A 43,221-nucleotide genomic window follows, 5' to 3' on the forward strand; every position below is an offset into this window, starting at 1 on the left:
AACAGCAGGCCAAGTCCCTGTCCGGCCTGATGGCCGGCCAGGGCTACTCGTCGCGGACCAGACGCCAGAGTGGCACGCCGATTGCCCGCACGATGGCGCCGAGTTGGTCGAGCGTCGCAGGTGCGAGGCCGTTCTCGATCCACCCGATCGTGCGCTGGCCAAGTCCGGCGCGCTGCCCAAGCCGCTCCTGCGTGAGGTCCGCCTGTCGCCTGAGCGAGAGGATCCGGGCCCATGAACTCCTTCACACGCCGCCTGCCCAATCGAACTGAATCTACTGACGGTCCCTGATACGAATCGCCGCAGGTCAGGAAGTGTCGGCCCCGCGCTCGCGGGGATTGCTCTTATTCGGGCCGGCGGCCAGTGGCTGCCGGCGGGTCGGCCCCGCGCTCGCGGGGATTGCTCCCAGGGTGGTGCCGCGGCCGCCGGTGCTGAACTGTCGGCCCCGCGCTCGCGGGGATTGCTCCGGTGCCCCGTCGCCGTGCGGTCCGGTTCGACTGTCGGCCCCGCGCTCGCGGGGATTGCTCCCAGAACTGGGCGTGGCGAGGGTGGCCGCTGAGGTCGGCCCCGCGCTCGCGGGGATTGCTCCGCGGGACACATTGCCATCGCCGAACTCACGCTGTTGGCCCAACACTTGCGGGGACTGTCCCGTGGCAGATCCCCAGCCCGCCCGACGGACTTACCCCACAGCGCACCCAGCCAGCCCCTGACTTTGGGCAGGTACCACTGCCAGCGGTCCTCGATCATCGTCTCAATCTCCACGTGCGGGTACGCTTCGGGGAGTCAGGCCACGACACTGACAACCAGCCCTGGGGCAAGGAGAGGTGGCAACAACGCATCGACTGTTCGACGGGACTTCTACCGATCGAACTGAATCAATCAAGCCCCTCAGCCGCTAATCACCGCAGGTCAGGAAGTATCGGCCCCGCGCTCGCGGGGATCGCTCGCGGCGTTGGGCGGCCGTGCGCGTCCAGTGCTTATCGGCCCCGCGCTCGCGGGGATCGCTCTCGGGGGCGTAGACCCCGAGTTGGTGAAGCAGGATCGGCCCCGCGCTCGCGGGGATCGCTCCTGTCGATGGGCAACCCGCGCCGAGCAGCAGCGATCGGCCCCGCGCTCGCGGGGATCGCTCCCGCAGCGTGGTGAACGCGGTGACCAGGACCAGATCGGCCCCGCGCTCGCGGGGATCGCTCCTGCTCGGTGGTCACGAGGTAGGCGCGGGCGGGATCGGCCCCGCGCTCGCGGGGATCGCTCAGGTGCCGGCGATCCTGCGATCCCAGCCCTTGCATCGGCCCCGCGCTCGCGGGGATCGCTCCTGCACCGAGCCGGTGCTGATCGGCAACCAGGTATCGGCCCCGCGCTCGCGGGGATCGCTCCCCTCCCATGCCCGTCGCCGAAACCGCCAATTCACCGGCCCCGCACTCGCGGGGATCGCTCCCGCAGCGTGGTGAACGCGGTGACCAGGACCAGATCGGCCCCGCGCTCGCGGGGATGGTTCAGGAGACCAGCCCGTCGCACCGGTGGACCACTGGGAGCTGGTCTCGTCAAGGGTGCGAGCAAGGCGGACACGAGCCCGCCAGGGCTGGTCGAAGACGTGTCCAACCGCCTTCGACCGGCACGCGAACCCGCGCCACTGGCAACACACCACGGTGCTGCCCGACGCCCGCCGCGACACCGTCGAGTTCGCCGGCACCGTCTGCCAACGCCCCGCAATCGACACCTGCACCACCCACCGGAACGGCCTCCAGGGCAGCGGACAACACCCCTGAACCCGGCACCGGGACGACGAGCGGCAAGCTGGCGAGCAGGAGGCTGCTGGCGGTCCTGCCGCTCGGCACCGTGCCTCGGGCCCGAGCGAGAGCATCCAGACGCCCCGACGTCACCAGCGGCAGGAAGCGATCCCAAACAACCTCAGCCACCACCACGGCACACAGCATTTGCGACAGCAACACGTCACCCCCGCCCATCCAGCCACCCCCTGACCTCGGGCTGATACCAACGCCAACCGTCCCCAAGCACCGCCCCGAACCTTTCCGCACGAGTACGCTTCGGGAGCGCAAGACACAGCTGACAGCTCCCCCACCCACGGGAAGAAGCATGAACTCCTTCACAGACCGCCTGCCTAATCGAACTGAATCAACTGACGGCCCCTGACACGAATCACCGCAGGTCAGGAAGTATCGGCCCCGCACGCGCGGGGATTGCTCCGCGACCCCGAGCAGCAGCAGGACGAGGGAAGCATCGGCCCCGCACGCGCGGGGATTGCTCGGTGCGGGTGATGATGAAAGTGTCAACCTGGAAATCGGCCCCGCACGCGCGGGGATTGCTCCCTGGGCGGCGGCGACGAAGGGGCCTGCGCTTAATCGGCCCCGCACGCGCGGGGATTGCTCCTTCCAGGGGGACATCGCATTCGCCGTGGAGTTGTCGGCCCCGCACGCGCGGGGATTGCTCCCACTGCACCCACCACCCGGTGATCCCGGTCGTGTCGGCCCCGCACGCGCGGGGATTGCTCCGGTGGTGACGACATGCAGGCGCGGGGCATCATGTCGGCCCCGCACGCGCGGGGATTGCTCCCGGGCGGCGGAGCGACGCAGCTGCGAGCGGCGGTCGGCCCCGCACGCGCGGGGATTGCTCTACCCTGTGGGCGCATACCTTCGCGGCTGCCGCGTCGGCCCCTCGCTCGCGGGGATTGCTCTGCCGTGATGGCTGGTCAGCTCTCGGCCGCGCAGTTGACCCCGCGCTCGCGGGGATTGCTCCTCGAGGAAACCGGCCAGGACCTCCGTGCCGTCGTCGGCCCCGCGATCCCGAGGGGCTTTAAGAAGCCACTGTCGTACCGATCCGAGTAGGGGTTCGGCGTGACGACGCCGGACGCCGCTGCGCCCCACCCCGGGAGACTCGGGGTGGGGCGTAGTGGCGTGTTCAGCGCATCAGTTCATCTGCGGTGGCGGGCAGTCGTATGGACTGACCGTTCGTCACCATTTGTTGGAGGAGGGCGAATCCCTCCTGCTTCGAGACGATGAACCCGACGCAGGCGACCGCCATCACGTCCTTGGTGCGCATCGTCGGGATGCCTCTGTGTCGCGCGAGGTCCAGCGACGCCTTGTCATCGCTGATCCACGTGGCCTCTTTGAACTCCACCCGGGTGCTGATGACGTGCAGGGTCTCGGACTCCCCGAGATGCCTGAGCGGATCCGACGGGCTGCCGAAGAACACACCCTGTCGAATCCGCTCCACGGCCTCGGGGTCGTCGACTTCGATCGGATCCCCCAGCCAGCGGGAAACGTCGGGTGGGTCCAGGGCCGGCAGATATCGAGATGATCGCTTGGCTTCGTACGCCACTGCTTCCGTCCATCGACCCCGGCCGCTCAGTACGTTTTCCAGGATGTCGAGCCTGGAGACGGACGCGAAGTTGCACAGGACCGTGTTGTCGGGAAAGCAGATGATCATGGGCTGAACGCGAGCTCCGTTCCGGGATCGGACGGTGCCGCCTGCTGTTGCTCGGGCTCGGGCTGGGCGGGCTCTAGGAGGTCTAGGAGCACGTCCGGGTCGAGGTCCAGGAGGGCTGCCAGCGGCCGGACTGTCGTATCACCCGAAGCATAAGCCTTGATTGCCAGCTCTGTTAGTCGTCGAGGATGCCAACCCCGTTGGCTGCGCTCGGTGTTGACCATGTGCTGCTCCAGGGCCCCCGCAGCGCCGGCGATCCTGGCGCCGTCGGCTGTCAACATCGCGCCCCACTGCCTGCGCTGATCGGCAGTCAGGACTCCCAACACCTTCAGCCGGGTCGCCATCGCGCTCGGCGACACGCGGTACTTCCAAGCCAGCTCCGCCACCAGGTCAACGCCGACCGTTCGGTCCCGGGCGTCGGCCAGAACAGTGGTGCGCGGCATCAGGAACTCCGCGGCGAACGCGTTCGCCTGCACTTCCATCGCGGTGGTCGACCGGCCCGGTTGCACCTTCTCGACGACCGCCTCGTCATGCGCGTCGCCGGCGAGAATGTGGCCGAGTTCGTGGGCAAGGGTGAACCGCTGGCGCGTCCACACATTGGTTTTGGCGACGAGGATGAGGTCGAAGCTGTCGGTCGACCAGGACAGGCCGTCCAGCTTGTCGGGAAGGTCGACGCCCGCGATCTCCACGCCGAAGGCCTGCTCGAAGCTTGAAGCGAGGTTCTGGGTCGAGAGGGTCCAGGGGTCGACTCCCACTGCCGCCAGGGCGGCCTGGGCGAGCTGTGGGCCGCCGATTCCCCCCGGGCGGTTGTGGGCGCGCCTCGGCAGGTCGCTCCCGATCCGCGCCAAGGCGTCGATCACCTGCTCGTACCGGCCCAGGAGTCTGCGCACTTCGTCCGTGGTGTGCTCACAGGCGCCCGTCTTCCGCGCGGCGGCACCGAGTGCTGTGCGCGGCTCGACGCCGCGCAGCAGCCAGTCAACGGTTCTGCCGCCGAAATCGGCGATCAGCGCTAGTTCGAGGGAGGTGAAGCGGCGTTTCCCGCCAAGCGACTTCGACAGCTTGTCTGGGGAGATTCCCATGCGCTCCGCCATGACGGCCTGGGTCTCACCCGTTGAGCCGATGACCTGACGCACGCGTTCAATCAGTCCGGCATCCATGCTGTGATCGTACAGTCACGTTGCGATTCTCGCAATCGACATGACCAGGTTGTGACCTGGGGTTCACCCGCCCGAGTGAGTGCGCGGCGCGCACTGACGGCAAAGCCACGACAGGTGCCCTGACCTGCGGAAATGCAATCGCGGCCACACGGTGATTGGGCGCCGCCGGGCGCAGTGGCGAGCCAGGCCCGCAATGGCCGCTGCGATCATTGGTACAGACCAGGCCGCCGCACGTCATTGCTTCGGGGACGTGCCGGCTTGTCGAGCGGATGGCCGCGTCCGCGTCCGCCCAAGGCCTCCCCGCGTAGGCCGGGACGCGGCTGTGCCCCACTGGGCAGGGCCAGTGGGGCACAGCCACGCAAGCGGTCAGGAGAGGCTGGTGGTCTTCAGAACTGTGACGCGGCGCGTCTCCTCGTTCGGCGGCATTCGCCCCGGCGCTCGCGGGGATTGCTCTCCGCTAGCATCAGTGCCGATTCAGTGGCACGGGTCGGCCCCACGCTCGCGGGGATTGCTCCACCTTCGGCACCATCAAGGCGAAGGCCGCGGTGTCGGCCCCGCACACGCGGGGATTGCTCCCCGAACAAGGCCAAGGGGACGGCTTGGGAGAGCTCGGCCCCGCGCTCGCGGGGATTGCTCGTGCGCGGCGTCCAGGAGCTCGGTCCTCGCGTCGTCGGCCCCGCGCTCGCGGGGATTGCTCCCCTCAGGCGATCGTCCTTGCCTACCGCACCAAGTCGGCCCCGCGCTCGCGGGGATTGCTCCTTGCCCATGGTGGTGACCCCTTCGGTCCGTCGGTCGGCCCCGCGCTCGCGGGGATTGCTCCGCTGAGCACGTCGCCATCGCCGAACTCGCGCTGTTGGCACTGCGCTTGTGGGGATTGCTCCGGGTGGCCGCCGGGCAGGGCGGCCTAGGAGAAGAATCAGACCTTTTCAGTCTCGCGTCTCCAGGCGGGGGTTGTCGGCATCAAGGGGATCTTGGTCGGCTCGCTGCCTGGACGGCGGCTCCCGGCCCTCCTGGTAGTTGAGGGGGACGCCATCGTCGGTGGGGGCCAGGACTTTGTGGGGCTGCCCCTTCGTCCCATGTGCCACGTTCGTGTGGCCCCTGGTTGCCGGGAACGCCCGGTTGGCCTTGGGGCATGCCGTCGTATCCCGCCAGTTCTGGTGCTCGGTCAGTCATGGGCCCGAATCCGGGCCCATGGCGTGATCTCTGGGGAGACATCCGGGTCTTCGGAAACCGTCCTGGTGCCCACACGGGCTCAATCGAACGCGTGCTTCTTTCTCCTTCGGAAAGGTGTCGACCTCCAGGGCGGGGCACGAAACCCCCGTCGCCGGCGTGGGCAACTGGCTTATAGGCGAGACCATTTGTGGCCGACAAGAGGTGGTCCCGTTGTGCGGCGTGCCGCGCAACGGGACCATCGGCCGGCTGCAGCCGGGCTGCCGGCGGGAATCCCACCTCCGGACCCCGTGGCTCCGGAGGTGGGATTCGAGGGGCCCTGTCGGGCCGGCCGTGGGGGAGATCACGGCCGGGCCGAGGGGGCGGGGGGATCAGTGCGGGAGGTTCCACTTCTGGTTGTCGGCGCCGTTGCAGTCCCAGATGCCGAGCTGGTTGCCGTTGTTGGTGGCGAAGCCCAGGTCGTCCAGGCAGCGGCCGGACTGCGGGTTGAGCAGCGAGCCGTCGGACTGGGCCTTCCACTGCTGGGCGCCGCTGCCGTTGCAGTCGTAGAGCTGGACCATGGTGTGGTTGGCGGTGTTGCCGCCCTGCACGTCCATGCACTTGCCGAGGGCGCGCAGCGTCCCGTCCACGCCGACGGTCCACTTCTGGGCGTTCGTGCCGTTGCAGTCGTAGATCTGGACCGGGGTGCCGTTCTTGTTCTCGGCGCCCTGGACGTCGATGCACTTGCTCGCGTAGCCGCTGATCTGGCCCTGCGGCCCGGCCACGGGCGGCGGCACCGTCCCGAGGAAGACGACCTGCGGGAACATGATGGTGTCGCCGAAGTTGCACATGGCGGTGCTCATCCCGCTCCCGACGACGGCTCCGCCGATCGCCATGCGCATGTACGGGCCGGTGTTGTTGACGTAGTACTGGCACTGCGCCTGCACGCGCCAGATCTGCAGGGGGCTGATGCCCGAACAGGTTCCGATGACCTGGCCGCCGCCGGCGGCGATGGCGTTACACCCGCCGGCCAGCGCCGAACTCGAACTCGCCTGCTCTGCCTGAGCGGTGGCGGGCGCGGCCTGGCGCGCGGCGGTGGATGCGGCCTGGGCGGCGGCGGGGACGGTGAGTGCCGCGGCGGAGGCCAGCAGCGTGGTCATCATGACAACAGCGGTACGGCGCATGAGGGTTGGGCCCTTTCCGTGATGACAGGGTGATGGCACTGCTCAGATGTTGCGCAGGTTTGGTCATGAGCATTGCAGTGCCGCCTGGGGCCGTCAACGGATGTGGGCCGACGAGATGTCGCCATTCACCTCAGCTCATCCGCGACCTGCTCGTTCCCGCCGGACGGGAGTCTGAAAGGAGTCGGACGGGAGCCGAACAGGGTCTGGATTCAGCCGAATTGACGCAATCTCAGCCCAGCGCGCGGTCGAGGTTGAAGGCCGCGCTGATCAGCGAGAGGTGGGTGAAGGCCTGCGGGAAGTTGCCGAGTTGCTCGCCGGTCGGGCCGATCTCCTCGGCGAACAGCCCGAGGTGGTTGGCGTAGGTGAGCATCTTCTCGAAGGCGAGCCGGGCCTCCTCCAGGCGGCCGGCGCGGGCCAGTGCCTCGACGTACCAGAAGGAGCAGATCGAGAAGGTGCCCTCGGAGCCGCTCAGGCCGTCCGGGCTGGTGGCCGGGTTGTAGCGGTAGACCAGGGAGTCGGAGACCAGGCCCTTGGTGAGCGCGTCCAGGGTGGAGAGCCACTTGGGGTCGGTGGGCGAGATGAACTTGGCCATCGGCATCATCAGCAGCGAGGCGTCCAGTTCGCCGTCGTCCAGGGACTGGACGAACGCGCCCAGCTCGCTCGACCAGCCGCGCCGCATGATCTGGTGGTAGATCGCGTCCCGGGTCTGCCGCCAGCGGGGCAGGTCGGCCGGCAGGCCGCGGCGGTTCGCCATCCGGATCGCCCGTTCCAGCGCCACCCAGCACATCAGCCGCGAGTACACGTAGTTCCTGCGGCCCCCGCGGGTCTCCCAGATGCCCTCGTCGGGCTGGTCCCAGTTCTCGCAGAGCCAGTCCGCCACCATGCCGACGTCCTCCCAGCCGGCGCTGCTGATCGGCTGCCCCCACTTGTCGTACAGGTAGATGGAGTCGATCATGGCTCCGTAGATGTCCAGCTGGAGCTGGCCGGTGGCGGCGTTGCCGACCCGGACGGGTGCGGAGCCCAGGTGGCCCTCCAGGTGCGGCAGCGCGTACTCGGGCAGCTCGGTGCGACCGTCGATGCCGTACATGATCTGCAACGGGCCGTTCGCGGCGGTGTCGCGCATGCGCTCGAAGAGGAAGCCCATGAACGCCTCGGCCTCCGAGGTGAACCCGAGGCGCAGCATGGCGTAGACGCAGAAGGCGGCGTCGCGGACCCACATGTACCGGTAGTCCCAGTTGCGCTCGCCGCCGACCTGCTCGGGCAGGCTGGTGGTGGGTGCGGCGACGATCGCGCCGGTCGGCGCGTAGGTGAGCAGCTTGAGCAGCAGGGCGGAGCGGTGCACCATCTCCCGCCACCGCCCCTGGTAGCGCGACCCGGCCAGCCAGTGGCGCCAGAACCGGACGGTCGCCTCGAACTGTTCCTCCGCCTCGGCGCGCGGACACGACCGGGCCGGGACGTCGTCGCCGATCTGGTCGAGGGCGAACACGACGGAGTCGCCCTCCAGGAGCTTGAAGTGCGACCACACGTCCAGGCCGTCGGTCTCCAGCGGCGCGGTGGCGGTCAGCGCGAGCGTGAGCGACGGGGAGCGGAACACCGCGACGTGGCCTTCGAGGGACACGGTGTGCGCCTCGGCGCCGTAGCCGAAACGCGGGGCGATCCGCGCCCGGAACGGGAGGATTCCCCGGACGCAGATGAGCCGCCGGATCAGCCGGTGCCGGGCGACCTCGGGCGACCCCTCGGCCACGGGCATGAAGTCCTGGATCTCCGCCACGCCGTCCGCGGCGAAGAAGCGCGTGATCAGCACGTTCGTGTCGGGGAAGTAGAACTGCCGGGTGCGGGTCGGGACGTCCGCGGCCAGCTCGAACGATCCGCCCCGGTCCGCGTCGAGGATGGCCCCGAACACGCTGGGCGCGTCGAAGCGCGGACAGCAATACCAGTCGATGGTGCCGTTCGTGCCGACCAGGGCGGTCGTCCGGAGGTCGCCGATCAGGCCGTGCTCGGAGATCGGCAGGTACCGGCCGTTGTCCGCCTGCTCGAACCCCGTCGTGTCGAACGCCATGCCGACCTCCCCGCCGCTGTGGCGCGGGCTTGGAGACGAAGCCTTCCCAGCCATGGTAGATCGCCGTCGACGTAGGGGCCGGGCCGAGCACCGGCCGGGCCTCGCGGGCCCCAACCGGAGCGGGCCCCGGCCGGTGCGGCTTCCGCCGTGGTTTTCCCCCCTCCCTCCCCAGCCGGACGCGAGGGCCCACGCCCCGTGGTCAGCGGGTGACGCTCCAGACCAGGCTGCGGGTGAGCGCCGGGGTCAGGGCCGGGTCGATGACGGACGAGGTGGGGTCGTTCGCGACGGCCTTGAGCTCGTGGGCGGCGGGCTTGGGGCCGGTGGGGCCGAGGTCGGAGACGGCGATCGTCTTGCGGTCGCGCAGGGCCGTCACCTCCTTGCCGTCGAGGTACCACCGCAGCTTGGTGCCGGAGACCGGGAGGTCGACGGTGAGGCGGTCGGTCGCGGTCAGCCGGGTGGTGACGGGCGTGGCGCTGGAGAGGGTGGAGGCGTGCCGGTAGAAGCCGGCGATCATCGCCTCGCGGCCGGGCAGGTTGAACTCGCGGCCGAGGGAGCGCATCACCGAGTTGTCGGTCGGCCGGTTCAGGCCGGACGGGTAGTTGCTGCCGCCCTGGTAGGCGCCGACGGTGCCGCCGTCGGGCGAGGTCTTGCCCAGCCAGCGGTACCACTTGGTCTTGTCCTGGCGCATCCGGTCGGCGCTCAGGGTGGTGATGTTGGGCTGCGTGGGCTCCGCGCCCTTGTAGGGCCCCGCCCCATCGGCCCAGTACTCGTCCGCGAGCTTGCCCAGCGAGTGGCCGGTCTCGTGCACCGCTATCTGGCCGGACGCGGCGTTGCCGCCCGCCACGGTGGCGATGCCCTCGTAGCCGAGCGGCGACTGGGTGCTGCCGTAGCCGGCGCCGCCGTACTTGGCGGTGTTGGCGACGACGATCACGAGGTCGGCCTGCGGGGCCTTGGCGGCGTAGGCGTCGACGGCCTTGATGTCCACGCACAGCAGCCGCTCGATGGAGTTGCACCAGAAGTGCGAGCCGAGCGCGGTCTTGCGGACGGTGTTCTGCTTCGGGTCCCCGGAGACGCCCGACTGTTCGGAGACGGCGCCCACGGCCCACACGTTGAACAGCTTGCGGTAGGTGGCGTAGGGCTCGACGGCGCTGATGTCCTTCCACTTCGCCGCGGCGTCCTTGCGGAACTTGTCCTGCTCCGAGGCCGTGTAGCCGTCGCCGATCATGACCACGTCCAGCTTGCTGTCCGTGCTCCCGTTGTTGACGACCTTCGTGACGGCGCCGTCCCCGGCGGCAGCCCCGGCAGCGGCCGCGCTCATGGACTGCTCGGCGACGAATGGGGACGCCGAAGGGACCTTGGTCCGGCTGATGGCGCCGTCCTCGGCGAAGACCTCGACGTCCTGGCCGCCCGGGAAGGCGTCCGGGGAGGCGTCCGGGGAGTCGGCGATGGCGACCGGCTCGGACGGGGCGGCGACCGCCGGGCCGACGCCGACGGCGAGGGCCGCCAGCGTCGTGACGCCGGCCAGGAGGACCGAGGTGAACCTGCTGTTGCGCAAAGGAGTTTCTCCGAAATCGACGGGCACGAGGGCCGGTGGCGAGCTTTCCGGGACATGACGCGCGGTGCCGCACGGTCCCGCGCCGTGACACCGCCGCCCCTCGCCAACACGGCCGCACCAGGACCGAGCTGACTGGGCGACATCGCCCGGTCGCCACCTCACCGGTGGATACGGCCGGTCCCCCACGAACGGTTCACACCGGCTGCCGCCACGATGGTGACGGCGTCCTCGAAGTGGTCGACGACGGCCAGGCGGCCGGTGAGGTCCGCTCGTACGATGCCGCCTGCTCGCAGCCGGACGAAGGAGGGAAGCTCGGGCCCGGTCATGAGTAATCCCCGCGCGCGGCACGGGACTTGAGCACACTCCCGGCCCGGGCTGCCGCGAGCACGACCGGCGACAGCCGGGTGGCCAGGTTCCGGGCCAGGATGCCGCCGCGGCCGGCCGGGACGAGCAGCGCGAAGGCCGCTCGTACGGACTGCCGGGCCTGGTCCACCAACCCCCGGTGCGCGGCCTCGTAACGGGCCAGGGCCGCGCGGTGGTCGGCGGGATCGGCGGCCAGGGCTTCGGCCAGGGCGTAGGCGCCCGCCAGGGCCAGGCTGGAGCCGCCGCCGAAGAGCGACACGCAGGACGCGGCGTCGCCGAGCAGCGTGACCCGGCCCCGCGACCACTGCGGCAGCCGGACCTGGCTCACCGCGTCGAAGTACAGCTCCTCGCTCTCGCGCACCTGCGCCAGCACCTCGGGCGCGCGCCAGCCCATCTGGGCGAACGCGGCGGTCAGCAGTCGCCGGTGCTGATCGGTGTCGCGGTGGTCGAAGTCCGGCACGGCGGCGGACCGGACCATGAACGCGGCCAGCGGCCTGCCGCATCCGGGATGCACGCAGAGGGCGCGGCCCGGCGTGTTGTGGATCGCCACTTCCCGCAGGTCGCCCGCCATCCCGGCCAACGGCATGGTGGCCACGTACATCCCCAGGTGGCGGACGAACCCGGACTCCGGGCCGAAGGCCAGCCGGCGGACGGCGGAGTGCAGGCCGTCGGCGCCGACCACCAAGGCGAAGCGGCGGGGGCGGCCGGACTCGAAGGTGACGTCGACACCCGCCTCGTCCTGGCTCAGGCTCGCGATCGAGTCGCCGAACACGAACTCGGCGTCGTCCCGGCCGGCTTCGTGGACGATCGCGGCGAGATCGCCGCGCGGCAGCTCGACCGTGTCGGCCCGGTCCGCGCCCGACAGGCCGCGCAGGTCGATCCTGCCCACCCGGCGGCCCGCGGCGTTGTAGAAGCCCACACCGGTGACCTGGGTGGCGGCCGCCCGGAGGCGGTCCCTGATCCCCATCCGCTCGGCGACCTCCATCGCGCGACCGGCGACATCGACCGGGCTGCCGCTGGAGCGCGCGGCCGCAGCCCGCTCGACCACGGTCGGCTGGAAGCCGTGGCGGGCCAGCCAGTAGGCGAGCGTCGGTCCGGCGATGCCGGCCCCGGAGATCAGCACGGTGCGATCGGCTGTCCTGGTCGAGGCGTTCATGGACGCTCCTTCTGTCATCGCCCGATCGTCGTCGCCTGATCGCGGCCAGGCCGACTCGCGGCAGCCGTCGCCGGTCAGCGGTCGCGTCGGCGCTCCCGGACTGACCATCGGTCAGTACTTCGACGCTACGCCCTGACCGTCGGTCAGGCAAGGGGCGGCGACGGACAGGGCCTAAGCTCCCCACATGACTGCTGCCGAGAACCCCGACACCCGGGCACGGATCCTTGCGGTGGCCCTGGAGGAGTTCGCCGCGCACGGCTACCACGCCACCTCGGTACGCGGGATCGCCGAGCGGGTGGACGTGACCAAGGCCGCGGTGCTGTACCACTTCCCCAGCAAGGCGGACATCCTCGGCGCGCTGATCGAACCGATGCTGGACGACCTCGACGCCGCGCTGGCGCCCACCGACCCGCCGGATCCGGCCGCAGCCCGCCGGGCGGCGATCGAGGGGCTGCTCGACGTCTGGCTGCGCCACCGCGACCTGCTGCGGATGAGCCTGTACGACGCGGCGCCGGGCCTCACGGGCCCGGGCTTCACGCGGTTCCGCGACGGGATGCTGCGCGCGAACGTCCTGGTGGCAGGGCCCCACCCGGACTTCGTCGCCCGGGTGCGCGCCGCCCAGACGATCGCCATGCTCTCCGACCCGGTGATCCTGCTCGCCGACGCCCCGCCCGAGGACCTGCGCGCCTGCATCCTGGCCGGAGTTCACCGGCTGCTGGACGGCCCCGAACCCCCCGCCGCGGCCGGCCCCGGGCGCGGCGGCGCTGAACGGCGCGGCCGGCCGAGCGCGATGAGCCCGGCGATGGTCGACACCGCCCGGCGCCTGCACGCGGCCGGCCGCACCGCCGAGCAGATCGCGGCAGAGCTCGGAGTCTCCCGGGCGACGGTCTACCGCCACCTGCCGACGTAGCCGGAGACACGAGGGCGGCCGCCGGGCAGCGGCTAATAATGAGACTTCATTGAGACAGTGGCGGCCATCTCGGCGGTGGTGCCGGTGGGACAGGCGCAGGAAGTCTCCACCCCGCCAGTGCTCACGTTCCCCTGGCCTCCTCGATGTCCGATCTCGCGGGGGTGTCCTGCTGTTGACGGGGCAGAGCCGCGACGCCGACCGGGGCAGCAGCGCCAGGAGCACGGATGAAGCGCCGGACGAGCGGGTTGACGGGCAGGGTCGCGGCAAAGGCGGTGACGAGGAGAACAGTGAACAGCCGGTCGCCGATGATGCCCAGGTCACGGCCCAGGGTCAGGATGAGGACCTCGCTGAGGCCCTTGGTGTTGAGCAGGACCGCCACCGTCGTGGCCTCGCCGCGCGGCACGCCGATCAGCCGGGCACCCAGCCTGGCGCCGGCGAACTTGCCACCCCAGGTGACGGCCAGGAACACCACCACCGCGACCAGGCTCCCGAAACCCAGCCCGCCGATGTCCACGGACAGCCCGGTGAGCGCGAAGAAGACCGGCACCAGCAGCGCCCCCGCGTGGCGCAGCGGCACCTCGACGGCGTGCCGCAGTTCCTCGGCGGCGTCGCGCGGCATGGCCAGCCCGAAGGCGAAGGCGCCGATCACCGCGTGCATGCCGAGCCACGAGGTGGTCCACGCGGACAGCAGGATCCCGCTGCCGAGGGTCAGCAGAACGAGCAGGGGATGCCCGTCGACGCGGGCCGGCCGGCGCAGCAGGCGCCGCAGCAGCGGGCGGACCACGAAGGCCATCGCCGCCGCGTAGCAGGCGAGTTCGGCGAACGCGAGGAGGACGTGATCCGAGCCGCCGCTCCGGGCCGCGGAGGCGACGCAGGCGACGCCGCACCACGCGGCGATCTCGGTGAGCGCCCCGCAGGCCGTGGCCATGGCCCCGGTGCGGGTCGTCTGCAGCTGGTTCTCCCCCACGATGCGCGCGAGCACCGACAGCGCGCTGGCGGACAGCGCGATGCCCAGGAACACGGCCAGCAGCACGGGGGACGTCTCCGTACCGATGAGGTGGGGCCACCTGGCCGCGAGGACCGCCGCCAGGGCGACCGCGAGGGCGAAGGGCACGGCGACGGAGGCCGCGGTGACCGCCACCACGGTGCGGACCCGCCCGTTCAGCTGCTTCAGGTCGAGTTCCCAGCCGGCGGCGAACATGAAGAGCGCGATGCCCAGTTGGGCGATCACCGACAGATGCTCGCGGACCTGGGGCGGAAAGAGGACGTGCGGGAGGTCGCCCGGCAGCAGCCCGAGGACGCTCGGCCCCAGGATCACCCCGACCGCGATCTCGCCGACCATCACCGGTTGGCGCAGGCAGGTGCGCAGCGGCGACAGGACGAGTCCGATCAGCAGGATGGTCGCGATGTCGGCCAGCGCGGTCGAGGAGGAGCCTTCCATGGTCGTGCGCCTTCCTGGGAACGGGGGCGTGCGCGGCCCGGTGACGCGGCCCCTGCATTATCGGGAAGGGCCCGTTCGTCGACGCAGCGCTCCCCGCGTGTCGCAGGCGCGCGGCTCCCACACCACGCCCCGACCCGGACCCTCACGCCCTGACCAGGCGGACCGGCGGACAGGGGCGCACGAAGGGCGCGCGGCGTAACGCTGTGCAAGCAAAAGATCGCGTTCCGATACTGATGGTCGGAACGCGGAGGTACGGTGACGCCCAGATACGCGTGTTGAGCACGTGGTGCACAGCAGGGGGCAGTGATGGCACGACGGAAGATCAAGCGGGGACCGACCGCGAGCTCCGCGATCCTGTTCGGCGAAGAGATCCGCTACGCACGCGAGTTGGCGGGCTACACCCAAGAGGAACTGGGCAAGCTGCTGCACCTCGACCGGACGGTGATCTCCCGCATGGAGAGCGGACAGCGCAAGCCGTCGATCGACGAGGTCGAGGAGCTCGACCAACTACTGGACACCGGTGGCCTGTTGAGGCGTCTGTACGACCGGGTGGACTGGACCGCGCAGATCGAGCATCCGGACTGGTTCCAGAGCCATGCCGATCTGGAGGCCGAGGCGGTTGGACTCCACGCGTTCCAGACCGACTACATGCATGGGCTACTGCAATGCAGGGACTACGCACGAGCGATGTTCGAGGCGGGCGGGACTGATGAACGCCCTGAAGTGATCGAGGAGCGGGTCACCGCGAGGCTCGCGAGGCAGGAGCGGTTCCTCACCGAGGGCGGGCCGCAGTTGGTTGTCCTCCTGGACGAAAGTGCCATTCGATCGGTGGTCGGCGGGGCGAAGGTGATGGTACGGCAGCTGGAGCACCTGCTACGCGTTGCTCGGCGCGAAAACATTGTCATCCAGATCGTGCCATTCACGGCTCGCGTGACGATCATCAAGACCTCAATGGTCCTCCTGGAGATGCCGGACGGGCAGCACTTGGCGTACTCGGAGAGCCTTGACCGGGGCAACCCCAGCGACGATACGGCCATCGTTTCCGGGCACCGCCGGCGCTATGATCGGCTGCGTGGCGACGCGCTCACGGTCGGCGACTCGCTCACGCTGATCGCCGAGGCGCTGGAAGGGTTCAGAGATGATGCAGAACGAGCTCGCCGCGGCCAGCTGGCGCAAGAGCAGCTACAGCGGTCCGGACGGCGGCGATTGCATCGAGGTGGCCCACGGGTACCCCGGCCGCGTCCCCGTACGTGACTCCAAGGACCCCGACGGCCCGACCCTCGCCTTCCCCACCGCCGCATGGCAAGCCTTTGTCGCGGCCGTTCACGAGGGCGAGTTCCCCGTATGAAGCTGCTCTGGCGCAAGAGCAGCTACAGCGGGGGCAACGGCGGCAACTGCATCGAGGTCGCCCACGGGTACCCCGGCCGCGTCCCCGTGCGTGACTCCAAGGACCCCGGCGGCCCGGTCCTCGCCTTCCCGGCACCCGCATGGCGCGCCTTCGTCGCGGCTGTCCAGAACGGGGAGTTCCCGGTTTAGCGCGCCCGGCCGGGCCTGTTACTCGTGGGGGCGGGCCAGTAGGGCTGCCGAGTTCGGGTCGCCGACGAAGGTCGCGGCCACTCCCTTGACCACGGCCAGTGCGGCCGGCAGTGCCGCCACGGCTGCCGCCTTGAACGCGCCGATCGACGTCAGGTCGAATCCGTCGGCCAGCAGCAGGCCGAGGAATGCCACGGCGTAGGTGGCGACGGTGCGTTCGGCCAGATCGATGATGAACTTCCGCATGGTCGGGACTCCTTCGCGGTGAAGGTGCAGAGGTACACGGGGGGCGCTCGGAATTGCCGTCCCTGGTGTACACGTTCACGCTGTCGAGTTCCGACGACGGGCTCGGCGACCAGTCCGGTGCCCCGCACACGCGTGGTGTGCGGGGCGCCGGGTTCCAGAGACCGCCTGGCTGTCACCCGTCGTGCAGGGCCCACTTGCTGCTGTCGACCTGCACCGTGCCGGGCAGCGCGATGAGTTCGGGTTTGAACAGCGGTGGCGCGCCCATCGCGGGCTCCCAGGTGGCCAGCTTCTCGTCCTGGGGGACTTCGATCCGCCGGTCCGCGGTGAGGTCGGCGACCACCTTGAGGAGCAGTCGCACGCCGAGCGGTGCCAGGTGGTCGCGCCACAGGCTCTGCGCGGTCGAGCCCGGGGGCACGAACAGGTGCTCCTGGGCGGCGAGCGGGCCCGCGTCGGTGCGTTCGGTGAGGTGATAGACACTTCCGCCGGTCACCTTGTCGCCGTCGCGGATCGTCCACCGGATGGCGTCCCGGCCGCGGTGCAGCGGCAGCAGGCTGGGGTGGTAGCCGATGGTGGCGACGGCGGCCCGGGCGCGGGTCTGGCGGCCGAGGAAGGCGTGCGAGTGGGCGGCGACGATGATGTCGACCCCGTCCGGGATGTGCCGCGCGCGCAGTTCGGCCGAGTCCGTCCACGGGACGTCCTTGTGGTACGCCCAGGAGCGCAGGCGGTCCCAGCACATCGCGTCGCCCTCGTCGGACTTCCCCTTGCGCAGCCGGGGGGCGGCCGCGCCGACGATCTTGTGCCCGTCGTCCAGCAGGGCTTCCGCGACCGCGACCGCGAATCCCCCTTGTCCTGACATGTAGATGTTCATCCGGATCAGTCGACCTCTTTCAGTCCGCGGTGGTCGGGCTGGAACCGCACCGGCATCGTGGAGAACCCGGTCAGGAAGTTGGACCGGATCCGTAGCGCCTCCTCGGTCTGCTCGAATCCGGTGGTGAAGTCCCGCAGGGCCGTGAGCAGTTCGGCGATCTCGACCTTGGCCAGGTACGAGCCGACGCAGAAGTGCGGGCCGTAGCCGAAGGCCAGGTGCTTGTTGGGGGTGCGGCCGAGGTCGAACACCCCGGGCCGGGCGAAGACCCGTTCGTCGCGGTTGCCGGAGGCGTGCCAGAGTGTGACGATGTCGCCCGGCCGCAGTCGTACGCCGTGCAGTTCGGTCTCCCGTACGGCGCTGCGCCCGAAGTGCATCGTGGGCGAGGCCCAGCGCAGCACCTCGTCCACGGCGGTCTCGACGGCGACCTCGCCGTGTTTGAACCGCCGCCACTGCTCGGGTTGGGCGGCGAGGGTGTGGACGCAGTCGATCATCGTCAGCCGGCTGGTCTCGTCGCCGCCGATGATCAGGCTGTAGCAGTTGAGCACGACGTCCTCGTCGGTCAGCGGCACGCCGTCGATGGAGCTGGCGATCAGCATGCTGATCACGTCGTCGCCCGGGGACTCGCGCCGTTCCTCGACGACGTCCATGAAGTACATCAGGATCTCGTTGCGGGCCATCTCGGAGTCGACTTCGTCGACGTCCTCGTCCTCGGCCGACAGCGCGGTCTTGGTCAGGCTGAGCAGGTAGTCCCGGTCCTGTTCGGGCACGCCGAGCAGGTTCGAGATCGTGGTCATCGGGATCCGGCTGGCGATCTCCTCGGCGAACTCGCAGCCGCCGGACTCGACGGCCTCGCGGATCCACTGCCGGGTGTTGACCCGGACGGTCTGCGCGACCTCGTCGAGCACCCTCGGCGAGAGCACCCGCTGGAGGATCTTGCGCAGTTCGTGGTGCCGGGGCCCGTCGGTGACGGCCAGCATCCGGCCGGCCCCGGCGTCGCCGCCCTCCAGGAGCGTGACGAGCACGTTGCCGCGCTCGGAGGTGAAGTTCACGTTGTCCCGGTAGGTGGCCATGATGTCGTCGTGGCGGGAGAGCACCCAGAACCCCCGACGGCCGTCGACGGGCGGGTTCCAGTGCATCGGGGCGGTGTCCCGCAGGGTGCGCCAGAACCCGTCGAGGTCGTGGTCCGCGAAGGTGGCCGGGTCGCCCAGGTCCACGGTGTCCGGTGCCGGCGTGCTCATGGTCACCAGTCCGTGCGCCAGAACCGGCGCGGCTGGAACGGGTAGGTGGGCAGCGGCACCCGGTGGCTGGCCTGCCCCCGGTGCAGGGCGTCGAAGTCCACCTGCTGGCCGGTCACCCAGGCGGCGGCCAGTTCGGACAGCGCCCGCTCGTCCTGGCCGGAGGGCACGATCCCGTTGTCGTTGCGGGAGAAGCGGGAGAAGGAGCCCGGGTCGGTCTGCGGGGCGGCGGCGGTCGTGGTGGCGGGGCCGCGGGCGGCGTCGTCGGACAGCGCCGCGATCAGCTCCGCGCGGCTGCGGACCACGGCCGCCCACCGGCGGGCCATCACCTTGCGGCCGAGGTTGAGGCTGAAGCAGACGTCGTCCAGGCGCAGGTCGGGGTCGGCCTCCAGCCGCTCCTTGAGCCGCGTACGCTGCCGGGCCAGCGTGTCGTCGTCCAGGGCGGACAGGGTGGCCAGCCGCGGCCGGCCCTCGTCCTCGGGGGCGCGCCCGGCGGCCGTCGGCGCCTCCTCCAGCAGCAGGTGCGCGTTGTAGCCGCCGCCACCGATCGAGGTGATGCCCGCGCGGCGGATGCCGGCCTGCGGCTCCCAGGGCGCCCCTTCGATCTGCGGCACGAAGGGGGTGCTGGGGAAGTCGAGGTCCTGGTTGACCTCGGTGAGGTTGATCGTCGCCGGGAGCGTCTTGTGGTGCAGGGCCAGCGCGGCCTTGATCGCGCCGAAGCCGCCCGAGACCACGCCGCCGTGGCCGACGTTGCCCTTGACCCCGCCGATCGAGGTGGTCGCGGTCTGCTTCCCGAACGCCATGGTCGCCGCGTGCACTTCGAGCTCGTCGGTCATCGGCAGGCCGAGACCGTTGGCCTCGTACATGGACACGGTGTCCGGGGTGACGCCGCCGACCTCCATGGCGTTGGCGATGCAGGCGCTCAGCCGCTCGGGCTGGGCCAGGCCGTACGCCATCGCGCTGACGCCGTTGTTGTTGACGGCCGAGCCCTTGACGACGGCGTAGATGTGGTCGCGGTCGGCGACGGCGTGGCCCAGCGGCTTGAGCAGCACGGTGACGACGCCGCTGGACAGCGCGGTGCCGGTGCCGTTGGCGTCGAACGGGCGGCAGTGGCCGTCCTTCGACAGGATGCGGTTCTCCTCCCACAGGTGGCCGCGCGGGTGCGGCAGGCGGACCATCGCGCCGCCGGCGATCGCCAGGTCGGTCTGGCCGAGCAGCAGCGACTGACAGGCCAGGTGGACCGCGTAGTGGAAGCCGGCGCAGACGGCGGCGACGGTGACGGCCTCGCCGATGAGCCCCATGTAGTACAGCGCGTTGGAGGTCATGGTGTCCGGCGACCACGCCAGGCTGGCCTCGATCGCCTCGGGGCCGACCGACACCCGGTCCGGCGGGGAGCTGTAGAGCGCGGCGGTCTGCGGGTTGTTGGCGCCGTACATGCCGATCTCGGCCTTGAGCCGGTCCGGGTCGTAGCCGCCGTCCTCCAGCGTCTCCCAGGCGCTCTCCAGGAACAGCCGGTTCTCCGGGGTCATCGCGGCCGCCATCCGGTCGCTGATGCCGAACACCGACGGGTCGAACTTGTCGTACGTGTCGAGCACGCCGCAGGCCCGTACGTAGAACGGGCTGTGGATCAGGGTCTCGTCGACGTGGATGTCGTCCTTGGCCAGGAACGACACGGACTCCCGGCCGTGGACGAGGTTGTCCCAGAACTGTTCCTTGGTGCGGGCTCCGGGCGCCCGCAGGGACATGCCGATGACGGCCACGTCGCCCGGGTCGTAGTCCTGCTCGGGGTTGTCGGTCATGGGGAGGCTCCTGCTTCGTTTCGAGTGAGGGTGGCTCAGCAGACTCAGCGGCTCGTGGTTCAGCGGCCGGTGGCGCCGCCGCGGCCGCGCAGCGCGGCCCGGCGGGTGTTGGCGCGCGCGCGGGCGGACTGGACCGCCTCGGGGGTGGCGCCGCTCTCGTCGTCGAGCCAGCGGGCGAGGGAGGAGATGTCGCGGAAGCTGAAGAGGTCGGGCACCCGGACGCGGCGGTCGAAGCGCCGGGTCATCAGCCGGGCGAGGCGGATGAGCAGCAGGGAGTCCCCGCCGAGGTCGTAGAAGGCGGACTGCACGTCGATGCTCGACGGTTCGAGGTCGAGCAGCTGGCCCCAGATCTCCGACAGGGCGACCTCGGTCGGCGTGCCGGCGGCCGTCAGGGGCCCGCCGGTGTCGGCGGCCGGCGGCTCGGGCAGCGCGTTGCGGTCGAGCTTCCCGCCCGGCCCCAGCGGCAGGGCGGCGAGGAACACGAGCGTCGCGGGCACCATGTAGTCGGGCAGTTCGACGGCGAGCCTGCCGGTGACGGCGCTCTGGAGCGCGGCGTCCAGCCGGGGGCCGCCCTGCGGCGCGTCGTCGCCGGCGGGCACGACGTAGCCGACGAGCCGGTTGCCCCGGACGACGGCGGCGGCCTCCCGGACTTCGGGGCAGCCGGTGAGCCGGGCCTCGACCTCCTCCAGCTCGATGCGGTAGCCGCGCAGCTTGACCTGGTGGTCGGTGCGGCCGAGGAAGCGGAGTTCGCCGCCGTCGGTGAACTTGACGACGTCCCCGGTGCGGTACATGCGTTCGCCGTTGCGGAACGGGTCCGGCACGAAGCGTTCGGCCGTGGTGCGCGGCCGGTTGACGTAGCCGTGCGCGAGGCCGGCGCCGCCGAGGTAGAGCTCGCCGGGCTCGCCGGCCGGGAGCGGCTTCAGCTGCTCGTCGAGCACGTAGACCCGGTCGCTGGTCGTCGGCGGGCCGATCGTCGGTTCGTCGGTCCCGTCCTCGGGCACCGGCCCGAACGAGCAGAAGACCGTCCCTTCGGTGGGGCCGTAGGCGTTGAACACCCGGTCGGCGCCGGTCTCCCGGTAGGTGCGGTCCACCAGCTTGCGGCGCAGGGCCTCGCCGCCGAACACGACGGTGCGCACGTTCGGGGGCAGGGCTCCGGCGTCGAGCAGGCTGTTCATGACCGAGGGGACGACGTTCAGGTGGGTGATCCTGTCGGCGTACCGGCTCTCCGGCAGGTGCACGGCGCTCTCGACGAGCACGACGGCGCCGCCGCGGCACAGCGCGTTGAAGATCTCCATCACGGACAGGTCGAAGCAGACCGAGCTCGCCGCCGAGACTCCGCTCAGGTCGCAGCCGTCGAGTACCCGGTCCATCTCGGCGAGCATCGCCACGCAGCCGCTGTGCCGGACGGCCACGCCCTTGGGCCTGCCGGTGGAGCCCGAGGTGTAGATGACGTACGCGGTGTCGCCGGGCACGACCGCCACGGGCTTCGCGCCGGGCTCGGTCGTCACGCTCTCCCCCAGCACCACCACGGTCGGTCCGGGCGGACAACTGGACCGGGACGCGGGGGTGGTGAGCAGCAGCCGGGTGCCGCTGTCCTGGACCATGAAGGTCAGCCGGTCGGCGGGGTAGTTCGGGTCCAGCGGCAGATAACAGGATCCGGCGCGCAGGGCCGCCAGGATGCCGACGAGCAGGTCGGGGGTGCGCTCGACGCAGATGCCGACCGGGATGCCGGGGCCCGCGCCGTCGGCGACCAGCCGTTCGGCCAACTCCCGGGAGCGTTCGTTCAGTTCGCCGTAGGTCAGGACGCCGGCGTCGGAGTAGACGGCGGTCGCGTCGGGGTTCTTGAGCGCCTGCTCGACGAACGCGGAGTGCAGGGTCTCGGTCACTGGTCCGTCTCCTCGGGGAGGCCGGTCGGCGCCAAGTCGCCGAGGGCCCGGTCGGGTTGGGCGATCGCGTCGAAGAGCACGGTGCGGTACAGCGCGAGCAGTGCCGTCACGGTCTGCCTTTCCAGGTAGCTCGGTTTGAACTGGACGTGGCCGGCCACCTCGCCGTCGATGTCGGCCATCGAGATTTCGAGGTCGAACTTGGCGAGGTGCCTGCGCACCTGAAGCGGTTCGAGCGGCAGCGCGCCGTCGGGCGTGATGGTGTCGCCGATGCCGTGGAAGAGCTTGACGGACCGGGGGAACGCGTCCGAGGACAGCCAGTTCACGACCACGTCGAACCACGGGGAGCGGCCCTCGGCCCTCGGCGGCCGCAGCTGGGAGGCCAGCAGGTCGAGGGGGTAGTTCATGTGCTCCAGGAGGCCGAGCGAGAAGGCGTGGACCTCGCGCAGCAGTTCGCGGAAGCTGCGGTCACCGGCGGGGTTCGCCCGCACCAGCACGGTGTTGAGGTAGTAGCCGATGGCGGATTCCCAGCCGGGCTCGGCGCGTTGGGCGATGGCGGTGGCCAGCACCGCGTCCTCGGTGCCGACCGCGCGGTTGAGCGTGGCGAAGAACCCGGCCAGCACGACGGTGCTGATCGACACGCCTTCGCGCACCGCGAACTCCCGCAGCAGGCGGGTCTGTTCGGCGCTCCAGCGGAAGGCGAGGTCGCGGCCCTCGTAGGTGACGCCCGGCGGCCGCTCCTTGGTGGACAGGTCGAGGTGGGCGGGCGGGTCGGCCAGCTTCTGCGACCACCAGTCCAGGGCCGCGCCGGCCGCCGGGCCGGCCAGCCACTGCCGCTCCCACGCGACGAACTCCGTGTACGGGGCGACCGGCGCGCTGTCGGCGGGGTCGGCGCCCTCGTAGTACTCCTGGAGTTCGCGGATCATGACGTCGGCCGACGCCGCGTCCGACGCGATGTGGTGGACGAGCACCAGCAGGTAGTGGTCCGCCGGTCCGCGCGTCATGAGGACGATCCGCACCAGCGGCCCGTTGTCCAGGTCGAGCGGCTCGTGCCCGTAGCGGGCCAGTTCCTCGCGGGCCTGTTCGTCGTCCAGGTCGGTGCCGTCCGCCACGACGAACTCGTACACCGGCTCGTCCAGGATGACCTGGTAGGGGCTGCCGCCCGCCTCCACGAAGAGGGTGCGCAGGGCGGGGTGGCGCTCCATCACGGCCCGGACGGCACGTTCCAGGGCCTTCTCGTCGACGGCGGTCCGGATCCGGGCGGTCACCATGAAGTTGTAGGGCACGGCGTCCGGCGCGACCATCTGCATGAACCACAGCGAGGCCTGGCCGTGCGAGGCCGGTGCCAGGGCGAGGCCGAGGCCGTCGGCGCGCAGCTGGTCCAGCGCCGGGGCGTCGGTGGCCTCCAGCAGTCCGCGCGCGTCCAGTTCGTCCACCAGCTCCTCGGCGTCCAGTTCGGACAGCTCGTCGAGGTACGTCCGGTCCGGCTCGGCCTTGGGGACCGGAACCGGGGCCGGAGCCGGTACGGGCTGGGCCGTCGCGGGCGCGGCCGGTCCGGCGGTGAGCCCGACGAAGTGGCCGACGACCTCGGAGATGGGCCGGCCGTCCAGGAACACCACCGGCGACACCCGGTGCCCGAACAGCGACTGCAGCCTGTTGACGAGGCGGATCGCCAGCATCGAGTCGAGGCCGAAGTCGAGCATGCTGGCGTTCACGTCGAACCTGCTCACCGGCACGCCCAGCGCGTCGGCGAGCTCGGCGAGGACGACCTCCGCCACCGGCCGGATCTCCGCCGGCTGCTCCTCCTCCACCACACGGGCCACGGGCGCGGCCACGGTTTCGGCAGCCGGGGCCGTCGCGCGTACGGGGCGGGGCTCGGTGTCGATCCAGTAGCGGTCCTTCTGCCACTGGACGAGCGGCGTCTCCACGACCTCGACGTCGTCGCCGAACAGCGGGTCGAAGGTCAGCGGCAGGCCCCTGACGTACAGCGACGCGGCGGCGCCCAACAGGCAGCGGACGTCGCTCTCGTCGCGCCGCAGGGAGTTGATCGCGTGCACCCGGGCGCCACGGGTCAGCGCGATCTCCTCGACCGCGCCGCGCAGCGTCTCGTGCGGGCCGATCTCGATGAAGGTGCCGACGCCCTGGTCGACCAGCGCGCCGATCGTCTCGGCGAACCGGACCTGGTTGCGCAGGTTGTGCACCCAGTAGTCGACGTCGGCGACCGGGTTCACCGTGTCGGCCAGTGCCGTGGAGTGGAAGTCGATGCCGGGCGTCAGCGGGGTGATGCCGTCGATGCCCGCGCGCAGCGGCTGGAGCAGCGGGTCCATGCCGGGGCTGTGCACCGGCCGTTCGACCCGGATCCGCCGGGTCGAGATGCCGTCCCGCTTGAGGTCGGCCTCCAGGGCGTCGACGGCTTCGGGCGAGCCGGAGACCGCCGCGCTGGTGGGGCTGTTGACCACGGCGACGGCCGCGTGCGCGGCGTAGGGGGCGAGCCTGGGCAGCAGCTCCGCCTCCGGCAGGTCGACGGAGATCATGGCGCCCGCGGCGGCCTTGCGCTCCAGCAGGTGCGACCGGGCGACCACCACGCGGGCGGCGTCCTCCAGCGACAGCGCGCCGGCCACGCAGGCGGCCGCGACCTCGCCCAGGCTGTGCCCGACGACGGCGGTCGGCTGGATGCCCAGTCCGAGCCAGACCTTCGCCAGCGAGACCTGGAGGGCGAACAGCACGGGCTGCTGGAAGTCCATCTCCTCGTACCTGGCCTCGTCGGCCGGGGCGGCGAGCTGGTCGAGCACCGAGCAGCCGCCGGCCGCGCGCACGGCGGCGTCGCAGGCGGTCATCCAGGTGCGGAAGCCGGCGTGCGAGCGCAGGAGTTCGCGGCCCATGCCGACCCACTGGGTGCCGCCGCCGGAGAACACCAGCGCGACCCGCCGGTCGACGTTGCCGGAGACCGTGCCCGTGACGACGTCGGGGTGCGGCTGGCCGGCGGCGACCCGGGCGAGGCCGTCCAGGACGTCCTGCCGGTTGCGGGCGAACAGGGCGATCCGATGGTTGTGGTGGGTGCGCCTGGCGGCGAGCGTGTAGGCGAGGTCGGAGACCCGCAGGCCCGCGTCGCGTTCGACGTGGTTGGACAGCTCGCGGCAGGTGTCGGTCAGCGCGCCCGCCGTCCGGGCGGTGACGGGGACGAGGTGCACCTGCTCGTCGGCGGCGGCGTCGCTGCGGCCCGGCGTGACGTGCCGCCCGCGGTCGCCCGCGAGGAACGGGTGGGCCGCGACGGGGAGGCCGGCGGTGTACAGGGCGCCGAGCGAGCCGAGCAGGGTCGAGGCCTCGTCGGCGCCGCGGCGCAGCGAGGGCAGGGTGGTCGCCGTCAGGATCTCCGACACCGACTTGAGCAGGACGGGGTGCGGGCTGATCTCGATCACCGCGTCGACGTCGTGGTCGCGCAGGTTCGTCAGGGCGTCGACCACCCGGATCTCCCGGCGCAGGTTGTCCGCCCAGTAGTCCGGCCCGAGCTCGGCGCCGTCGACGCGTTCGCCGGTGACGGTCGAGATCATCGGGATGCGGGTGGTCCGGGGCCTGATGCCGTCGAGTTCGACCTTCAGCGGGGCGAGGACGTGGTCGACCAGCGGGGAGTGCGGGGCGTGGCCCATCCGGACCCGGTGGTTGGTGACGCCCTCCGCAGTCAGCCGCTGGACGAGGTCGTCGATCTCCTGCGGTGTGCCGGTGACCAGGGTGGAGTTCAGGCCGTTGTGGCCGGAGACGGTGAGCCGGCCGGTCAGGTACGGCCTGACCTCGTCGGCGGCGGTCATCACCACGATGCCCTCGCCGCGCCCCACGGCGAGCTGCTGGAGGAGCCGGCCGTGGTGGGCGGCCAGGCGGGAGGCGTCGTCGAAGTCGAGTGCGCCGGCGATGTGGGAGGCGGCGAACTCGCCGACGCTCTGCCCCACGACGACGTCCGGCTCCACCCCCAGCGAGCGCCAGGCCTCGGCCAGCGCGACCTGGAGGGAGAACAGCAGCGGCTGGAAGACGTCCATGTCGTCGATGCGGCCGTCCGGGGACATCAGCTGCTCGACGAGCGAGAAGCCCAGCAGTTCCCGCATCCGCCGGTCGGACTTCATCATGGACCGGCGGAACACGGGCATCCCGGCGAGTAGTTGCCGGCCCATGCCCACCCACTGCGAGCCGTTGCCCGAGAACAGGAAGGCCACCCGCGGCCTGCGTCCGGTCCGCTCCCCGACGCTCAGCCCGGCGGCCTTCGCCCCGCTGCCGAAGGCGTCCAGCTGGGAGCGGAGTTCGGGCATGTCGCGGGCGGTGGCCGCGAGCCGGAACGGGCCGTCACCGGGCGTCCGGCGGCAGAGCGCGCGCAGGTCGCTCTCGTCGCGCAGCGCCCGGGCCCGCTCGGCCAGCGCCTCCCGGGAGTCCGCGGCCAGCAGGAGCAGCGAGCTCTCGGGGCGCGGCAGTTCCTCGACGGCGACGTGGCAGATCGCGCCGCCGAACCCGAACGAGCTGACGCCGCCCCGGCGGGCGTCGGAGCGTCGCGGCCACGGTGTCAGCCGGTCCTGGACGGTGAGGTTGTACTCGTCGAACATGATCTGCGGGTTCGGCGCGCTGTAGTGCAGGCTCGGCGGCAGCACGCCGTTGCGCATCGACATCGCGAGCTTGACCAGGCCGACGATGCCGGCGGCCGCCTCCAGGTGCCCGACGTTGGACTTGACGGACCCGAGCCGCAGCGGCTCCGTACGGCCGCCGCCCAGCACCGCGCCGATGGCGTTGGCCTCGATCGGGTCGCCGAGGGGCGTCGCGGAGCCGTGGCACTCGATGTAGTCCACGAGGTGCGGTGCGATGCCCGCCCGCTGGTACGCGGTGCGGAGCATCTTCTCCTGCGCCTGGGGGTTCGGCGCCGTCATGCCGTTGCTCAGACCGTCGTTGTTGGAGGAGCTGCCCTTGATCAGGCAGTACACCGGCAGGTCGCGCTCCAGCGCCACGCTCAGCGGGGCGAGCACGACGACGCCGGCGCCCTCGCCGCGGACGTAGCCGTTGGCGCGGGCGTCGAAGGACTTGCAGCGGCCGTCCGGGGCGAGCGCGCCCATCGCGTCCATGGCGGTGTAGTAGTCGGAGACGAAGCTCAGGTTCACGCCGCCGGCCAGCACCAGGTCGCTCTCGCCCAGCCAGATCGACTGGCACCCCACGTGCACCGAGACCAGCGATCCGGCGCAGGCGGCGTCGATCGCCATGCTCGGGCCCTGGAGGCCGAGGACGTAGGAGACCCGGTTGGCGATGATGCCGTCGTGCATGCCGGTTGCGGTGTGCGGGGTGATCTGGCTGTCGGGGCCGCGGTAGTGCGCCAGGGCGGCGTAGTCGCCCCAACAGGAGGCCATGAACACGCCGGTGTCGCTGTCGACCAGGCTGTGGGGCGCGATGCCCGCGTCCTCCAGCGCCTCCCAGGACAGCTCCAGGATCAGGCGCTGCTGCGGGTCCATCTGGACGGCTTCGCGGGGCGAGATGCCGAAGAACAGCGGATCGAACTGGTCGATGCCGTCGATGAACCCGCCCCAGCGCGCCCTGTCGTTCAGCAGCTCGCGTCGCGCGGCCGGTACCGGCCCGACGGCGTCGCCGCCCTCGACGAGCAGTTGCCAGAACGACGACGGGTCCGGCCCGCCGGGGAACCGGCAGCCGATGCCCACGATCGCGACGGGCTCGTGCGAGGGCAGGCGGCGGCGCTCGGTACTCGGGGCGGGCTCCGCGGCGCGCGGACCGTCGACGAGCGCACGCGCCAGCCCGTCGACGGTCGGGTGCTGCCACATCCAGGTGGCCGGGACCTGCCAGCCGAGGAACTCGGACAGCGAGGCCGCGAGGGTCACCGATCTCAGCGAGTCGAGTCCGTACCGGTGCAGCGGCGCCGAGCGGTCCACCGCGCTCGCGGACACGTCCAGCAGCTCGACAACACGGGAAAGCAGGAAATCCGTTACGGCGGAAATGTCTCGCGCTGCGCGCTCTCGGGGCACGGCGACTCCCTCAACAGGGCGGATGGAATGGACGGGTGGAGCTTCACGGCCGACCGGTCGGGGGGGTTGGTCCGCACCCGGGCGGCCGGACACGGGGGGCGGCTCATGACGCGGAGGGTCCCCTTCGCCGCATCAAGTTCCAAGGTGGGGCAGACGGTTGGCGTGCGGATGAGATCGGCGTTTCCGATCTCCGCGTTCACAGTGGGCGAGAACTCCCGTTCGTGTACCGCCGTTTCAGCCGGCGGCGCAGCTCGTTCTCACCGCGGGAGAAATCACGGGCGTCTCTGGATCACATCGGTCCGCGAGTGCATCGACGACAGGATCGCGTACGCGGAATCTTCACCTGCACGGCTACTGTCGATGGGCTCCAAGGTCCATTTGGTCAAGCGCGACGAGTATGCCGATTGAGGCAAAATGGATCGTCAGTGCTAATCCGACCGGCGGACAGCAGAGTGCCAGTTTGTTAATGGTGAGACAAGCGCCATTCGAGGGCCGGTTGAGGCAGTGGCGAGATTTGACCTCCAAGTGTCCGGTTCGAGTGGGAGCCGTCGGCGATCCGAAATGGCGCCTCGACCCGGCGGCGCGCCCCGTCACCGAGCCCCGGCCGGGATAGGCGCTCGGCCCCGCGAAAGGCGCGCTCCACCGGCACGCGACGGGGGTAGACAGCGACTGAGTGACCCATGCAAGCTGACCCCCATGGCAGTTGAGAACCTTGATGCGGCGTCAGCCCGTGCCGACCGTTCCTTAGCCGGGCTCACCGGCCGCGACGTCGACGGCAGGCCCGCATGACGGACGCCACCGACACCACCGGCACCACCGACACCGCGGCCAAGCCGGCGCTCCGACCGGGACTGGCACTCGGCGTACTGGCCGGGGCGCTCGCCCTGGACGTGAGCGGTCTCGGAGTCCTCAACGCCGCCCTGCCGTCGGTCGGAGCGCGCTTCGACCTGGACGAGACCACGCTCCAGTGGGTCATGACCGCCTACGCCGTCACGTTCGCCGGCTTCCTGCTGGTGGGCGGCCGACTGGCCGACGTCCTCGGCCGGCGGCGGGTGTTCGAGGTCGGGGTCGCCCTGTTCACCGTGTCCGCGCTGGTCGGGGCGCTGGCTCCGGACACCGCGGTGCTGCTGGGTGCGCGTGCCGTCCAGGGCATCGGCGCCGCCCTGTCGGGCCCGGCCGCGCTGGCCCTGCTCACCGAGACGTTTCCGGCCGGTCCGGCCCGCAACCGGGCCTTCAGCGTGTACGCGGCGGTCGGCGCCGCGAGCTTCAGCGGCGGGGTGATGCTGGGCGGCGTACTGACCCAGTTCCTCGGCTGGCGTTCGGTGCTGTGGTTCTCGGTGCTGCTGGGGCTCGCCGTGCTGGCCGCGACCCGCGCCGGACTGCCCGGTGGCGCCGGGCACAGCGGCCGGCTGGACCTGCCCGGCGCGATCACGGGCACGCTCGGCCTCACCCTGCTCATCGTCGGCGTGAGCAGTGACGGCGCGACGGCGTGGATCGTCCTCGGCGCCGCGGTCGCCTCCCTGGTGCTGTTCGTCGTGCGTGAGCACCGCACCGCCGACCCGGTGCTTCCGCTCGGCCTCTTCCGGATCAGGTCCGTCCGGGCCGCGAGCCTGGCGGCGTTCCTCCAGTACATGGGATCGGTCGGGCTGCTGTTCTTCGCGCCGCTGTACCTCCAGGGAATGCTGGACTACTCCCCGTTCGAGTCCGGTCTCGCGCTGGTGCCGATGTCCCTGGCCGTGTTCCTCACCGCCAACTTCGCCACCGGACGCCTGCTGGCCCGGTTCACCCCGCGCACGCTGATGGCGGTCGGCCTCGTCCTGATCGGCGGGGGTGCCGCACTGTGGCTGGGCACACCGCACGACGGCGGGTACGTGCAGTACGTGCTGCCCGGCCTGGTGCTCAGCGGCATCGGCCAGGGGCTGAACTTCCCCTCGATGACGTCCGCCGGGCTCACCGGAGTCCCGGCGCGGCAGCACGCCGTCGCCGGGGCGGTGAACGTCGTGGCGCAGCAGATCGGCGCGAGCGCGGGCGTCGCGGTGATGGTCCTGGTCGCCGCGACCAGCACGGACCAGCTCACCGGCTACCACCTCGCCTACCTCACCGCCGCCGGCGCGTGCGTCCTGGGCGCGGCGGTCATCGCCGTACGACGGCAGGCCTGAGGGCCCCGGCCGACCGGCGACCGGCCCGCGCCCGGCCGGGCGCTGCCGTGTCGGCCCAGTGCGCGGTCGAGGTTGAAGGCGGCGCGCCGTCCGCGGCGAAGAACCGCGTGATCAGCACGTTCGTACCGACCAGCGCGGCCGTACGAAGCTCGCCGATCAGGCCGCGCTCGGAGATCGGCGCATAACAGCTGCCGCCTGCCTGCTCGAACCCCATCGTGGCCGGAGGCGATGAGGGCGCGGAGCGCGCCGGACATCCCGCGCTGGGCCGCCCCCGGCGGCGACGGCAGCCGGCTGTGCGGACCGGGCAAGGCGATCGAGGCGTCGGCGACCCTCCCGGCCTCCTGGACTGGAGGGGACGGCAGGCCCGGCCCTCGCCCCCTGCACGCCCACACCCACACCCGTATCCCTGAGCCGCGTCCGAGCCGGGCACCGGCGCCGCCACCGAGGAGTGGGAAGCCTTCCTGCTGATCTGCTGATCTGCATCACTCCCTCGACTGTCGTCACGTCACCCGACGGCATCAGGCCGCCCGCGACCATCACCGGTGCGCGACCAGAGCAGCAGGGCCGATCGCACCGGGGCCGCCGAACCGAGAGCGGCCGAGGAGGCGGACGGCAGGCCCGAGAAGCACGGGGCGGCCTGCCGGAGCGGGCGGTTGCCCACGCCAACAACCCGGCTCACCTCGCTAGTTCAGTCGACGATGAGCCGGGGAGCGGCGGTCCCGCGCGGACGGGCCGCCAGGTTGCCGCGAGCCGCAACGGAGATTGTGATCATTCACAGTCCCTTCCCCCTCTTCACACCCACCAATCACACGAGATGCGCACGGCCGGGCCGGCATCGCGCTTCGTTCACGGAGAGCGAGATCATCCCGTGATCTCACCGTTTCCGACGCGGCGAAAAAGCGCCCTTGGGCTGCCTGCGAGGGTCGGTTAGGTTCTCCTTACATCAGGTCACGGCAACAGTCCCGGTGCCGCCGCAGCTTCGGACTCCAGCACCCCGTTGCCTGTGCGGCAAGCGGGGTTGTGACCTGGACCATAAAGCCCGCGAAAACCAGCCGCTGATCGACGATCGGAAGAAGATGAATGGTTGGCGTTCCCAGTTGATGGCTGACCCCGGACCTGCACTGCGGCCGCTGCCGTGACGGTCGGCGCCGCCGCCCACGAGGGCGGCGGTCGCCCGAAGGTGCAGGTGACGCCGGTGCGCGCAAGCCTCCGTCGGCATCGAGGCCGGACCTCACACCGACGGTCGAGGCCTCGCGGACCACCGGGCCGGGACGGCCGAATGGCACCAGCGGGCTCGGCACCGCGCAGCCCCCGATATCACTCCCCCCACACGCCCGTTGCCGTCGAATCCCGTCGGGCGCGCCGCTCTCCGCGGCGGGCCGAAAACGGCTGCCACGGCCGGGAATTCGCGCCTTCTACCAACGAGGTCTATCGTGACAATGATAAAGAATCGCACGTCGGTCCTCGTCCTCGAAGGAAATTCGCTGCTGCGCCAAGGACTGCACGCCTTCCTCTCCGCCGAGCCCGACCTGGTCGTACGCGCGACGGTGGGCACCGTGGACGAGGCGCTGGAGGTGCTGTCCGAACACCACGTCGACGTGGTGCTGTTCGGGGTGGGCGACTCGCACGCGGCCACCGAACAGGCCCTGGGCCGGCTGCTCCCCCGCGGCGCCCGCTGCCGGGTGGTCGTGCTGAGCAAGCGCGAGCGGCCGGGCGAGGTGGAGATGTACCTCGGCTTCGGAGTGAGTGCCTACCTGCGCGAGGACGTCACCAGCGACTGCCTGGTGTCCGTGGTCCGGGGGCTGGCCGTCAACCGGGAGCGGGTGTACATCATGGCCTCCCGCTCCGGCATCGACTGGATGACCGGGCCACGCGGATCCCAACTCTCCTCACGGGAACGGGAGATCATGGGACTTGTGGCGAACGGCCTGAGCAACTCCGCCATCGCCGGCCACCTCAGCATCGCCCCCGGCACCGTCAAACGCCACCTCAGGAACGTCTTCGTGAAACTCAACGCGGTCTCCCGGATCGATGCCGTCAACAAGGCCAGGGCTGCCTCCCTGCTGGTGCCACTAGGCTGAGCCGGCCGGCTGCTGGCCGAGTTCCATCACCTGCCCGGCACTCGGCCGACGCGGCTCCCGCAGCCGCGAGATTCCACTGAGCAGATCGTCGTGCAGCTCCCGCAACGGCTGCGACGGGTAGATGCCCAGGTCCTCGTCGAGCTTGCGGTAGAGCGACCGGTAGACGTGCAGGGCCTCACTGCGTCTGCCGGCACAGTCGAGCGCGAGCATGAGCTGCTCGTGAAACCACTCGTTGAGCGGGTGGTGGAGCGTCAACGCCCGTAGCTCCGGTATGAGTTCCCGGTGCCGGCCGATCTGCTGATCGGCCAGGATGCGGTTCTCCAGCGCGCGCAGGCGCATCTCCTCCAGGACGGCCACGTGGCCGGCGAGCGCCCTGCCGACGGGGATGTCCGCCAGCGCGCCGCCACGCCACAGGCTCAGCGCCTGGCCCAACCGGTCCGACGCCGCCTCGGGGTGGCCGTCGGCCAGCAGGCGGGCGCCCTCGTTGTAGAGCCGCTCGAAGTCCTGGGAGTCGAGCTCCTCCTCGCCCAGGAGCAACAGGTAGCCCGGCGCCTTGGTGAGGATGAAGTCGCGGCCCTCCACCCGACCGAGTTTGCGGAGTTGGTAGATGTAGGTCTGCGCGGTGGTCACCACCGTGCGCGGAGGATTGTCGCCCCATATTTCCTCGATCATGACGCCGAGGTCGACGATCCGATTGGCGTGCATCACCAGGATGGCCAGCGTCCACCGGACCTTCAGCGCGCTGGGTGTGCACGGGGTTCCCGCATCGAGGACTTCCATCGGGCCGAGAACATTGAACCTCATGACGCCTCCGATTTCGCCGAGATAATCACTCGACTCCTGTATATCCACGCTTCGATCAACGACTCAAGGGGACTGCGCGCAAGGTGGCACTACTGCTATTCCCAGGCGCTCGGCACGGTTGTTCCAAAAGGAATACTCCCCCGCCGATCGACGGGGGTCGATCGGCGGTCGGATCGTCAAGTGCTGTTAGACTGCGACAGGTTGGACTACTGTCACGACACGAGGAGAATGACGTGCCCCGAAAGATCCGTGTTGCTCCGGTTGTGCAAGCGAAGACCGAAGAACTAGGGGAAGCACGTCATGTCAAGCGTGAACATCGGAATCCTGGCCCATGTCGACGCCGGTAAGACCAGCCTGACCGAGCGGCTGCTCTACACCGCCGGCGTCATCGACCGGATCGGCAGCGTCGATCGCGGCGACACTCAGACCGACTCCCACGACATGGAGCGGCAGCGCGGCATCACCATCCGGTCGGCGGTGGTGTCCTTCACCGTCGGCGATGTGAAGGTCAACCTCATCGACACCCCCGGCCACCCGGACTTCATCTCCGAGGTGGAGCGGGCCCTCGGCGTGCTCGACGGCGTGGTGCTCGTCATCTCCGCGGTGGAGGGCGTCCAGGCCCAGACCCGCCTGCTGATGCGCACGCTGGTCAAGATGCGCATGCCGGTGATCCTCTTCGTCAACAAGATCGACCGCATGGGCGCCCGCCACGACGACCTGCTGGAGTCGATCCGCTCCGAACTCACGCCCGCCATCGTCCCGATGAGCAGGGTGGAGAGGATCGGTACGCCGCAGGCGAGCGCCGCGGCCCGCCGGATCGCGGCGGGGGGCACGGAGGAGGAGGCGGGGGACGACTTCGCCACCGAACTGGCCGACGTCCTGGCCGAGCACGGCGACGCGTTCCTGGCGCGCTACCTCGACGACGAGGCGGCGCTGACCGAGCAGGATTACACGACCGAGCTGGCCCGGCAGACCGGCTCGGCGCAGTTGTACCCGGTGTTCTTCGGCTCGGCCGTGGCCGGCGTCGGCATCACCGACCTGATGGACGGGATCACCAGCCTGTTTCCGGTCAATCACGGTGGCTCCGGCGATGCGCTGCGCGGAACGGTGTTCAAGATCGAACGCGGCTGGGCCGGCGAGAAGGTCGCCTATGTCCGGCTGCACACGGGAGCGCTCAAGGGCCGCACCAAGGTCTCCATCCACCGGCAGGACCAGCACGGCGCCGTCGTCGAGCTGCCCGGCCGGACGACCGTGGTCGAGGTGTTCGACCGGGGCTCCGCGGTGGTCGAGGCGCCGGCGTCGGCCGGTGACATCGCCAAGGTCTGGGGGCTCAAGGGCATCCGGATCGGGGACCAGCTCGGCACCGCCGAGGGGCTGCGCGGGCAGCACCTGTTCGCGCCGCCGAGCCTGGAGACCGTGGTCAGGGCGACGAGGTCCGGCGCGATGCCCGAACTCTACGAGGCCCTGCTGCAGTTGGCCGACCAGGACCCGTTCATCAACGTCCGCAAGAACGACGAGGAGCAGGAGGTCTCGGTCTCCCTCTACGGGGAGGTGCAGAAGGAGGTCATCAAGGCGACGCTCGCCGAGGACTACAAGCTGGACGTGGTGTTCGAGGGCACCCGGATCATCTGCGTCGAGCGGCCGATCGGGGTCGGTGAGTCGGCGGAGGAGATCGACTACCGGAGCAAGACCTACTTCTGGGCCACGGTCGGGCTGCGGGTGGAGCCCGGAGAGCCCGGCTCGGGGGTCGTCTTCCGGCGGTCGGTCGAGTTGGGTTCGCTGCCGTACGCCTTCCACAAGGCGGTGGAGGAGGCGGCGCGTTCGACGCTCCAGCAGGGACTGTGCGGGTGGGAGGTGCTCGACATCCTGGTGACGCTGACCCACACCGGGTTCGCCAGCCCGGTCAGCGCGGCGGGCGACTTCCGCAAGCTCACCCCGCTGGTGCTGATGAACGCGCTCAAGCAGGCCGGGACGCAGGTGTTCGAGCCGGTGAACAGGTTCGAACTGGAGGTGCCGGCCGAGAACGTCAGCACCGTCCTGTTGAACCTGGTGGAGTGCGGTGGCACGCCGGAGACGACGAAGGCGCAGGGCAGCACCTGCCTGGTGGAGGGCACCATCCCGGCCCGCACGGCGCAGGAGTTCGAGCAGCGGCTGCCGGGGCTGAGCCAGGGTGAGGGAGTGTTGGTCACCCGGTTCGACAGCTTCCAGCCGGCCGTCGGCGCGGCCCCGAGCCGCCGTCGGACCGACACCAACCCGCTGGACCGCAAGGAGTACATGCTGCGGATGTTCGGCCGGATCTGACCACAGGGCCGCACGCCCGACAGGTCCCGATCACCCCACGGTGGTCGGGACCTGTCGCATACCGGCCGCGCTGAATTCGGCGGCCGCGGCCGTCAATCGAGCAGTGCCACCGCCCGAGTCCAACCCGCGCCCGCGCCGACGATTTTGACCGGAAGCGCGTGTACGGTGAATCCGGTCGGCGCGGGCAGCGCACCCAGATTGCACAGCCGCTCGATCTGACAGTATTCCCGCTGCCGCCCCGCGAAATGCGCGGGCCAGAGCACGGAATGGTCGCCGGAACGCCGGAACTCCGAGAGCATATGCGTGAAAGGGGCGTCCAGGCCGAAGGCGTCCGTCCCGATGAGCCGCACCCCGAGGTCGAGCAGTAAGTTGGTCGCCTCACCGTCCAGGCCGGCGAACTCGGTGAAGTACTCCGGTGTTCCGGCGAGCTGGTCGGCGCCGGTGTGCAGGAGCACGATGTCCCCGGCGCGCGGGCAATGGCCGATGTCGTCGAATGCCCGCCGCAGTCGGTCCGCGCCGATCGTACCGACCCCGGTGTCGGTCAGGTCGAGGACGACTCCCGGGCCGATGAACCAGTCCAACGGCAACTGGTCGATGTCGCGCGGAATTCCGTACGCCGTCTTGGTGCCGTAGTGCGACGGCGCGTCGACGTGGGTGCCGGTGTGGGTGGTCAGGGTCAGGGTGTCGAGGGAGAGCAGTTCTCCGTCGGGCAGGTCGGCGATGTCGAACTCGATGCCGTGGTTGCGGAGCATCCCCTCGGCCATGTGCCGCGCGCCGTCGGCCGGCGTCAGTACCTCGTGACGGATCCCGTCCACCTCCCAGGCGCCGCCGTCGATCGCCGAGGACAGGTCAATGATGCGCACTGGTGGTCCCTTCCGGTAGCAGGGCGCAGGCCTGGAGGACCTGGCGGAACCGGCCCGGGCCGCGGTCCCGGGCGGCGACGTAGCCGTCCGGCCTGATCAGCAGGAACTCCCCGGGCGCCAGACCCAGGGCACGACGCAGCGCGCCGTCGGTGTCCGCGTCGGAGTGACCGTCGGCGTCGGAGTGACCGTCCGCGTCGGAGTGACCGTCCGCGTCGGAGCTACCGTCGGCGTTCGCGTCGGACAGCACCCGTACCGAGACGGCCGCGCCGAACAGCCGGTCCACCTGCTCCACCGCCTCCCGGTGGGCGGCGCGCCCGGTTGCCGGCTCGGCGGCCAGCAACGTCCATCGGGGATCGGCGAGTTCGGCACGGAGAGCGGCCCCGCCGGGGTGCCCGCCTGCCGTGCCGGCGGCGCAGCCCACCCGGTCGCCGGGCCTGATCCCACCGGTGGCGTCGGTCGCCAGGGTGAGCGGGCTGTCCGGGTAGGCCAGGCCCAGCCCGCAGAAGCCGCGGATCATCTTGCCCTCGACCCGGCGCTTCAGCGGCGGCACCGCGCGCAGCACGGCGGTGCCGACGGTGAGCAGGGCCGGCCCCAGCACGGTGCGCAGCGAGACCAGCGCGGTGGCCGTCCTGGTGGAGCGCAACAGGACGGCCCCGGTCGGCACCCGCTCGGCGTCGTAGCTGTCGAGCAGGTGGGGCCCGGCGTGACCGCGCGTCACGTCCGCCAGCTTCCAGGCGAGGTTGTAGGCGTCCTGGATGCCGCTGTTCATGCCCTGCCCGGAGGCGGGGCTGTGCACGTGCGCGGCGTCGCCGGCGAGGAAGCAGCGTCCCGAGCGCATCCGGGTGATCTGGCGCTGCTGCACGGTGAACACCGAGAGCCAACTGGGCGCGCCGACCGTGACCGGCCGGCCCAGCGCCCGGCCGATTTTGGCGGTCAGCCTGCGCCGGACGACCTCGGGGTCGTCGGCTCCGCCGGTGTCCCTGGTGTCCACCACGCGCCACTTGCCCGGCTCGGGGAAGGGCACCAGCAGCAGCGTTCCCGGGTCGGTGTGCAGCAGGTGGTTGCTGTCCGGCGGCAGGTCGGCGTCGATCGTGACGTCGGCGTTGAGCCACTCCTGGGTGGTGTCCCCGATCAGCCGCATGCCGAGCTGGCGCCGGACGGTGCTGCGCCCGCCGTCGGCACCGATCAGCCAGGGCACCGGCGTCTCCTCGACCCGCCCGTCGGGGTGGCGCAGGGTGACCAGCGCGGCGTCCGTCTCGGAGCGGACGCCGACCAGTTCGACGCCCCATTCGACGGTGACGCCGTACCGCGCGGCGCACTCGCGCAGCACGCGTTCCGTCACCACCTGGTCCACCATCAGGCTGAATGGGTAACCGGTGGGCATCGTCTCGTAGTTGGTGTCGAATCGAACCAGGGTGCGGCCCCGGCGGTGCATGGTGAAGTGGGTGACACGTCGGCCCAGCGGGAGCAGCCGGTCGAGCGCTCCCATCTGGTCGAGCACCTCCATGGTCCGGGCGTGCACCGCGAGCGCCCGGCTGCTGGTGGCCGGGCCGTCGGCGGCGTCGATCAGCCGTACCCGTACGCCGCGTCGGGCGAGCTCGTGGGCCGCGGTGAGCCCGACCGGGCCGGCGCCGGCGATCAGGACGGACGGTGCGGGGTCAGCCATGGCGTTCCTCGGCGAACCGCTTGGCCAGCGCCAGGGTGGCGCGGCTGTTGCCGCCCGCGGCGGAGCGGATGAACGTCCGGGCGGAAGCAGTGGTCGCCTCGGGGCCCAGGACGGCGGGAATCGCCTCGGGGTTGAGCACGACGGCGTGCCAGGACGTCACCCGGACGCCGTGCCCGGTCTGCTCGAAGGTCCACCGGCCGGTGTGGGCGGACATCATCGACGGTGTGCGCAGCTGCTTGTAGGCGATGGCGGTGCCGGGGAAGCAGATCCGGATCGACTCGGTGGTGTGCTCGGAGCCGTCCGCGGTGCGGGTGTCCATCGCCATGTGCTGGATGCCGGGGACGTCCTCGCGCAGGTCGAGGCGGGCCACGTGGGGCAGCCGGTCCGGCCACTCGGCGGCTTCGTGGAGGAAGCCGTAGACGGTCTCCAGCGGCGCGTCGACCAGCACCGAGTCCTCGAACTCGAATTCCAGGTCGGCGAGCGCCGACCAGCTCTCGGCGAGGGCCTTGATGTTGCCGAGTTCGGTTCGACTGTTGCGGTCGGTGGCCCGGGTGATCCACTCGACGCCCTGTGGGTCGTCGTCGACCGCGGTGAACTCGTGGGTGAGCGTCAGGGTGGCGCCGCCGGGCCGCTCGTGGACCTGCCACTCCCCCGCCATCGAGGCCACCGGCGGCGAGGAGACCTCCTGCCGGAACCGGATCCGCCGGCGGCCGCCGTCCAGCTCGCGGCGTGAAGTCCAGTGCTTCACCTCGCCGTTGGCGCCGGCCCAGATCCGCAGCCGCTCGGTGTCGGCCGTCAGGGCCTCGTGCTCCACGTGCAGGGTGGGTCCGAACCGCCGTGGCCACGCCAGGGCGTCGGCGATGACGGCGTAGACGACGTCGGCGGGGGCGGCCACGTCGATGTCGTGGGTGGTGTGCTGTGTGCGGGTCATCCGTCGACCAGCCTTCCGTCGGTGGGTTCAGTAGATGCCGAGGCCGCCGCAGACGTTGATCGCCTGCGCGGTGATGGAGGCGGCGGCGGGGGTGGTCAGGTAGTCGACCATGCCCGCCACCTCCTCCGCGGAGGAGTAGCGGCCGAGCGGGATCTTCTGCTCGAACCGGGCGAGCACGTCCTCCTCGCTGGTCTCCCAGGTGGCGGCGTACGCCTGGCGGACCCGCACCGCCATCGGGGTCTCGACATAACCGGGGCAGACCGCGTTCACGGTGGTGCCGGTGGCGGCGAGCTCCTTGGCGAGCGCCTTGGTGAAGCCGATGACGCCGGCCTTGGACGCCGAGTACGGAGCCCCGAGCGGGACGCCCTGCTTGCCTCCGGTGGAGGCGACGGTGATGATCCGCCCGTGGCCGGCCCGCTCCATGCCGCCGGTGGTCAGCACCTCCCGGGTGACCCGGAAGACGCTGGTGAGGTTGGTCTCGATCACGTCGTTCCACAGCTCGTCGCTGATGGCCGAGGTGACGCCACCGCCGTTGCGCCCGGCGTTGTTGATCAGCACGCCGATCGGACCGAACCGGTCCACCGCGGTCCGGACCGCCGTGGCGACGTCCTCCTGGGAGCGGACGTCGGCGGGTACGCCGTCGACCTCGTACCCCTCGCCGCGCAGCCGCGCGACCGTCTCCGAGACGTCCTTCGCGGTGCGGGCGCAGATGAAGACGCGCAGGCCTCGCTGGGCCAGGCGGACGGTGCTGGCCAGTCCGATCCCGCTGGTCGCCCCGGTCACCAGGGCGACCCCGGTGGTTGTCTCGGTGCTCATCGCATCAGTCTCCGATTCAGAGTTCCCGGGCTCGTTCAGGCCCCTCGGCCCGACCCTGCACCGCCGGCTTCGACTCCCGTTAGAGCGCGCCCGCGCGGCCCGCGCTCGAACCGGATTCGAAACGAGGGTGCGAACGTCGTCGCCGTACCGATCCCCAACCGCCCGAGGAGGGCCCGAGCATGACCGAATCGCTCTACGAGGAGGTCCAGCACTTCTACGGGCGGCAGATGCGCCACCTGGACGAGGGCGAGGTCACCCAGTGGGCCGCGACCTTCACCGAGGACGGCGTGTTCGCCGCCAACGCCCGCCCGCACCCGCAGGAGGGCCGGGGGAGCATCGAGCGCGGCGCCCACGAGGCGGCGGCGCGCCTGGCCGCCGCCGGGGTCCAGCACCGGCACTGGCTCGGCATGCTGGAGGTCGCCGAGCAGCCGGACGGCACCGTGCTCGCCAGGACCTACGCGCTCATCATCGCCACGCCCAAGGGCGGTGCGGCCGCCGTGCACCTGAGCACCAGCTGCGAGGACCGGCTGGTGCGGGTGGCCGGGGAGCTGAAGGTCCGCCACCGCCAGGTGTGCCGGGACGACCTGCCGGCCGCCTGAGAGGAGACCCCGACATGGCTACCTCTGCGGACAGTACGACCTTCGGCGCGCCGCTGGACACCGTGTCGGAGCTGATCGGCGGCCCCCGGATCGACGACCTGCTCCGACGCTCGGCCCGGCGCTCGCCCCGGCACCCGGCGCTGGTCGCCGACGGCGAGGTCCTCGACCACGCCGGGCTCGACGGACGGGTGACCCGCTGCGCCGAGGCGCTGCGCGGCGCGTTCGGCGGCCCGGAGACGGTGATCGCGATCGCCGCCGAGCTCACCGTGGACTTCGCCGTCACCTTCCTGGCGATCTCCCGCTCCGGCAACACCAGCGCCATGTTCAACCCGTTGATCTCGGACGACGCCCTGGTGCACGTCCTGAACGCGTGCGGTGCGCGGGCGGCGGTGCTGTCGCCCCGGATGCACCGCCGGATCGAGGCGGTGCGGCACCGGGTCCCGGCGCTGCGGCAGATCGTGGTGACCTCGGACGCGGGCGACGGCACACCGGTGCTGGACGAACTGCCCCGGGCGGCCGTCCCGGACGGCGAGGCCGCGCGGACCGCCTGCCTCCAGTTCACCAGCGGTACCACCGGCGCTCCCAAGACGGTGCGGCTGAGCCACGACAACCTCCTGGTGAACGCCGCGCAGTCGGCGCACGCCCACCAGCTGGGCGCGGACTCGGTCTCGCTCGACAACCTGCCCTCGTTCCACCTCATGCACCTGAACACCGCGCTGGCGGTCGGCGCGACCCTTCTGCTCTGCCCGGCGGAGGACCAGGAGGCGATGGTGGAGCTGGCCCGCGCCTGGCGGGCCAGCCACCTGTACAGCCTCCCGGTGCGGCTGTCCCGGCTGGCCGGGGACCTGCGCCTGCCGGCCTTCCGGATCCCCTCGCTGCGGGCGGTGCTGTCCGGCGGCTCCACGCTGCCGCCGCGCACGACGACGGCCCTGTCGGAGCACTTCGCCGTCCCGGTGGTCCAGGGCTACGGTCTCGCCGAGACCTCGCCCTCCACCCACTTCGACCTGCTGGACCGGCCGACCACCGGATCCTGCGGCCCGCCGGTGGCGGGAACGGGCTGCCGGATCGTCGACGTGCGGACCGGCGCGGTACTGCCGACGGGCGAGAAGGGCGAGATCCAGGTCAAGGGGCCCCAGCTGATGCTGGGCTACCTCGGCGCCGGGCACGGCGAGGCCGTGCGCCCGGACGGCTGGTTCAGCACCGGTGACGTCGGACGGGTCGACGAGGAAGGCCGGCTGTCCGTCGTCGACCGGATCAAGGACGTCTTCAAGTGCGACAACTGGCTCGTGTCGCCGACCGAGATCGAGCGGGTGCTGATGCGGCATCCGTCGGTCGCCGACTGCGTGGTCTTCGACTACCCCGACGAGCTGAGCGGCGCCGTCGCCGTCGGACTCGTCGTCCCGATGGGCGATGACGTCGACCCGGCCGCCCTGGCCGGCTTCGTCAACGCCCGACTGCCCTACTACGAGCACCTGCGGCACCTGTGGCTGGCGGAGAGCATCCCGCGCTCCGCCACCGGCAAGGTGCAGCGGCGCGATCTGCGCGACCGGCTGCTCGGCAAGCCCTGACCCGCGACCGACCCAGGAGGACCAGCATGTTCACCTTCATCAACCGCTTCACCGTCACCGGTGACAAGACCGAGTTCGAGGCCGTCGTCGGGGAGATCACCGCGTACATGAGCGCCCAACCCGGCTTCCGCTCCCACCGGCTGTACCGCTCGGCCGCCGACGCGCAGGTCTACGTGGAGACCGCCGAGTGGGACGACGCCGTCTCGCACAAGCAGGCGACCGGCTCCCCGGAGTTCCGCTCGCGGGTCGGCCGGGTGATGGCGCTCGCCCAGGCCGAACCGGCCCCGTTCGACCTGATCACGCAGCACGGCGCCTGAGGAGGACGGCAGATGACGACGACCGGCGAAACCATTCCGCAGGCGGTGATCCGGCTGCGCGAGCTCGCGCTCAGCGCGGCCTGCGCCGCCTCCGTCCGCGCGGCGGCCCGGCTGGGCCTGGCCGACGCGCTCGGCGAGGAGCCCGCCACCGTGGCCGAGCTGGCCCGGGCCGTGGGCGCCCAACCGGACGCGCTGCAACGGCTGCTGCGCTCGCTGACGACCTACGACGTGTTCAGCGAGCGACCCGACGGCCGGTACGCGCACACCGACGCCTCGCGGCTGCTACGGGAGGACACCCCGCGCACCCTCAAGCACATGGTGCTCTGGGGCACCGAGCCGTGGACCTGGGAGCTGTGGGGGCACCTCGACGAGGCGGTCCGCACCGGCAAGGCCGTCTTCCCCGAGCTGCACGGCATGGACTTCTTCGACCACCTGCACGCCCACGCGCCCGAGTCGGCCGCGGTCTTCGACCAGGCGATGACCCAGTCGAGCCGGCTCTCCGCGCTCGCGCTGGCCGACCGGCTGGACCTGAGCGGGGTCGGCACGGTGGTGGACATCGCCGGCGGCCAGGGGCACGTCCTCGCCACGCTGCTGGAGCGCAATCCGGGGCTGCGTGGGACCCTGCTGGACCTGCCCGAGGTGGTGGCGGGGGCCGACCCGCGGCTGCGGCCGGGCGGCGCGCTCGCCGACCGGGCGACGCTGCTGGCCGGCGACTGCCGCCGGGAGGTCCCGGTCAAGGCCGACGTGTACCTGCTGAAGAACATCCTGGAGTGGGACGACGAGAGCACCGTCCTGACCCTGCGCAACGTGGCGGCGGCGGCGGAGCCGGGCAGCCGCGTCATCGTGGTCGAGAACCTGGTGGACGGAAGTCCCGAGATCAGGTTCACCACCGCGATGGACCTGCTGCTGCTGCTCAACGTCGGCGGCCGCAAGCACACCCAGGCCGGGCTGGTCGCCCTCGTCCGGGAGGCGGGTCTGGAGCCGACCGGGGTCCGCCCGGTCAACTCCTACCTGCACCTGGTCGAGAGCACGGTCCCGGACCGGGCCTGACGGACCGGGGTACGCGCGGCGGGGGGGGGGGGGAGAAAAGAAAAAGAGGGAAGAAATAATAGAACTGCCTACCCCCCACCCGCAAACG

Annotated in this window: 31 protein-coding genes and 4 CRISPR repeat arrays; of the genes, 11 read left to right on the plus strand and 20 right to left on the minus strand. The window is 71.1% G+C overall.

Annotated features, from left to right (window positions below):
• Positions 1-43: 43 nt before the first annotated feature.
• The 8 genes from ACFVX9_RS19800 to ACFVX9_RS19835 all read right to left on the minus strand — a co-directional run bounded on the left by ACFVX9_RS19800 (position 44) and on the right by ACFVX9_RS19835 (position 12,061).
• Positions 44-223: a helix-turn-helix domain-containing protein gene (locus ACFVX9_RS19800; RefSeq protein ID WP_387982764.1), complete on the minus strand. Its 180-nt coding sequence runs from the start codon at positions 221-223 to the stop codon at positions 44-46.
• A gap of 89 nt (positions 224-312) precedes the next feature.
• A CRISPR array of direct repeats spans positions 313-647; the repeat unit is 29 nt; unit sequence GTCGGCCCCGCGCTCGCGGGGATTGCTCC.
• Between the two features lie 268 nt (positions 648-915).
• Positions 916-1,492: direct repeats of the CRISPR family, unit length 28 nt; unit sequence ATCGGCCCCGCGCTCGCGGGGATCGCTC.
• A 682-nt stretch (positions 1,493-2,174) separates the two neighbouring features.
• Positions 2,175-2,750: a CRISPR direct-repeat array (repeat unit 27 nt; unit sequence TCGGCCCCGCACGCGCGGGGATTGCTC).
• 163 nt (positions 2,751-2,913) lie between these two features.
• Positions 2,914-3,441 carry a hypothetical protein gene (locus tag ACFVX9_RS19805; protein WP_387982727.1) on the minus strand — a complete coding sequence of 176 codons (528 nt, stop codon included), beginning with the start codon at positions 3,439-3,441 and terminating at the stop codon, positions 2,914-2,916.
• On the minus strand, positions 3,438-4,595 hold the full coding sequence (locus ACFVX9_RS19810) for a helix-turn-helix domain-containing protein (RefSeq protein ID WP_387982729.1): 1,158 nt from the start codon (positions 4,593-4,595) through the stop codon (positions 3,438-3,440). Before ACFVX9_RS19810 ends, ACFVX9_RS19805 begins: the two co-directional genes overlap by 4 nt.
• A gap of 426 nt (positions 4,596-5,021) precedes the next feature.
• Positions 5,022-5,475: direct repeats of the CRISPR family, unit length 29 nt; unit sequence GTCGGCCCCGCGCTCGCGGGGATTGCTCC.
• 661 nt (positions 5,476-6,136) lie between these two features.
• A complete protein-coding gene (locus tag ACFVX9_RS19815) occupies positions 6,137-6,907 on the minus strand; it encodes a ricin-type beta-trefoil lectin domain protein (protein ID WP_387982731.1) in 771 nt (256 codons plus the stop codon).
• A 250-nt stretch (positions 6,908-7,157) separates the two neighbouring features.
• Positions 7,158-8,987: a glycoside hydrolase family 15 protein gene (locus tag ACFVX9_RS19820; RefSeq protein WP_387982733.1), complete on the minus strand. Its 1,830-nt coding sequence runs from the start codon at positions 8,985-8,987 to the stop codon at positions 7,158-7,160.
• A 199-nt stretch (positions 8,988-9,186) separates the two neighbouring features.
• A complete protein-coding gene (locus ACFVX9_RS19825) occupies positions 9,187-10,542 on the minus strand; it encodes a M64 family metallopeptidase (protein WP_387982735.1) in 1,356 nt (451 codons plus the stop codon).
• Positions 10,543-10,700: 158 nt separating this feature from the next.
• Positions 10,701-10,868 (minus strand): hypothetical protein, encoded by a 168-nt coding sequence (locus ACFVX9_RS19830; protein WP_387982737.1) that lies wholly within the window; start codon positions 10,866-10,868, stop codon positions 10,701-10,703.
• Entirely contained in the window at positions 10,865-12,061 is a 1,197-nt protein-coding gene (locus ACFVX9_RS19835; RefSeq protein ID WP_387982739.1) for an FAD-dependent monooxygenase, read from the minus strand. Before ACFVX9_RS19835 ends, ACFVX9_RS19830 begins: the two co-directional genes overlap by 4 nt.
• Before the next feature lie 184 nt (positions 12,062-12,245).
• On the opposite strand from ACFVX9_RS19835, the gene ACFVX9_RS19840 reads away from it, so the two are divergent.
• Entirely contained in the window at positions 12,246-12,971 is a 726-nt protein-coding gene (locus ACFVX9_RS19840) for a TetR family transcriptional regulator (RefSeq protein ID WP_387982741.1), read from the plus strand.
• 121 nt (positions 12,972-13,092) lie between these two features.
• Here ACFVX9_RS19840 and ACFVX9_RS19845 read toward each other — a convergent pair whose 3' ends face one another.
• Positions 13,093-14,412 carry a cation:proton antiporter gene (locus ACFVX9_RS19845; protein ID WP_387982743.1) on the minus strand — a complete coding sequence of 440 codons (1,320 nt, stop codon included), beginning with the start codon at positions 14,410-14,412 and terminating at the stop codon, positions 13,093-13,095.
• A gap of 306 nt (positions 14,413-14,718) precedes the next feature.
• Here ACFVX9_RS19845 and ACFVX9_RS19850 point away from each other — a divergent pair, with 306 nt between their 5' ends.
• From ACFVX9_RS19850 to ACFVX9_RS19860, 3 genes are read left to right on the plus strand one after another with little or no spacing between them, the layout of a single operon-like run.
• Positions 14,719-15,666: a Scr1 family TA system antitoxin-like transcriptional regulator gene (locus ACFVX9_RS19850; protein WP_387982745.1), complete on the plus strand. Its 948-nt coding sequence runs from the start codon at positions 14,719-14,721 to the stop codon at positions 15,664-15,666.
• The gene (locus tag ACFVX9_RS19855; protein WP_387982746.1) at positions 15,629-15,760 is read left to right on the plus strand and encodes a DUF397 domain-containing protein; all 132 of its coding nucleotides are present in this window, start codon (positions 15,629-15,631) and stop codon (positions 15,758-15,760) included. Before ACFVX9_RS19850 ends, ACFVX9_RS19855 begins: the two co-directional genes overlap by 38 nt.
• Positions 15,757-15,948 (plus strand): DUF397 domain-containing protein, encoded by a 192-nt coding sequence (locus tag ACFVX9_RS19860; protein WP_387982748.1) that lies wholly within the window; start codon positions 15,757-15,759, stop codon positions 15,946-15,948. Before ACFVX9_RS19855 ends, ACFVX9_RS19860 begins: the two co-directional genes overlap by 4 nt.
• An 18-nt stretch (positions 15,949-15,966) precedes the next feature.
• Here ACFVX9_RS19860 and ACFVX9_RS19865 read toward each other — a convergent pair whose 3' ends face one another.
• The 6 genes from ACFVX9_RS19865 to ACFVX9_RS19890 form a co-directional block, all read right to left on the minus strand.
• Positions 15,967-16,191, minus strand: a complete 225-nt coding sequence (locus ACFVX9_RS19865; RefSeq protein ID WP_063346317.1) for a holin — start codon at positions 16,189-16,191, stop codon at positions 15,967-15,969.
• A 172-nt stretch (positions 16,192-16,363) separates the two neighbouring features.
• Positions 16,364-17,059 (minus strand): formyltransferase family protein, encoded by a 696-nt coding sequence (locus ACFVX9_RS19870; protein WP_063346318.1) that lies wholly within the window; start codon positions 17,057-17,059, stop codon positions 16,364-16,366.
• A gap of 5 nt (positions 17,060-17,064) precedes the next feature.
• Complete coding sequence (locus ACFVX9_RS19875; RefSeq protein ID WP_387982751.1) at positions 17,065-18,303, minus strand: cytochrome P450; 1,239 nt, start codon at positions 18,301-18,303, stop codon at positions 17,065-17,067.
• Complete coding sequence (locus ACFVX9_RS19880) at positions 18,300-20,093, minus strand: beta-ketoacyl synthase N-terminal-like domain-containing protein (protein ID WP_387982753.1); 1,794 nt, start codon at positions 20,091-20,093, stop codon at positions 18,300-18,302. The genes ACFVX9_RS19875 and ACFVX9_RS19880 overlap by 4 nt, the downstream gene beginning before the upstream one ends.
• Positions 20,094-20,152: 59 nt before the next feature.
• The gene (locus ACFVX9_RS19885; protein WP_387982755.1) at positions 20,153-21,979 is read right to left on the minus strand and encodes an amino acid adenylation domain-containing protein; all 1,827 of its coding nucleotides are present in this window, start codon (positions 21,977-21,979) and stop codon (positions 20,153-20,155) included.
• A complete protein-coding gene (locus tag ACFVX9_RS19890; protein ID WP_387982757.1) occupies positions 21,976-28,071 on the minus strand; it encodes an acyltransferase domain-containing protein in 6,096 nt (2,031 codons plus the stop codon). Before ACFVX9_RS19890 ends, ACFVX9_RS19885 begins: the two co-directional genes overlap by 4 nt.
• Positions 28,072-28,763: 692 nt before the next feature.
• Here ACFVX9_RS19890 and ACFVX9_RS19895 point away from each other — a divergent pair.
• Positions 28,764-30,137 (plus strand): MFS transporter, encoded by a 1,374-nt coding sequence (locus ACFVX9_RS19895; RefSeq protein ID WP_380378669.1) that lies wholly within the window; start codon positions 28,764-28,766, stop codon positions 30,135-30,137.
• Positions 30,138-31,576: 1,439 nt separating this feature from the next.
• Positions 31,577-32,218: a LuxR C-terminal-related transcriptional regulator gene (locus ACFVX9_RS19900; RefSeq protein ID WP_063346323.1), complete on the plus strand. Its 642-nt coding sequence runs from the start codon at positions 31,577-31,579 to the stop codon at positions 32,216-32,218.
• On the opposite strand, the gene ACFVX9_RS19905 is transcribed toward ACFVX9_RS19900, so the two are convergent.
• Positions 32,210-33,022 carry a BTAD domain-containing putative transcriptional regulator gene (locus ACFVX9_RS19905; protein WP_380338649.1) on the minus strand — a complete coding sequence of 271 codons (813 nt, stop codon included), beginning with the start codon at positions 33,020-33,022 and terminating at the stop codon, positions 32,210-32,212. The two genes, ACFVX9_RS19900 and ACFVX9_RS19905, sit on opposite strands and share 9 nt — an antisense overlap.
• A gap of 300 nt (positions 33,023-33,322) precedes the next feature.
• Here ACFVX9_RS19905 and ACFVX9_RS19910 point away from each other — a divergent pair, with 300 nt between their 5' ends.
• Complete coding sequence (locus ACFVX9_RS19910; protein WP_380378666.1) at positions 33,323-35,323, plus strand: GTP-binding protein; 2,001 nt, start codon at positions 33,323-33,325, stop codon at positions 35,321-35,323.
• 92 nt (positions 35,324-35,415) lie between these two features.
• On the opposite strand, the gene ACFVX9_RS19915 is transcribed toward ACFVX9_RS19910, so the two are convergent.
• From ACFVX9_RS19915 to ACFVX9_RS19930, 4 genes are read right to left on the minus strand one after another with little or no spacing between them, the layout of a single operon-like run.
• Positions 35,416-36,186 carry a cyclase family protein gene (locus ACFVX9_RS19915; protein WP_063346326.1) on the minus strand — a complete coding sequence of 257 codons (771 nt, stop codon included), beginning with the start codon at positions 36,184-36,186 and terminating at the stop codon, positions 35,416-35,418.
• Positions 36,173-37,852 carry an FAD-dependent oxidoreductase gene (locus tag ACFVX9_RS19920; RefSeq protein ID WP_387982759.1) on the minus strand — a complete coding sequence of 560 codons (1,680 nt, stop codon included), beginning with the start codon at positions 37,850-37,852 and terminating at the stop codon, positions 36,173-36,175. The genes ACFVX9_RS19915 and ACFVX9_RS19920 overlap by 14 nt, the downstream gene beginning before the upstream one ends.
• Positions 37,845-38,783 (minus strand): aromatase/cyclase, encoded by a 939-nt coding sequence (locus ACFVX9_RS19925; RefSeq protein WP_063346328.1) that lies wholly within the window; start codon positions 38,781-38,783, stop codon positions 37,845-37,847. Before ACFVX9_RS19925 ends, ACFVX9_RS19920 begins: the two co-directional genes overlap by 8 nt.
• Positions 38,784-38,810: 27 nt before the next feature.
• On the minus strand, positions 38,811-39,599 hold the full coding sequence (locus tag ACFVX9_RS19930) for an SDR family NAD(P)-dependent oxidoreductase (protein ID WP_063346329.1): 789 nt from the start codon (positions 39,597-39,599) through the stop codon (positions 38,811-38,813).
• A 179-nt stretch (positions 39,600-39,778) separates the two neighbouring features.
• Between ACFVX9_RS19930 and ACFVX9_RS19935 the strand changes: the two genes are divergently transcribed.
• From ACFVX9_RS19935 to ACFVX9_RS19950, 4 genes are read left to right on the plus strand one after another with little or no spacing between them, the layout of a single operon-like run.
• Positions 39,779-40,198: a nuclear transport factor 2 family protein gene (locus tag ACFVX9_RS19935; RefSeq protein WP_063346330.1), complete on the plus strand. Its 420-nt coding sequence runs from the start codon at positions 39,779-39,781 to the stop codon at positions 40,196-40,198.
• Positions 40,199-40,212: 14 nt separating this feature from the next.
• Positions 40,213-41,766, plus strand: a complete 1,554-nt coding sequence (locus ACFVX9_RS19940; RefSeq protein ID WP_063346331.1) for a class I adenylate-forming enzyme family protein — start codon at positions 40,213-40,215, stop codon at positions 41,764-41,766.
• A 26-nt stretch (positions 41,767-41,792) separates the two neighbouring features.
• Positions 41,793-42,083, plus strand: coding sequence for an antibiotic biosynthesis monooxygenase (locus tag ACFVX9_RS19945; RefSeq protein ID WP_063346332.1), 291 nt, complete (start codon positions 41,793-41,795; stop codon positions 42,081-42,083).
• Between the two features lie 12 nt (positions 42,084-42,095).
• Positions 42,096-43,133, plus strand: coding sequence for a methyltransferase (locus ACFVX9_RS19950; RefSeq protein WP_380425127.1), 1,038 nt, complete (start codon positions 42,096-42,098; stop codon positions 43,131-43,133).
• Positions 43,134-43,221 lie beyond the last annotated feature (88 nt).

The sequence above is a fragment of the Kitasatospora sp. NPDC058243 genome, assembly GCF_042882025.1.
Lineage (GTDB): Bacteria > Actinomycetota > Actinomycetes > Streptomycetales > Streptomycetaceae > Kitasatospora.

Coding starts and splice junctions, on each gene's coding strand:
- ACFVX9_RS19950 (WP_380425127.1), top strand. CDS start 42,096: ATGACGACGACCGGCGAAACCATTCCGCAGGCGGTGATCCGGCTGCGC.
- ACFVX9_RS19830 (WP_387982737.1), bottom strand. CDS start 10,868: ATGACCGGGCCCGAGCTTCCCTCCTTCGTCCGGCTGCGAGCAGGCGGC.
- ACFVX9_RS19935 (WP_063346330.1), top strand. CDS start 39,779: ATGACCGAATCGCTCTACGAGGAGGTCCAGCACTTCTACGGGCGGCAG.
- ACFVX9_RS19910 (WP_380378666.1), top strand. CDS start 33,323: ATGTCAAGCGTGAACATCGGAATCCTGGCCCATGTCGACGCCGGTAAG.
- ACFVX9_RS19945 (WP_063346332.1), top strand. CDS start 41,793: ATGTTCACCTTCATCAACCGCTTCACCGTCACCGGTGACAAGACCGAG.
- ACFVX9_RS19895 (WP_380378669.1), top strand. CDS start 28,764: ATGACGGACGCCACCGACACCACCGGCACCACCGACACCGCGGCCAAG.
- ACFVX9_RS19920 (WP_387982759.1), bottom strand. CDS start 37,852: ATGGCTGACCCCGCACCGTCCGTCCTGATCGCCGGCGCCGGCCCGGTC.
- ACFVX9_RS19900 (WP_063346323.1), top strand. CDS start 31,577: ATGATAAAGAATCGCACGTCGGTCCTCGTCCTCGAAGGAAATTCGCTG.
- ACFVX9_RS19870 (WP_063346318.1), bottom strand. CDS start 17,059: ATGAACATCTACATGTCAGGACAAGGGGGATTCGCGGTCGCGGTCGCG.
- ACFVX9_RS19880 (WP_387982753.1), bottom strand. CDS start 20,093: ATGACCGACAACCCCGAGCAGGACTACGACCCGGGCGACGTGGCCGTC.
- ACFVX9_RS19805 (WP_387982727.1), bottom strand. CDS start 3,441: ATGATCATCTGCTTTCCCGACAACACGGTCCTGTGCAACTTCGCGTCC.
- ACFVX9_RS19865 (WP_063346317.1), bottom strand. CDS start 16,191: ATGCGGAAGTTCATCATCGATCTGGCCGAACGCACCGTCGCCACCTAC.
- ACFVX9_RS19940 (WP_063346331.1), top strand. CDS start 40,213: ATGGCTACCTCTGCGGACAGTACGACCTTCGGCGCGCCGCTGGACACC.
- ACFVX9_RS19835 (WP_387982739.1), bottom strand. CDS start 12,061: ATGAACGCCTCGACCAGGACAGCCGATCGCACCGTGCTGATCTCCGGG.
- ACFVX9_RS19925 (WP_063346328.1), bottom strand. CDS start 38,783: ATGACCCGCACACAGCACACCACCCACGACATCGACGTGGCCGCCCCC.
- ACFVX9_RS19930 (WP_063346329.1), bottom strand. CDS start 39,599: ATGAGCACCGAGACAACCACCGGGGTCGCCCTGGTGACCGGGGCGACC.
- ACFVX9_RS19905 (WP_380338649.1), bottom strand. CDS start 33,022: ATGAGGTTCAATGTTCTCGGCCCGATGGAAGTCCTCGATGCGGGAACC.
- ACFVX9_RS19820 (WP_387982733.1), bottom strand. CDS start 8,987: ATGGCGTTCGACACGACGGGGTTCGAGCAGGCGGACAACGGCCGGTAC.
- ACFVX9_RS19850 (WP_387982745.1), top strand. CDS start 14,719: ATGGCACGACGGAAGATCAAGCGGGGACCGACCGCGAGCTCCGCGATC.
- ACFVX9_RS19845 (WP_387982743.1), bottom strand. CDS start 14,412: ATGGAAGGCTCCTCCTCGACCGCGCTGGCCGACATCGCGACCATCCTG.
- ACFVX9_RS19840 (WP_387982741.1), top strand. CDS start 12,246: ATGACTGCTGCCGAGAACCCCGACACCCGGGCACGGATCCTTGCGGTG.
- ACFVX9_RS19860 (WP_387982748.1), top strand. CDS start 15,757: ATGAAGCTGCTCTGGCGCAAGAGCAGCTACAGCGGGGGCAACGGCGGC.
- ACFVX9_RS19815 (WP_387982731.1), bottom strand. CDS start 6,907: ATGATGACCACGCTGCTGGCCTCCGCCGCGGCACTCACCGTCCCCGCC.
- ACFVX9_RS19810 (WP_387982729.1), bottom strand. CDS start 4,595: ATGGATGCCGGACTGATTGAACGCGTGCGTCAGGTCATCGGCTCAACG.